At 71.4% G+C, this 54760-nt stretch carries 53 protein-coding genes, 2 pseudogenes and 1 riboswitch (2 of these 56 running past the window's edge); of the genes and pseudogenes, 28 read left to right on the top strand and 27 right to left on the bottom strand.

What is annotated here, in order from left to right:
• A protein-coding gene (locus ABCR83_RS09995) for a PP2C family protein-serine/threonine phosphatase (RefSeq protein ID WP_462694524.1) crosses the window boundary here: on the bottom strand, positions 1-1437 show its 5' portion. The gene continues 30 nt to the left of window position 1, outside the view; 1437 of the gene's 1467 nt are visible here — the first part of the coding sequence; its start codon is at positions 1435-1437; its stop codon lies off the left edge, out of view.
• 330 nt (positions 1438-1767) lie between these two features.
• On the opposite strand from ABCR83_RS09995, the gene ABCR83_RS09990 reads away from it, so the two are divergent.
• From ABCR83_RS09990 to ABCR83_RS09980, 3 genes are all read left to right on the top strand, one after another.
• On the top strand, positions 1768-3195 hold the full coding sequence (locus ABCR83_RS09990) for a HEAT repeat domain-containing protein (protein WP_462694523.1): 1428 nt from the start codon (positions 1768-1770) through the stop codon (positions 3193-3195).
• A gap of 69 nt (positions 3196-3264) precedes the next feature.
• Positions 3265-3462, top strand: coding sequence for a DUF5302 domain-containing protein (locus ABCR83_RS09985; RefSeq protein WP_462694522.1), 198 nt, complete (start codon positions 3265-3267; stop codon positions 3460-3462).
• Positions 3463-3616: 154 nt separating this feature from the next.
• Complete coding sequence (locus ABCR83_RS09980; RefSeq protein ID WP_462694521.1) at positions 3617-4057, top strand: hypothetical protein; 441 nt, start codon at positions 3617-3619, stop codon at positions 4055-4057.
• A gap of 110 nt (positions 4058-4167) precedes the next feature.
• On the opposite strand, the gene ABCR83_RS09975 is transcribed toward ABCR83_RS09980, so the two are convergent.
• The gene (locus ABCR83_RS09975; protein ID WP_462694520.1) at positions 4168-4530 is read right to left on the bottom strand and encodes a DUF6233 domain-containing protein; all 363 of its coding nucleotides are present in this window, start codon (positions 4528-4530) and stop codon (positions 4168-4170) included.
• Between the two features lie 403 nt (positions 4531-4933).
• Between ABCR83_RS09975 and ABCR83_RS09970 the strand changes: the two genes are divergently transcribed.
• From ABCR83_RS09970 to ABCR83_RS09945, 6 genes are read left to right on the top strand one after another with little or no spacing between them, the layout of a single operon-like run.
• Entirely contained in the window at positions 4934-5416 is a 483-nt protein-coding gene (locus tag ABCR83_RS09970) for an NADH-quinone oxidoreductase subunit B family protein (protein WP_462694519.1), read from the top strand.
• On the top strand, positions 5413-7446 hold the full coding sequence (locus tag ABCR83_RS09965) for a proton-conducting transporter transmembrane domain-containing protein (RefSeq protein WP_462694518.1): 2034 nt from the start codon (positions 5413-5415) through the stop codon (positions 7444-7446). Before ABCR83_RS09970 ends, ABCR83_RS09965 begins: the two co-directional genes overlap by 4 nt.
• Before the next feature lie 5 nt (positions 7447-7451).
• A complete protein-coding gene (locus ABCR83_RS09960; protein ID WP_462694530.1) occupies positions 7452-8396 on the top strand; it encodes a respiratory chain complex I subunit 1 family protein in 945 nt (314 codons plus the stop codon).
• A 19-nt stretch (positions 8397-8415) separates the two neighbouring features.
• Positions 8416-9126, top strand: a complete 711-nt coding sequence (locus ABCR83_RS09955; protein ID WP_462694517.1) for a hypothetical protein — start codon at positions 8416-8418, stop codon at positions 9124-9126.
• Positions 9123-10757 carry a proton-conducting transporter transmembrane domain-containing protein gene (locus ABCR83_RS09950; RefSeq protein ID WP_462694516.1) on the top strand — a complete coding sequence of 545 codons (1635 nt, stop codon included), beginning with the start codon at positions 9123-9125 and terminating at the stop codon, positions 10755-10757. The genes ABCR83_RS09955 and ABCR83_RS09950 overlap by 4 nt, the downstream gene beginning before the upstream one ends.
• A gap of 2 nt (positions 10758-10759) precedes the next feature.
• Positions 10760-12277 carry a hydrogenase large subunit gene (locus tag ABCR83_RS09945; RefSeq protein WP_462694515.1) on the top strand — a complete coding sequence of 506 codons (1518 nt, stop codon included), beginning with the start codon at positions 10760-10762 and terminating at the stop codon, positions 12275-12277.
• A 15-nt stretch (positions 12278-12292) separates the two neighbouring features.
• Here ABCR83_RS09945 and ABCR83_RS09940 read toward each other — a convergent pair whose 3' ends face one another.
• From ABCR83_RS09940 to ABCR83_RS09930, 3 genes are read right to left on the bottom strand one after another with little or no spacing between them, the layout of a single operon-like run.
• Positions 12293-12421: a DUF6126 family protein gene (locus tag ABCR83_RS09940; protein ID WP_462694514.1), complete on the bottom strand. Its 129-nt coding sequence runs from the start codon at positions 12419-12421 to the stop codon at positions 12293-12295.
• Complete coding sequence (locus ABCR83_RS09935) at positions 12418-12777, bottom strand: ArsR/SmtB family transcription factor (protein WP_462694513.1); 360 nt, start codon at positions 12775-12777, stop codon at positions 12418-12420. The genes ABCR83_RS09940 and ABCR83_RS09935 overlap by 4 nt, the downstream gene beginning before the upstream one ends.
• 5 nt (positions 12778-12782) lie before the next feature.
• Positions 12783-12980, bottom strand: a complete 198-nt coding sequence (locus ABCR83_RS09930) for a hypothetical protein (protein WP_462694512.1) — start codon at positions 12978-12980, stop codon at positions 12783-12785.
• A 348-nt stretch (positions 12981-13328) separates the two neighbouring features.
• Here ABCR83_RS09930 and ABCR83_RS09925 point away from each other — a divergent pair, with 348 nt between their 5' ends.
• On the top strand, positions 13329-15197 hold the full coding sequence (locus tag ABCR83_RS09925) for a glycosyltransferase family 2 protein (protein ID WP_462694529.1): 1869 nt from the start codon (positions 13329-13331) through the stop codon (positions 15195-15197).
• Between the two features lie 24 nt (positions 15198-15221).
• Positions 15222-15368 carry a hypothetical protein gene (locus ABCR83_RS09920; RefSeq protein ID WP_462694511.1) on the top strand — a complete coding sequence of 49 codons (147 nt, stop codon included), beginning with the start codon at positions 15222-15224 and terminating at the stop codon, positions 15366-15368.
• Here the strand turns inward: ABCR83_RS09920 and ABCR83_RS09915 are convergent.
• Complete coding sequence (locus ABCR83_RS09915) at positions 15358-16476, bottom strand: helix-turn-helix domain-containing protein (protein WP_462694510.1); 1119 nt, start codon at positions 16474-16476, stop codon at positions 15358-15360. The two genes, ABCR83_RS09920 and ABCR83_RS09915, sit on opposite strands and share 11 nt — an antisense overlap.
• Before the next feature lie 388 nt (positions 16477-16864).
• On the opposite strand from ABCR83_RS09915, the gene ABCR83_RS09910 reads away from it, so the two are divergent.
• Both ABCR83_RS09910 and ABCR83_RS09905 read left to right on the top strand, forming a co-directional pair.
• A complete protein-coding gene (locus ABCR83_RS09910; RefSeq protein WP_462694509.1) occupies positions 16865-17095 on the top strand; it encodes a hypothetical protein in 231 nt (76 codons plus the stop codon).
• Positions 17092-17394, top strand: coding sequence for a DUF7848 domain-containing protein (locus tag ABCR83_RS09905; RefSeq protein WP_462694508.1), 303 nt, complete (start codon positions 17092-17094; stop codon positions 17392-17394). The genes ABCR83_RS09910 and ABCR83_RS09905 overlap by 4 nt, the downstream gene beginning before the upstream one ends.
• 83 nt (positions 17395-17477) lie before the next feature.
• On the opposite strand, the gene ABCR83_RS09900 is transcribed toward ABCR83_RS09905, so the two are convergent.
• Both ABCR83_RS09900 and ABCR83_RS09895 read right to left on the bottom strand, forming a co-directional pair.
• Positions 17478-18638, bottom strand: a complete 1161-nt coding sequence (locus ABCR83_RS09900) for a glycoside hydrolase family 6 protein (RefSeq protein WP_462694507.1) — start codon at positions 18636-18638, stop codon at positions 17478-17480.
• Between the two features lie 286 nt (positions 18639-18924).
• Positions 18925-19986: an ATP-dependent DNA ligase gene (locus ABCR83_RS09895; RefSeq protein WP_462694506.1), complete on the bottom strand. Its 1062-nt coding sequence runs from the start codon at positions 19984-19986 to the stop codon at positions 18925-18927.
• A 77-nt stretch (positions 19987-20063) separates the two neighbouring features.
• Between ABCR83_RS09895 and ligD the strand changes: the two genes are divergently transcribed.
• From ligD to ABCR83_RS09880, 3 genes are all read left to right on the top strand, one after another.
• Positions 20064-21086, top strand: a complete 1023-nt coding sequence (ligD, locus tag ABCR83_RS09890; protein ID WP_462694505.1) for a non-homologous end-joining DNA ligase — start codon at positions 20064-20066, stop codon at positions 21084-21086.
• A 104-nt stretch (positions 21087-21190) separates the two neighbouring features.
• On the top strand, positions 21191-21601 hold the full coding sequence (locus ABCR83_RS09885) for an SH3 domain-containing protein (protein ID WP_462694504.1): 411 nt from the start codon (positions 21191-21193) through the stop codon (positions 21599-21601).
• A 157-nt stretch (positions 21602-21758) separates the two neighbouring features.
• Complete coding sequence (locus ABCR83_RS09880) at positions 21759-22946, top strand: hypothetical protein (RefSeq protein ID WP_462694503.1); 1188 nt, start codon at positions 21759-21761, stop codon at positions 22944-22946.
• 7 nt (positions 22947-22953) lie between these two features.
• Here ABCR83_RS09880 and ABCR83_RS09875 read toward each other — a convergent pair whose 3' ends face one another.
• Complete coding sequence (locus tag ABCR83_RS09875; protein WP_462694502.1) at positions 22954-23943, bottom strand: DUF6528 family protein; 990 nt, start codon at positions 23941-23943, stop codon at positions 22954-22956.
• Between the two features lie 312 nt (positions 23944-24255).
• On the opposite strand from ABCR83_RS09875, the gene ABCR83_RS09870 reads away from it, so the two are divergent.
• Positions 24256-24513: a hypothetical protein gene (locus ABCR83_RS09870; RefSeq protein WP_462694501.1), complete on the top strand. Its 258-nt coding sequence runs from the start codon at positions 24256-24258 to the stop codon at positions 24511-24513.
• A 23-nt stretch (positions 24514-24536) separates the two neighbouring features.
• Here ABCR83_RS09870 and ABCR83_RS09865 read toward each other — a convergent pair whose 3' ends face one another.
• The 5 genes from ABCR83_RS09865 to ABCR83_RS09845 all read right to left on the bottom strand — a co-directional run bounded on the left by ABCR83_RS09865 (position 24537) and on the right by ABCR83_RS09845 (position 30391).
• Complete coding sequence (locus ABCR83_RS09865) at positions 24537-25889, bottom strand: DUF6777 domain-containing protein (RefSeq protein WP_462694500.1); 1353 nt, start codon at positions 25887-25889, stop codon at positions 24537-24539.
• Positions 25890-25917: 28 nt separating this feature from the next.
• Positions 25918-27183, bottom strand: coding sequence for a serine/threonine-protein kinase (locus ABCR83_RS09860; RefSeq protein WP_462694499.1), 1266 nt, complete (start codon positions 27181-27183; stop codon positions 25918-25920).
• Between the two features lie 106 nt (positions 27184-27289).
• Complete coding sequence (locus tag ABCR83_RS09855; RefSeq protein WP_462694498.1) at positions 27290-28417, bottom strand: alpha/beta hydrolase; 1128 nt, start codon at positions 28415-28417, stop codon at positions 27290-27292.
• A gap of 100 nt (positions 28418-28517) precedes the next feature.
• Positions 28518-29615, bottom strand: coding sequence for a glycosyltransferase (locus ABCR83_RS09850; protein ID WP_462694497.1), 1098 nt, complete (start codon positions 29613-29615; stop codon positions 28518-28520).
• Positions 29612-30391 carry a DUF2334 domain-containing protein gene (locus ABCR83_RS09845; RefSeq protein ID WP_462694496.1) on the bottom strand — a complete coding sequence of 260 codons (780 nt, stop codon included), beginning with the start codon at positions 30389-30391 and terminating at the stop codon, positions 29612-29614. Before ABCR83_RS09845 ends, ABCR83_RS09850 begins: the two co-directional genes overlap by 4 nt.
• Positions 30392-30607: 216 nt before the next feature.
• On the opposite strand from ABCR83_RS09845, the gene ABCR83_RS09840 reads away from it, so the two are divergent.
• A complete protein-coding gene (locus ABCR83_RS09840) occupies positions 30608-31336 on the top strand; it encodes a 2OG-Fe dioxygenase family protein (protein WP_462694495.1) in 729 nt (242 codons plus the stop codon).
• A gap of 53 nt (positions 31337-31389) precedes the next feature.
• Here the strand turns inward: ABCR83_RS09840 and ABCR83_RS09835 are convergent, their stop codons facing one another.
• Positions 31390-32337 carry a carbohydrate-binding protein gene (locus tag ABCR83_RS09835; RefSeq protein WP_462694494.1) on the bottom strand — a complete coding sequence of 316 codons (948 nt, stop codon included), beginning with the start codon at positions 32335-32337 and terminating at the stop codon, positions 31390-31392.
• 338 nt (positions 32338-32675) lie between these two features.
• Here ABCR83_RS09835 and ABCR83_RS09830 point away from each other — a divergent pair, with 338 nt between their 5' ends.
• A complete protein-coding gene (locus ABCR83_RS09830; protein ID WP_462694493.1) occupies positions 32676-33716 on the top strand; it encodes an endo alpha-1,4 polygalactosaminidase in 1041 nt (346 codons plus the stop codon).
• 176 nt (positions 33717-33892) lie between these two features.
• Positions 33893-34045, top strand: a riboswitch (cyclic di-AMP (ydaO/yuaA leader).
• Between the two features lie 5 nt (positions 34046-34050).
• Entirely contained in the window at positions 34051-34527 is a 477-nt protein-coding gene (locus ABCR83_RS09825) for a C40 family peptidase (protein ID WP_462694492.1), read from the top strand.
• A 70-nt stretch (positions 34528-34597) separates the two neighbouring features.
• Here the strand turns inward: ABCR83_RS09825 and ABCR83_RS09820 are convergent, their stop codons facing one another.
• Positions 34598-34996, bottom strand: a complete 399-nt coding sequence (locus ABCR83_RS09820; RefSeq protein WP_462694491.1) for a YchJ family protein — start codon at positions 34994-34996, stop codon at positions 34598-34600.
• A gap of 183 nt (positions 34997-35179) precedes the next feature.
• On the opposite strand from ABCR83_RS09820, the gene ABCR83_RS09815 reads away from it, so the two are divergent.
• Positions 35180-36217, top strand: a complete 1038-nt coding sequence (locus ABCR83_RS09815; RefSeq protein ID WP_462694490.1) for a TolB family protein — start codon at positions 35180-35182, stop codon at positions 36215-36217.
• 83 nt (positions 36218-36300) lie between these two features.
• Here the strand turns inward: ABCR83_RS09815 and ABCR83_RS09810 are convergent, their stop codons facing one another.
• From ABCR83_RS09810 to ABCR83_RS09795, 4 genes and pseudogenes are all read right to left on the bottom strand, one after another.
• On the bottom strand, positions 36301-36861 hold the full coding sequence (locus tag ABCR83_RS09810; RefSeq protein WP_462694489.1) for a hypothetical protein: 561 nt from the start codon (positions 36859-36861) through the stop codon (positions 36301-36303).
• Between the two features lie 235 nt (positions 36862-37096).
• A pseudogene (locus tag ABCR83_RS09805) lies at positions 37097-38089 on the bottom strand (RNA-guided endonuclease InsQ/TnpB family protein); the annotation flags it as partial.
• 108 nt (positions 38090-38197) lie between these two features.
• Complete coding sequence (ltrA, locus tag ABCR83_RS09800) at positions 38198-39919, bottom strand: group II intron reverse transcriptase/maturase (RefSeq protein WP_462694488.1); 1722 nt, start codon at positions 39917-39919, stop codon at positions 38198-38200.
• 642 nt (positions 39920-40561) lie between these two features.
• Positions 40562-40813: pseudogene (locus tag ABCR83_RS09795) on the bottom strand (helix-turn-helix domain-containing protein); the annotation flags it as partial.
• Positions 40814-40972: 159 nt separating this feature from the next.
• On the opposite strand from ABCR83_RS09795, the gene ABCR83_RS09790 reads away from it, so the two are divergent.
• Together ABCR83_RS09790 and ABCR83_RS09785 are read left to right on the top strand one after the other, a co-directional pair.
• Positions 40973-41785 carry an alpha/beta fold hydrolase gene (locus tag ABCR83_RS09790; protein WP_462694487.1) on the top strand — a complete coding sequence of 271 codons (813 nt, stop codon included), beginning with the start codon at positions 40973-40975 and terminating at the stop codon, positions 41783-41785.
• A gap of 18 nt (positions 41786-41803) precedes the next feature.
• Positions 41804-43060 (top strand): hypothetical protein, encoded by a 1257-nt coding sequence (locus tag ABCR83_RS09785; RefSeq protein WP_462694486.1) that lies wholly within the window; start codon positions 41804-41806, stop codon positions 43058-43060.
• An 81-nt stretch (positions 43061-43141) separates the two neighbouring features.
• On the opposite strand, the gene ABCR83_RS09780 is transcribed toward ABCR83_RS09785, so the two are convergent.
• Positions 43142-43723, bottom strand: coding sequence for a TetR/AcrR family transcriptional regulator (locus ABCR83_RS09780; RefSeq protein ID WP_462694485.1), 582 nt, complete (start codon positions 43721-43723; stop codon positions 43142-43144).
• A 258-nt stretch (positions 43724-43981) separates the two neighbouring features.
• Here ABCR83_RS09780 and ABCR83_RS09775 point away from each other — a divergent pair, with 258 nt between their 5' ends.
• The gene (locus ABCR83_RS09775; protein ID WP_462694528.1) at positions 43982-45190 is read left to right on the top strand and encodes a Cmx/CmrA family chloramphenicol efflux MFS transporter; all 1209 of its coding nucleotides are present in this window, start codon (positions 43982-43984) and stop codon (positions 45188-45190) included.
• A 170-nt stretch (positions 45191-45360) separates the two neighbouring features.
• The gene (locus ABCR83_RS09770; protein ID WP_462694484.1) at positions 45361-45711 is read left to right on the top strand and encodes a hypothetical protein; all 351 of its coding nucleotides are present in this window, start codon (positions 45361-45363) and stop codon (positions 45709-45711) included.
• Between the two features lie 81 nt (positions 45712-45792).
• On the opposite strand, the gene ABCR83_RS09765 is transcribed toward ABCR83_RS09770, so the two are convergent.
• From ABCR83_RS09765 to ABCR83_RS09750, 4 genes are all read right to left on the bottom strand, one after another.
• Entirely contained in the window at positions 45793-46038 is a 246-nt protein-coding gene (locus ABCR83_RS09765; protein ID WP_462694483.1) for a chaplin, read from the bottom strand.
• 120 nt (positions 46039-46158) lie between these two features.
• Positions 46159-48231, bottom strand: coding sequence for a SpoIIE family protein phosphatase (locus tag ABCR83_RS09760; protein WP_462694482.1), 2073 nt, complete (start codon positions 48229-48231; stop codon positions 46159-46161).
• Positions 48228-48407 carry a hypothetical protein gene (locus tag ABCR83_RS09755; RefSeq protein ID WP_462694481.1) on the bottom strand — a complete coding sequence of 60 codons (180 nt, stop codon included), beginning with the start codon at positions 48405-48407 and terminating at the stop codon, positions 48228-48230. The genes ABCR83_RS09760 and ABCR83_RS09755 overlap by 4 nt, the downstream gene beginning before the upstream one ends.
• 157 nt (positions 48408-48564) lie before the next feature.
• Positions 48565-49017 (bottom strand): universal stress protein, encoded by a 453-nt coding sequence (locus ABCR83_RS09750; RefSeq protein WP_462694480.1) that lies wholly within the window; start codon positions 49015-49017, stop codon positions 48565-48567.
• Between the two features lie 175 nt (positions 49018-49192).
• On the opposite strand from ABCR83_RS09750, the gene ABCR83_RS09745 reads away from it, so the two are divergent.
• Positions 49193-51325 carry an FUSC family protein gene (locus tag ABCR83_RS09745; RefSeq protein WP_462694479.1) on the top strand — a complete coding sequence of 711 codons (2133 nt, stop codon included), beginning with the start codon at positions 49193-49195 and terminating at the stop codon, positions 51323-51325.
• Here ABCR83_RS09745 and ABCR83_RS09740 read toward each other — a convergent pair.
• Positions 51291-52214: a LysR family transcriptional regulator gene (locus tag ABCR83_RS09740; protein ID WP_462694478.1), complete on the bottom strand. Its 924-nt coding sequence runs from the start codon at positions 52212-52214 to the stop codon at positions 51291-51293. The two genes, ABCR83_RS09745 and ABCR83_RS09740, sit on opposite strands and share 35 nt — an antisense overlap.
• Before the next feature lie 151 nt (positions 52215-52365).
• Here ABCR83_RS09740 and ABCR83_RS09735 point away from each other — a divergent pair, with 151 nt between their 5' ends.
• Positions 52366-53700, top strand: coding sequence for a hypothetical protein (locus ABCR83_RS09735; protein WP_462694477.1), 1335 nt, complete (start codon positions 52366-52368; stop codon positions 53698-53700).
• Between the two features lie 23 nt (positions 53701-53723).
• On the opposite strand, the gene ABCR83_RS09730 is transcribed toward ABCR83_RS09735, so the two are convergent.
• On the bottom strand, positions 53724-54260 hold the full coding sequence (locus ABCR83_RS09730; protein ID WP_462694476.1) for a universal stress protein: 537 nt from the start codon (positions 54258-54260) through the stop codon (positions 53724-53726).
• Positions 54261-54453: 193 nt separating this feature from the next.
• Here ABCR83_RS09730 and ABCR83_RS09725 point away from each other — a divergent pair, with 193 nt between their 5' ends.
• Positions 54454-54760, top strand: partial view of a response regulator gene (locus ABCR83_RS09725; protein WP_462694475.1) — the 5' portion only. It continues 344 nt past the right edge of the window; 307 of the gene's 651 nt are visible here — the first part of the coding sequence; its start codon is at positions 54454-54456; its stop codon lies off the right edge, out of view.

Genomic DNA, 54760 nt, shown 5'->3' with positions numbered 1-54760 from the left:
TGCGTCGTCCTCGCGGTCCTGCCCGCCGAGCTCCTCCAGCACGGTCCGTACGCACTCCTGGGCGCTCTTGGCCGCGGCGAACCGCGGTGCCAGCTCCAGCAGGGGCTCCGTGCTCATGGCGGTTCGCGGCCCGGCACCCCGTGGTGACAGGCCGTCGGTGTGCAGCAGGAGCACATCACCGGGGAGCAGCTGCTCCTCGGCCTGTGCGTAGGTGGCATCGGCGACGGCTCCGAGCAGCACGCCCTGCGGGGGCCGCAGCGCGCGCCCCGTCCCGTCGCGGAACAGCAGCGGGGCGGGGTGTCCGGCCTGCGACCAGCACAGGGCCCGGGTCCGGGGGTCGTAACGGCAGCAGACCGCGCTGCCCAGGGCGGGCTGCGCGGAGGCGTCGAGCAGGTGGTTGAGCCAGCCCATCAGCGGGCCGGGCTCGGCGCCCGCGACCGCCATCCCGCGCACCGCGCCCAGCAGCACGGCCATGGTGGAGGCGGCGGTCACCCCGTGCCCGGCGAGGCCGCCGATGCTCAGCAGTGTCCGCCCGTCGGGCAGCGGGAGGGCATCGAACCAGTCGCCGCCGACGAGGGCGCTCGTCGGGGAGGGGAGGTAGCGCGCGGCCAGGTCGAGCGTGCCGTTGCCTTCCTCGCCCGGGAGCCGCGCCTCGCCCGGGAGCCGGGGCGAGCCGTACCACGGTGGCAGCACGGCTTCCTGCAGCTCGACCGCCAGATGGCGCTCCGCCCGGGCCAGCTGCCGGTCGAGCCGCAGCGCGTCACCGGTCCGGTCGACCGCCTCCCGGCTGCGGCGCAGCTCGCTGACGTCTCTCAGCACCGCCCACATCGTGGCCGTGCAGCCATCGGTGTCGAGCACCGGCTCGGCCAGCATATGGAGCGTGCGCAGGGAGCCGTCGGGGCGCACCACCCGGAATTCGCCGTCGATCGGCTTGCCGTCCACCAGGCAGTCGGTGACCAGTGCGGTCAGCAGCGGGGTGTCCTCCTCGACCAGCCAGGAGGGCAGCTCGTCCAGCGTCAGCGCGCCGTCCGCGGGACGCCGTCCGAAGAGCTCGAAGAGCTCATCGGACCAGGTCACATCGTCGGTGAGGAGGTTCCATTCGGCGCTGCCCACCCGGCCGGGCGGGGGGTCCCCGATCGCCCCGGGCGGTTCCTCGGCCCGCTTCCCCGCGGCCTTGGGCGGCAGTCCGTCACGGAGCTGCCCCAGCTGCTCGTCGAGGCCGGCCAGCTGGTGTGCGGCGAGCTCGCACAGCGCGCGCTGCCAGCGGGTGCGGGGGTCGTCCGCCCGCTCGGCGCCCTCTGCCGCCGCCCGGCGCACCGCGTCGACCCCGCCCCGGAGCCGGCGTGCCTGGGTGATGAGGGCATCGACCGCCTGCCGGCCGGGCGGCTCGGTGGCGGGGCGGTCCGCGGGGACATCCGCGGGGAAGGGCGACGGCATCGCTTACTCCGATACGGGCGGGGCGCAGCCGAACGCCGGTGGATCCGCGGAACGGCCGGGAAGAGTGCGGTAACGACTGTTGCACAGGGAGCGACGGCTCGTAACCACTTTGGCAATACTCGATACGGTGATGCGACCGGCATATGCCACCGGTGTGATGGGCATATCGGGCGCGACTCGGCGGAATGCTCAACTCCGGGTAGGCTGCGGGCGCTCGGGAGCCCCCGAGTTTCCACAGTTCACCCGGCATGGTCCGGGTGGACACCGGCAAGAATGCCGGACGACGGAAATCCCGTTGCCAGCCGACTCCCCGCACCGGATGCTGACCTCATGTTCGATCCAGACATAGCGCCCAGCGGCACCCTGCTCGGCCTCCTTCAGCGAGGCCGCGGCGACGGGACCCTGCACGCCCTCGCGGCACCCCGGGCCGAGGCCCTCGTGGCGCTGAACCGCTGTGTGCTCCACGACCCTCGCCGTGACTGGCAGGTCGAGAACCGCTCCCTCTACTACGCGCGGCTCTACCTGGACCTCGACGGCGGGCTCGGTGAGATCGAGCGCCACCTCTTCCACCCGGACGACCTGATCGACACTGCCGAGGAGCGCACCGGCCTGGCCCTCGCCGTCCTCGGGCACCTCGCCTCCTACGGCCGCCAGGACGCCCTCCCGCTGTTGCGGCGCTACGCCGCCACCGGAGCCAACTGGAAGTGGGCCCTCGACGAGCTGGCCCTCCGTGACGGGGACACCGCCCTCGCCGCCCTCGGCGGGAGCATCCTCGCCAGGTTCCCGGCCACTCCCGAGGGTGAAGCCGCGCTCGCCGCGACCGTCCGCGACGCCTTCGAGCCCCGCCCATGGCGGATCTGGGCGGACGACCAGCACACCCCCGCGATCGCCGCCCGGGTGCGCTCCGCACAGGAACAGGCTTCCTTCGACCGCTGGCAGCGCCAACTGCGGCCCGCCGGGCCCCGTCCCGGCTGGAGCGTGCGCGAGGTCCTGGACTGGGCCCAGGAAGGGCTCGCCCTGCACCCCGTCCAGCACCGCCATGTGCTCGCCACCCGCTGCCTCACCGCGGTAGCGGGCCCGGAGGACCGGCTGGAGATCATCGAGGCCGCCGCCTTCGCCCCCGGTGCCGCCCGCGCCACCGCCGTGCGCTACCTCGCCGAGCACGACGACCCGCAGGCCCTCGACCTCGTCGAGAGCGCCGCGGCCGACGCCGACGGGCTCATCGCGGTCGCCGCGGTCGCCGCCTTCGAGCGCATGCGCGGCCCGGCCGCCCTCGAGCGCGCCCGCGCCTGGGTCCACCGGACCGACCCCCTCGGCGCTGCCGCGGCCGGGATGCTCGCCTGCCGGGGCGCCGAGTACGACTCCGCGCTCGTCCTGAGCGCCCTGCGCCGGACCGTGCGCACCGAGGGCCCCGACGCCCCCGTCCTGTGGGACCTGGTCGACGGCGCCGGGCGGCTCGCGATCCGCTGCGCCGCCCCCGTGCTGCGGCACGTCTACCGCGAGACGTCCTCGTCCCACCTGCGGGGCCGCGCCGCCCGGGCCCTGGCGGCGACGGACCCCTCGTTCGCCGCCGGGTTCGCCGTCGAATGCCTCTGGGACTGCGAGGAGTCCACGCGCGAGCTCGCGGCCCACCACGCGGTCACGGTGGACGCGCGCGTGGTGGACCGGCTGCGCAGACTGGCGGCCGACCCCGCCGAGGAGGCCGAGGTCCAGACCGCGGTGCGCAGCCGCTTCGGCCCGGACGCGTCGGCGGTGTGAGCGAGCGGGGCCGACCGGTCCCCACATATGCGAAGCTATGGCGAAATACCGTATGGCCAGGAGGTTTTCATGACTGAGACAGACGCACAGGGCGGCGCGGAGAACCACGAGGAAGAGGTGAAGCGCAAGTTCCGGGAGGCGCTGGACCGCAAGCGCGGCAGATCGGCCGACGCGGGCGCCAACGGCCGGGGCCGTGATGGCTCCAAGATCCATGGCACCCATGGCAAGGCCGGTGGTCAGCGCTCCTTCCGCCGTAAGAGCGGCTGAGACCGCGCCGGTCCGGGTCGTGTGCGGAATCCGGGCGCCGCGCCCGGTTGCGTCCGGTGGCGCCGGAACCCGGCATGCGCCCTGCTGGGCACCTCGCAGCTGTGCCGATAATGGGGGTCCGACAGTCAATCAGCACCGGAAACAGGGGGCGTCGATGAAGAGCGAGCAGAAGCACGAGGGACGGTACCGGGGGCGCCTCGCCCGCCGGATCTCCGCCATCGTGGCCCTCGCGCTGGGTACCGCTCTGCTGGCCGCGCCCGCCTCGGCCGTGAGCTCGCATCCCGTGGCCCGGACCGCACAGCACACCACCGTGACCGAGGCGGCGGCCGTCACGACCACCACGACAGCCATGACGGCCACGACGGCCACGACAGCCACGACGACGGGGTTCGCGGCTCAGCACGACGCCCGGGCCGTGGCGCACCATCGGCAGGACGCTGCCGGCCATCAGACGCTGGCGAAGAAAAAGAAGAAGGGCTTCTTCGCGAAGCTGGGCAAGTTCCTGATCATCCTGGTGATCATCATCGTGCTCTTTGTGATCCTGGTGATCTGGCTGATCGTGCACTTTGTGCGCAAGGCCTTCCGGCGCCGCTGACGCCCCGCGCCCGTCTCGAGTCCGCCGTTCGCCCGCGCGACGGCGGACTCGGCCGTGGTGCACAGGCGTTGGCGCCAGGCCGGTGACGGAGCCGGTGGTAGGGGAGGGCATCAGGCGTACGGCGTCAGGAATCTCTCCGGTTGGCATGCGTCGCACGGGCGCACCTCGTGCGTGGCCATCTGCACCCGGGCCTCGGCGGTGGTCAGTGTCTCCTCGCTGCCCTTGGGCACCCAGCAGCCCGCGTGATGCAGCTCCTGGAGGACCCCACCGGAGCGGCGGTGGAGGGTGACGGGCCATACGGCGTCCTCGAAATCGGCCCTTGTTGTGCGGCGGTGCGAAATATGTGTCCTATCCGAGTCGCCGGAGAGACGTTTGAGAACGATGTCGCGCACCCAATCGCGCGCGGAATGGCCGCTTTTTTGTGCGGCGGCCTCAATGCGGACGAGTTCGTCAGGGGAGAAGAGCTGCTCCATGACGCGCGACAGTAGCAGTGGACAGCCTTCGCCGACCCGGGTTCCGGGGGATGAAAGGACTGTGCTGACCTGCGGGTTGACCAGAGGGTACGGTTCGCCGTGACACTGCCCGGCGGCGGGCTCGCGGATGCCGTGCAGCTCCCGACGCGCACCCGGCGATTGGCATAGGACAAGCGCGTATTCAGGGTGACGCCCGCCGGATACCCGATGACCTGTTCTTGGGATTCCCCGATATCACCTGTCTTCGTGAATGCGGCCCCGGCACCGGGCACTTCGCGCCCCGGGAGACCGCGCGGGGCCGTAACGGCCCGGGTCGGCGGCAGGGGGTGGACCAGGCCGTAACCCCCAAGGGGGGTGGGGCCGTTTACCACACGCACCCGGCACCGATGTGTGGAGGAGCCGCATGAGCCTGCTGCGCAAGATCCGAGAGACCGGGCGGGTGGCGGAGGACGCTCCGCCCCCGCCCGCCGGTGATCCGCCCGACGGGGCCCGGGAGTTGGCGGGTTCGGTCCAGGTTCGCTGTGTGGACGCCGGATCCTGCAATGGCTGCGAGATCGAGATCGCCGCGGCATTCGGCCCGGTGTATGACGCCGAGCGGTATGGCGCCCGGCTGGTGGCCTCGCCCCGGCATGCGGACGTCGCACTCGTGACCGGACCGGTGACGCGGAACATGGCCGAGCCGCTGCGCCGTACCGTCGCCGCGATGCCCCGGCCCCGGCTGGTGGTGGCGGTCGGCGACTGCGCCGTCAACGGCGGGGAGTTCGCCGGTGGTTACGGTGTCGAGGGCACCGTCGCCGATGTGGTGCCGGTCGATCTCCGGGTGCCCGGCTGCCCGCCGGAACCGGAGCGGATCGTCGCGGCGCTGCGTGCCCTGACCGGCCGGTGAACACCGTCGGGACCGCCATCGCCCTGGCGGCCGGGCTCGCCGGTGCCGGGGCGTCGGCCGGGGCGCTGCTGCCCCCGCGGGCGCGCATCATCGGCGCCGGGGCGTGCACCGCGGCCCTGGGCGCCGCCGGGCTGGCGTCCGGCCTCGCGGCGCTGGCCGGTGAGCGCTGGTCGGCCGATCCGCCCTTGCTGCCGCTCGCCGGGGCGCACTTGGCGGTGGATGCGCTGTCCGGGCTGTTCATCACCGTGGCCGGCGCGGTGATCCTGGCGGTCGCCGTCTATGGCATCGGCTATGCCGCCGGGCACGGCTCGCGAGGCATGGCCTCCCGGGGAGCCCAGGCGGTGCTGCCGGTCTTCGCGCTCACCCTGCTGCTGGTGCCGGCGGCCGGGTCCGTCTCCACCTTTCTGCTGCTGTGGGAGCTGATGGCGGTCGGCTCGCTGCTGCTGGTGCTGGCCGAGCACCGCGAGCGCCCCTCGGTCGGTGAGGCCGGACTCTGGTATGCGGTGCTGACGCAGCTCGGCCTGGTGCTGCTGCTGGCCGGGTCGGCGCTGTTCGCGGCCCGGGCCGGCGGCGAGACCTTCACGGCGCTGCGGGCCGCCGCCGGCGGGATGTCAACGGCCGCCCGGGGCACGGTGTTCGTCCTGGTCGCCGCGGCCTGCGCGGCCAAGGCGGGGGCGGTGCCGCTGCACCCCTGGCTGCCGCGGGCACACCCCGAAGCACCCGGCAATGTCTCGGCGTTGCTGAGCGCGTCCATGGTCAACCTCGGCATCTACGGCATCGTCCGGTTCGGGTTCGACCTGCTGGGCGGCGGACCGCGCTGGTGGTGGCTGCTGGTGCTGGGCACGGGCGCGCTGTCGGCGGTGTACGGCATCCTCCAGGCGGCGATGGCCTCGGACCTCAAGCGCCTCCTCGCCTACTCGACCTCCGAGAACCTGGGCCTGGTGCTGATCGGCGTCGGCGCGTCCGGCCTGTTCGCCGCCGCCGGAAACCGGGGCCTGGCCTCGCTCGCCCTGGCCGCCGCGCTGCTGCACCTCGTCAACCACGCCGCCTTCAAGGCCCTGTTGTTCTGTGCCGCGGGTTCGGTGCTGCGGGCCACCGGGCTGCGCGACCTGGACCGGATGGGCGGGCTGCGGGCCCGGATGCCCGCGACCGCCGGGTTCTTCGCGCTGGCCGCGCTGGGTGCGGTGGCCCTGCCGCCGGGCAATGGCTTCCTCGGCGAGTGGCTGCTCCTGCAGTCCCTGATCCACGGCCTGGCCGTGCCCGGGGTGGTCACCGCCATTGTGCTGCCGCTGGCCGTCGCCGTGCTCGCGCTGTCCGCCGGGCTGGCCGCCGCGGTCTTCGTCAAGGCGCTCGGCGTGGGCTTCTTCGCCCGGCCGCGCAGCGCACCGGCCGCGGCCGCCGCGGAGAGCCCGCCGAGCATGCTCGCCGGAATGGGACTGCTCGCCGCGGCCTGCACCGGACTGGCCCTGGCCCCCGGCGAGTTGGCGAACGGACTGGCCCGCGCGGTGGCCGCGGCCGGACTGGGCGGCGGACGGCCGCTGTCCGGCGGCGCGTTCGAGGTACGGCCGGGCCGGCTCGCCGCCGCCCTGTCACCACTGTGGGCGGCGGCCGCCCTGACGGCCGTGCTGATCGCCGTGCTCGCGCTGACCCGCCTGGCCGCGCGCCGCGGCCGGCGCACCCATGTCAAGCTGTGGGACTGCGGCGGCGGCGCCCCGACCGCCCGGATGTCCTACACCGCCACCTCGTTCGCCGAACCCCTGCAACGCGTCTTCGACAATGTGCTCGCCCCCGAACAGGACGTCAATGTGACACCCCTGCGCGAATCCGCCTACCTGGTGGAGCGAGTGCGCTTCCAGCGCCGGATCCCGGACCGTATCGAACACCGCCTCTACCGGCCCCTCCTGGCCGCCGTCGCCACCCTGGGCGAACGGGCCACCCGCCGACTGGCCACCGGCAGCGTGCACTTGTACCTCGGCTATGGCTTCTGCGGCCTGGTGGGCCTGCTGCTCACCCTGGCGGTGGGCTGGTGAACATTATGGGAACGGCGGCGGTGGCCGCCCAGGTCGCACTGGTCACCGGCGGCGCCCCGCTGCTCACCGGCCTGATGCGCCAGGTGCGGGCCCGCCTGGAAGGCCGGGCCGGGGCCGGAGTCGGCCAACCCTGGCGCGATCTGCGCAAGTTGCTGCGCAAGGAGCCCATCACCCCCATCGGCACCGGACCGGCCTTCCGCGCCGCGCCCCCGCTGCTGGTCGCCACCACCACCGTGGTGGCGGCGCTGCTGCCGCTCGCCTCCACCGCCACCCCGGTCAGCGGCAGCGCCGATCTGATCCTGGTGGTGGCGCTCCTCGCCCTGGGCACGGTGGCACTCGCCCTGGCCGGACTCGACACCGGAACCGCGTTCGGCGGCATGGGCGCCTCCCGCGAGATGACCGTCGCCGCCCTGGTGGAACCCACCATCCTGCTTGCCGTCTTCGCCCTGTCGATACCGACCGGTTCGACCAACCTGGCGGCCATCGTCTCCGGTGGCATCCACCAGACCGGCCGACTCGCCTCCCCGGCCGGGCTGCTGGCCACCGCCGCCCTCGCGGTGGCCGTGCTCGCCGAGACCGGACGGCTGCCGGTGGACAACCCCGCCACTCACCTGGAGCTGACCATGGTGCACGAGGCCATGGTGCTGGAGTACTCCGGCCCCGACCTCGCGCTCGTCGAACTCGGCGCCCAGATGCGGCTGACCGTGCTGCTGGGACTGCTGGCCTCGCTCGCCGCACCCTGGGGGATCGCCACCACCGCATCCGGCTGGGCCGTCACCCTCGCCCTGGCCGTTTTCACCGCCAAGGTCACCGTGCTGGGCGCGGTACTCGCGGCGGCGGAGGTGTGCTGGGCCAAGCTGCGGCTGTTCCGGATTCCCGAACTGCTGGCCGGCTCCTTCCTGCTCGCGCTGCTCGCGGTGACCGCCTCGTACTTCCTCACCGGCGAGTGAGCCGGGCGGATCGGGAGAAATGAACGACAGCCTCTACACCGAACTCCTCGACCTCGTGTGCGGGGCCTTCCTGCTCACCGCCGTGATGATCCTCTGGCTGCGCCAACTCGCCTCGATCATCACCGTGTTCGCCCTGCAGGGCCTGGCACTGGCCGGTGTCGCCGCACTGCTGGGCGTGCACGAGGGCCGCTGGGACCTGCTCGCCGTCGCCGCCGGGGTCGGCCTGCTGCGGGCCGGAGTGCTGCCACGGCTGACCCGGCGCGTCCTGGCCGCCGCCGCTCCGCCGAGCGAAGGGCTCCCCGGCCGGCCCTACCAGGAGGACGACAGCGAGGCACGCGAGACCCAGCCACTGGTCAATGTCGCGGCCTCACTGCTGAGCGCCGCCCTGCTCACCCTCCTCGCCTACGCCGTCGCCAGGCCGCTGGTCGAGCTCAACCCCACCCCCGCCACCAGGGCGTTGCCGGTCGGGCTCGCCGTCGTACTGATCGGCTTCTTCACCCTGGTCACCCGGCGCCGGGCGCTGGCCCAGCTGATCGGCTTCCTGCTGCTGGACAACGGCATCACCGCCACGGCCTTCCTCGCCGCCTCCGGAGTGCCGCTGATCGTGGAACTCGGCGTCTCCTTCGATGTGCTGCTCGCCGTGCTCGTCCTGCAGATCCTCACCACCCGGATGCGGGCCGCCTTCGGCGGCACCGGCATCGACGACCTGCGGGAGCTGTGCGACCGATGACCCCCACCGCCTCCGCCTTGCTGCTCACCGCCCCCATCGCGGTACCCCTGACGGCCTCCGCCGGGTATGCGGCCACCGGCCACCGCCCGGCCCGGTCGCGCCGGGCGACCGCCCTCCCGCACCGGCCGCCACGGCAGCGCAGGGCGACCCGGCCCGCGCACCTGCCCGGCCGTACGGCCCCCGGCGGCACCCTGGCCGTGCTGACGGCCGATCCACCGGGGACGCCACCGGATCCCGAACCCGACCCGGGCGCCCGTCCGTTCACCGGCTGGGCCGGCCTCGTCTCCCCGGCCGCCATCCTGGCCTGCGGAGCCGCGCTCGCCACCACCGTCCCGGACCGGAGGCCCGTCGCGGCGTACGGCGGACTGCTGCGCGCGGACGCGCTGACCGTCTGGCTGCTGCTGGTCGTCGGCGCGGTGGCCGCCGTGGCCTGCGCCGCCGGCCCGGCCCAGCTGGCGCAGGAACACGCCGACGCCGCCACCGCCCGGCGCTATCACCTGCTGGTCCAGGCCTTCCTCGCCGCGATGAGTGCCGCCGTGCTGGCCGCCAACCTCGGCGTCCTGTGGGTCGCCATCGAGGCCACCACCATCGTCACCGCCTTTCTGGTCGGCCACCGGCGCACCCGGGCCTCGGTCGAGGCCGCCTGGAAGTATGTGGTGATCTGCTCCGCGGGCATCGCGCTGGCCTTCCTCGGCACCGTCCTCCTCTACTACGCCGCCCGGCAGGCGGGAATCCCCGAGGCCCTCGCCCTCGACTGGCCCACCCTGGCCCAGCGGGCGGGCCGCCTCGACCCGGCCGTGACCCGGCTGGGCACCGGCCTGGTGGTCCTCGGCTTCGGTGCCAAAGCCGGACTCGTCCCGCTGCACGCCTGGCTCCCCGATGCGCACAGCCAGGCTCCCGCCCCCGTCTCCGCGCTGATGTCCGGGGTGCTGCTCTCGGTCGCCTTCGCCGGGCTGCTGCGCTACAAGGTCATCGCCGACGCGGCCCTGGGCCCCGGCTACGCCCGCGCCCTGCTCACCGGGGCCGCCCTGGCCACCCTCGCGCTGGCCGCCGCGCTGCTGCTCGGCCAGCGCGACTACAAGCGGATGCTGGCCTACTCGAGCATGGAACACATGAGCCTGATCGCCCTCGGCACGGCCATCGGCACCCCGCTCGCCCTCTCCGCCGCCCTGCTGCACATCGCCGGCCACGGCCTGGCCAAGACCGTCGCCTTCTGCTCCTCGGGCCACATCCTGCACCTGCGGCACACCACCCGGATCGGACGGGTACGCGGGCTGCTGAGCCAGGCACCCGCCCTCGGCGCCGTCTTCGCGGCCGCCGTGCTCGCCCTGCTCGGCCTCCCCCCGTTCAGCCTGTTCGCCTCCGAACTGAGCATCGCCCGGGCCGGGTTCGCGGCGGGCCTGGGCCTGCCGACCGCCGTCGCCCTCCTCCTGGTGCTGACCGCCTTCGCCGCGCTGGCCGCCCGCACGGCCCGCATGCTGCTGGGGCCGGGGGGGCAGCCCGAGCCGCTCGGCGCCGCCACCGCACTGCCCCTGACCGCCGGGCTCCTCGCCTGCGCCGTCCTGGGCCTGGCCACCGGTCCGCTCACCCGGCTGCCGATCGAGGCCGCCCGGATCGTCGGAGGGCACTGACCGTGTACCCGTCCACCGCCACCCGGACCATCACCGAGACCGGCCCCGGTGAACTGCCCGAGAAGGTCGCGGAACTGCTGCTGGACGGACACCGGCCGGCGCTGGTGGCCGCCCACCACGACGGAGCCGACGCCCCGGGCGGCCGGGCCGTCCGCGTCGTCTGCCTCTTCGTCTCCGGCCCGCCCGACACCCGCACCGAACTCCAGGTGCGCCTGGACCCGGATGCGCCCGAACTCCCCACCCTGGCCCATCTCTCCTTCCCCCTGGGCCGGTTCGAGCGGGAGATGCGCGATCTGTACGGCATCGTGCCCCGGGACCATCCGCTGCCGCACCGCCTGGTGCGGCACTTCCACTGGCCGCGCGGCTGGTACCCGATGAAACCCGACGCGGGCCCGCCGCCGCCCTTCGCCGAGGCCGAAGGCCCGTACCCCTTCCTGGAGGTCGAGGGCGACGGCGTGTACGAGATCCCCGTCGGCCCGGTGCACGCCGGGCTGATCGAGCCCGGCCACTTCCGCTTCTCCGTGGTCGGCGAGACGATCATCCGGCTCAAGGCCCGGCTGTGGTTCGTCCACAAGGGCATCGAGAAGCTCTTCGAGGGCCGCACCCTCGAGGAGGGACTGCCGCTGGCCGAACGCATCAGCGGGGACACCGCCGTCGGCCACGCCCTCGCCTACTGCCTCGCCGTCGAGGAGGCCACCGGCACCGAGCCCCCCGCCGCCGCCCGCCGCGCCCGCGCCCTGCTCCTGGAACTCGAGCGCCTGCACAACCATGTGGCCGACCTCGGCGCCCTGTGCAATGACGTCGGGCACGGCATCCTGCACGCCCAGGCCCAGCGCGTACGCGAGCAGTTGCTGCGCCTCAACCGGCAGGTCACCGGGCACCGGCTGCTGCGCGGCGGCGTCGTACCGGGTGGGGCGGTGCTGCGGGCCGTGCCCGAACCGGCCCGGATGCGGGCCATCGGCCGCGACATCCGTGACATCGTCGCCCTGGCCCTGGGGCACTCCACCGTCCGCGATCGGTTCACCGGCACCGCCCGGCTGAGCACGGACACCGCACGCGATCTGGGCTGCCTCGGCTATGTCGCGCGTGCCAGCGGGCTCGCCACCGACGCCCGGGTCGCCCACCCCTGCCACGACCACGGGGACGGCCTCGCCATCCCGGTGCACACCGGCGGTGATGTGCTGGCCCGCTTCCTGGTACGGGCCGAGGAGACCGATGTCTCCCTCGCGCTGATCGAGGCCCTGGCGGACCGGCTCCCGGCCGGCCGTCTCATCACGCCACCCGCTCCGCCCGCCCGGGGCGTGCCGTGCTCCGGGGTCGGCATCGCCGAGGGGTGGCGGGGCACCATCACCACCCGGGTCGAACTCGGCCCGGGGCCGGTGCTGAGCCGGGTGAAGGTGGTCGACCCGTCCTTCTTCAACTGGCCCGCGCTGCCGTCGGCGCTGGCGGACACGATCGTGCCCGACTTCCCGCTGGCCAACAAGAGCTTCAACCTCTCCTACGCGGGCAACGACCTCTGACCGAACCGCGCGCCGTCAATTCGAGGCATGCGCCCCGAGGTAGAAGAGCAGCCAGATGAAACCGGCGAGCAGATGGCCCAGGACGACATAGATCAGCACCCGCCAGCCGATCGCCTTCTCCGCGTACTTCTCGCTGTCGTTCACCGCTGCTCCCCGGCCGTCGTCGGTCCATCCGCCCCGCTCCGCAACTCCGTCAGCAATTCCTCCTGGCATGCCAGCAGTTGGGCCAGGATGCGCCGGGCGGTCGCCAGCAGTTCCGCCACATCGCCGCCCGCTAGCGCATAGACGACGGTGGAGCCCTCCCGGGTGGCGGTCACCATGCCCGAGCGGCGCAGCACCGCCAACTGCTGGGAGAGGCTGGACGGTTCGATGCCGATCGCGGCGAGCAGCTCCCGTACCGGCAGCGGGCCGGCCTGCAACAGCTCCAGCACCCGGATGCGCACCGGATGCCCGAGCATCCGGAAGAACTCCGCCTTCGCCTGGTACAGCGGTACGCCCACGCCGATCAACTCCCGCTCCGTCCCGTCGCCGTGCCATCGGTGTCCTCGGTGCAGACGCCGTGTTCGCGGGCCATGCGCAGGGCGTCCTCGAGCTCGTCCTCCGCCAGCGCCGCCGCGAAGACGTCGTCGGCCGCCCGGGCCGCCGCCACGGCGGCGAACGCCGCTCGCACCCGCTCCCGCATCGCCTCGGCGAACGCGCTCACCGCTGCCCCCCTACAAGTGATGAATTGAAGAACTCTGCAATTCTAGGGCACACCTTCCGGGTGGCCCCGGCCGGGTCGGTCGGGGCCACCCCGCGACCGGCGGTCCAGGGCGTCGTCCGCCGCGGTACCCCGGCGCATGGGCCGTGTGGGTGGCGCAGAGGTGTGTCCAGTGCGGTCATCACATGATCGTAGGTCCGGTTTGTTAGGTTTTCTCCGCTGATCTAATGGCTTGCTCAAAGATGGTGTCCGGCTGGGCGCCCTGGTTTCCCGTGTCCATGTGCGGCTGGGGGTGTAGTGGTGGCGGTTTCGCCCAGTGAGGCCAGGTCGGAGGCGGTCGGCGGGGGCGGTATGGGCCGGGGCGGGCTGGGTGCTCCAGGGCTGGGCGGTGCGGGTCCGGGGGGAGGGGAACCGGGAGGGTCCGAGGGGCCGGGCGGCCCGGGGGCGCCGGCGTCCACGGCTGCGAGCGTCGCACCGGAGCGCGACTACGCCGGATACAGCGGGCTGGCAGGGGAGTTGACGGAGCCGCCCGCCGAGGCCTACCGGGTGCGCTACCGCCGGCTGATGGGGCGTACAGCCGGACGGCGGCTGGGGGACTGGCTGTTGGCCGGGGCCGCCCCCCTGCTGTCCTTGGCGCTGCTGGTGTGGCTGATGCGGCCGGAACACTGGGTGGACCGCCCCTATGTCGCCGACTGGCAGCGGGCCGCGGATGCCGTGATGACGGTGTCGATCGGGCTTATCGAGATGTTCCGGCTGGTCAACGTCGTCTCCAATGCGCATGCGACCTGGGTGGCCCGCGACCCGGTGCCGGTGCGGGCGCAGTCCGGCACCAGGGTGGCGTTCCTGACGACCTTTGTGCCGGGCAAGGAACCCTTCTCGATGGTGCGGGCCACCCTGGAGGCGGCGGTGCGCATCACCCACGACGGGGCGCTGGACGTCTGGCTGCTGGACGAGGGCGACGACCCCGAGGTCAAGCGGCTGTGCCGGCGGCTGAGGGTGAGGCACTTCACCCGCAAGGGGGTCGAGCGGTGGAACCAGCCCTCGGGGTCCTTCCGGGCACGGACGAAACACGGCAATTACAACGCCTGGCTCGATGCGCACGGCGCCGACTACGAGTTCATGGCCTGTGTGGACACCGACCATGTGCCGCTGCCGAACTTCCTGGAGCGGATGCTCGGTTACTTCCGTGACCCGGATGTCGCGTTCGTCGTCGGCCCCCAGGTGTACGGCAACTACACCACGCCGGTGACCAAGGCGGCCGAGAGCCAGCAATTCCTGTTCCATGCGCTGATCCAGCGCGCGGGCAACGCCTATGGCGCCCCGATGTACGTCGGCACCAGCAACTGCGTGCGGACCAGCGTGCTGCGGCAGATCGGCGGGCTGTACGACTCCATCACGGAGGACATGGCGACCGGCCTGGAGATCCACCGGCGCCGCAACCCCGTGACCGGACGGCGCTGGCGGTCCGTGTACACCCCGGATGTGCTCGCGGTGGGGGAAGGGCCGTCGTCGTGGACCGACTTCTTCTCCCAGCAGCTGCGCTGGTCGAGGGGGACATACGAGACGCTGCTGCGGCAGTTCTGGCGGGCGGTGTGGTCCATGTCGCCGGGGCGGGTGCTGAACTACACGCTGATGGTGACCTATTACCCGATGGCCGCGGTGAACTGGGTGCTGGGCGGACTGTCGTGCGTGCTGTTCCTCGGGCTCGGCGCCTCGGGGATCGATGTCGACTCCCGGATGTGGCTGATGCTCTACACCGACGCGGCGGCCCTGCAGATCGGGCTGTACATCTGGAACCGGCGGCACAATGTCAGCCCGCATGAGCCGCCCGGCTCCTCCGGGACGGCGGGGATGCTGATGTCCGCGCTCTCGGCCCCCGTGTACGCACGGTCGTTGGCGCAGGCGCTGCTGTGCCGGCGCTCGCGCTTTGTGGTGACGCCCAAGGGGGAATCGGTCAGTCCGGATCACCTGGGAACCTTCCGCACCCATCTGATCTGGGCGGGCGTGTTCGCGGTGTCGCTGGCCGCGTCGGTGGTGTTCGGCCATGAGCATGTGGCGATGCGGGTGTGGGCGCTGCTGGCACTGGCGACCGCGCTGCTGCCGCTGGGGGTGTGGCTGACGGACCGGTGGCGGGAACGACGCGATCCGGTGCCCGTGGTGGCGGGGGACGGGCCGGACGCGGAAGGGGTGCAGCCGGTGGGGCAGCGCAGCCCGGTGTGATGGAGGAGGAAGGCGAAAGGTGACGTGGTGAAGGTCCGCCTGGACAGGAAGACGTGCCGGACGGTGCTGGCCGCCACCGCCCTGATGGCACTGATCGCGGCCAATGGCCCGGCCGCCACCGGGTTCGCCGAGCGGGCCTGGCACGAGCACACCATCAACGTCACACCGTGACTGAGACATCTTGAGCCAGATCTGAAAGCCACAGAGGCACCCCGTGATTTTGGGTGATTTCTTTCAGAATCCCTCGCAATCTACGGTGAGTTCGCCCCGAGGTGACGACTTCCAACATCGGGGCGATATCGATGAGTGTGGACTCGCACTCCCGCCAAGCTTTGGAAGAGCTGTACGCCGCGAGCAAGGCCACACCGTAGTACAGGTTTCCCCGCCGATTGGCGTCTGTGTCGGTGCCAAGCTCCAATGCCCGCCTCATTTTCGGTACAGCGGCGTTTGAGTCTCCGAGGACTAGCAGTGCTTCACCTTCGTGTCCGGTGAGTTCTCGGTCATCGACCCACCATGTCCACGAAGGATCACGACGGATAATGGAGTCTTGAAGGGATGCTCTGGCTGCTGAAAACTCCTTTATGGCCTCTTGTCGCGATCCTGCAATAGCAAGTGAGCGAGCCTTACGGATACGCGCAAGCAATGCGACGCGAGGCGGGATGCGGGACTCGTCAAGAAGTTGATCCGCAATGCGCAGCGTTTCATTCGAACACCGGTGCTCTATTCCGTGCATCGCTAACATGTCGAGAGCAAACCACTTGGCAGGCTTGTCTCCTGCCTGAAGGGCAAGCATGTGAGATTCGAGAAAGGCTGAGCGTGACTCGGCGGGTTTGCCGGAGCCAAACAGTAGCCATCCTGAAACCTGTGCCAACTCAGCCAAGGTCCTCAGGTATTCACTCTGAACTTGGCTAGTGACTACACCGCTGTCTAGCTTCCTCTGGGCACATTTCCAGACCTGAACAGCGGCCGATGCCACCGCATCACTGCCGTAGCGGTTGTCGTGCTCCAGGACGTGATCGATTGTGGTCCGCATGTGCTGAACATCGGCATCCGCGCTGACCGAAGGCGGGGCACTACTCCGTATCGCCGTGGCGGCAAGCTCACCTTCCATCCCAAGTACGCGATCAAGAGCCGCAGCCAACACCTCAGATGGCTGCTGCTTCCCGTTCAGTACCCGAGACAGGTAGGCGGGGTTGTAGTTGGTCGCCCGAGCAGCCTCACGCATAGACATCCCCCTGGCATCCAGGGCATCCCTCAGGCAAGAAGCAAAGTCACTCACGACGGCTCCAGGGGCGGTGTTGACTACGGCCCTTCCAGATTAGTCAACGCTGGTCAACTCCCGCTCGGCTTCAGGGATCCGCTACACCTGACAGCTCAGACCCCGGCGACCGCTAGCACGGCCCCGGGGCATGGCCAACGCCATAGAGGAGCGCTGACATGGTCCACCGTATCCGCCGCTGGCTCCGCCAAGCCAGACGACCCCGCCAACCCGCCAACACCCCCGCACCGGCCTCCTACGCTCGCCCCACCGCACCCATCCCGGCCCCCAAACCCCGATGCGGCTGCCACCACCTCGCAACCCCCGCCCCCAGCAACACCGACACCTTCCTCTGGGCAACCGGCCACGGCTTCGACATCCGCACCCGCCCCAACCGGAAGGAAGACCGATGAGCCGCAGCAAGCTACCCCGCACGGGTTCCTACGTCATGGACACCACCCGAGGCGTCATCGGCCAAGTCATGGACTACGACCACGACAGGACATGCTTCCAACTCCGGCCCCCCAAAGGTGGGTTGGAGTGGGACGCCAACCCGGACGACGTACGGCCCGCCACCGACCGCGAACGCCTCAACGCCAAGGTCCAGGAAGCCAACTCCCGGGCGTGGTGGTCGGCATGAGCGCTCACACCGTCATCCGCTACGCGGACTGGATGATCGGCCCCGACACAGCGCCGGAAGCCCCAGACATCATCCACGAACTCGAATGCACCACGTGCAACGCCCTCTCCGGGCCTGACGAGAACTTCGAGACCGTCCGCACCTGGGCCTTCCGGCACGCCGAAACCCCTCCCACACCGGCTACCGGGAGATCATTCACCGGTTCTGGAGAGCAACCCTGGTGTGAGGTGAGCACACCACCCTGGGGCCCGCCACACGGCGGGCCCCTTTTCACGCCCAGTTACGGTAGCGGAGAGTGAGGGATGGTGACGGGGGTGGACAGAGCTAGGCTCCCTATCACCTATCCCCCCCGGAAGAAACGGTGAAAGGGCGGGACCGGGGCTCACTTCGCCTTCGGCCCGGCGGGCGGAGCCGGGTTCGTCAGGACCGGGGGCGCCGGGGCCGGGGCCGTCGGAGCCGGGGGTGCTGAAGGAGGCGCCTGTGCGGCCGGTTCGGGGGCGAAGGGCGGCGCTTCCGGCGGCTGTGCCGGCGCGGTCGTGGCCAGGCCTAGCGCGTACTCCGCCCACCACTGGCCCGCCGGTGGAGCCCCCCGGCAGGTGCCGTCCGACTCCCCCGGCCGCTTCACCCACACCAGGGCGTCGATGTGTGCGTCGCCGGTGACGGTGGTGGGCGGCGTACCCAGCGCCCGCCCGGGCGGGTTGCACCATGACTCGTCCCCGCCGCCACCGCCGTCGGCAGGCCGCAGCGGGCCATTGCCATTGCGGCTGGTGTCGATGATGTAGTGCGCTCCGCCCAGTCGGCCGGACAGCTCGTTGCCGTAGGCGCGAGTGACCGGTGTGGTGTGGAAGTTGGCCACGTTCAGCGCGAATCCGTCCGCCTGTCCGATCCCGGCCCGCTGCAACGCGGCGGCCAGCAGCCGCTGGTCGGAAATCCAGCCGGCGTTGCCGGCATCGAGGTACACCGAGGTGCCGGGCTGGGCCTTGAACGTCCGTACGGCCTCGGCCAGCAGCGAGAGCCGCTGCTCCGCCGCGGCCGCGGGCACACAGCCGGACGCCCATTGCGCGACGGCGTCGGGTTCGAGGACCACCCAGGCCCGCCGCCCGGCGATCCCCGCCGCCGCCCGCGCCACCCAGCTCCGGTAGGCGGCCGAGTCGGGCGCCCCGCCGGAGGAGTACTGGCCGCAGTCGCGGTGCGGGATGTCATAGGCCACCAGGAGGGGAATGCGATGCGCCGCGGCCGCCTCCCGGGTGACCGTCTCGGCCTGCACAAAGGGGTCATCTCCGGTCAGCCACACGGCGGTTGGCTGCTCGGCGATGCGCTGCACGGATGCCGCGTCCTGCTCCCGGCCCCGCTCCTGCCAGGCCCGCACCTGCTTGGCGGCCCGGCCCAGCGGCTCCACCCAGAACGGCATCCCGGGGGCACCGTCCGAGGCGCCCGCCTGTGCCGGGCGGGCCGGCAGCAGGCACACCGCGCCCACGCATGCCAAGAGGGCGGCGCCCCGCCGGGCACCGCCGAGGATACGGGCCGTACGCGCCCCGGACATCGGCTCCACCCCTTTCGCCTGGGCCCAGGAGGGTGCTGAAGATCTATGCCGGGCTCCCGGCGTCCGGCACGCGCATCTGCAAGGCGGACGGATTCGCCGATAGTGCGTTTCTATCGGCGAATCCGTCCGCCTTGCAGCTGCACGCACCGGACGCCGCTCGCTGATCCGGCCTAGATCTCCAGTACCCTCCTGGGCAGTTGCCTCCAGGCTGAAATGTGAAGCACCGTCAGTTCCTGTTCTGCTGCGCCATAAGGGGGGTTCGCTGCTCCGCGCGAGTGAGCGGGTGCTATCCGCCGAGGATCTGTGCCAGGTCGTAGCCGACCGGCTCCTCGAGCTGTGCATAGGTGCACTGGTGCGGTGCCCGGTCGGGGCGCCAGCGGCGGAAGCGGGCGGTGTGGCGGAACCGGTCGCCCTGCATGTGGTCGTAGGCGACCTCGCACACCCGCTCCGGGCGCAGCGCAACCCAGGACAGGTCCTTCTTGCCCGTCCAGCGGCTCGGGCCGCCCGGCAGCCGGCCGGCGGCCTGGGCGTCCGCGCTCGTCCAGTCCTCCCAGGGATGGCCTGCGGCGGAGGGAATCCGCAGCGGCTCCAGCTCGGTCATCAGCTCCTGGCGGCGGTGCATGGGGAAGGCGGAGCACACTCCGACGTGCTGGAGACGGCCGGCCCGGTCGTACAGGCCGAGCAGCAGGGAGCCGACCACCGGGCCGCTCTTGTGGAACCGCAGGCCCGCCACCACACAGTCGGCGGTCCGCTCGTGCTTGACCTTGAACATCACCCGTTCGCCGGGCAGATAGGGCAGACCGGGCGGCTTGGCGACGACCCCGTCCAGGCCCGCGCCCTCGAACTGCTCGAACCAGCCCCGGGCGACCTCGAGGTCATAGGTCGCCGGAGCGACGAAGACCGGGTCGCCCGCGTCGCGCAACGCGGCCGTCAGCGCCTGACGGCGGGTCCGCTGATCCGTGCGCAGCAACGACTCGTCGCCCAGGGCCAGCAGATCGAAGGCCACAAAGGCGGCCGGGGTGACCTCGGCCAGCCGGCGTACCCGGGAGTCGGCCGGGTGGATGCGCTCCAGCAGCGCATCGAAGTCCAGGCGCCCGCCCCGGGCGATGACGATCTCCCCGTCCAGCACGCAGCGCGGCGGCAGTTGCCGCCGCAGGCCCTCGGTGAGCTCGGGGAAGTAGCGGGTCAACGGCTTGCCGGAGCGGCTGCCCAGCTCGATCTCGTCGCCGTCGCGGAAGACGATGGCCCGGAAGCCGTCCCACTTGGCCTCGTACAGCATGCCCGGCGGGATGGCCGCCGCGGGCTTCGCCAGCATCGGTTGCACGGGTGGCAGCACCGGGAGGTCCATGATCCCGATTGTGGGTGCCCACCGGCGCCCGCGCCCGCCGACGGGCGACCGTACCGAGGGCGATCTAGCGTGGCCGCATGGCACAGGCGCTGGAGCTCACCGTCGGCGAGCGGACGGTACGGCTGTCCAATCCGGAGAAGGTCTACTTTCCCCGGCGCGGGTTCACCAAGTACGACGTCGCCCGCTACTACCTGAGTGTCGCCGACGGCGTCGTGCGGGCGCTGAGGGACCGTCCGACGACGCTGGAGCGCTACCCCGACGGCGTGGAAGGCGAGTCCTTTTTCCAAAAACGGGCGCCCAAGAACCTCCCCGAGTGGATCCCCACCGGCCGGATCGCCTTCCCCAGCGGCCGGTACGCCGACGAGATCTGCCCCACCGAGGCCGCCGCCGTGCTGTGGGCGGCCAACCTGGGCTGCCTGACCTTCCACCCCTGGCCGGTGCGGCGCACCGACACCGACCACCCCGACGAACTGCGCATCGACCTCGACCCACAGCCCGGCACCGGGTACGCCGACGCGGTACGTGCCGCCCTCGAGCTGCGCGGGGTGCTGGACCAACTCGGCCTGGCCGGCTGGCCGAAGACCTCCGGCGGCCGCGGCCTGCACGTCTTCGTGCCCATCGCCCCGCGGTGGACCTTCGTCCAGGTGCGGCGCGCGGCCATCGCGGTCGCCCGGGAGCTGGAGCGGCGGGCGCCCGGACGCATCACCACCGCGTGGTGGAAGGAGGAGCGGGGCGCCAAGGTCTTCGTCGACTACAACCAGACCGCCCGGGACCGCACCATCGCCAGCGCCTACTCCGTACGGCCCCGCCCGCACGCCCCCGTTTCCGCGCCCCTGCTGTGGGACGAGGTGGCCGACGCCGTTCCCGAGGACTTCGACCTCGTCACCATGCCGGCCCGCTATGCGGCCCTGGGCGATGTGCACGCCGCCATGGACACCCGCTCCTGCGGGCTGGAGGCCGCGCTCGACCTGGCCGCCCGGGACGAGCACGACCACGGTCTCGGGGATCTGCCCTACCCGCCGGAGCACCCGAAGATGGCGGGCGAGCCCAAGCGAGTCCAGCCCAGCCGCGCCCGGCAACCGCCATCCGGCCATGACTGACCACCGCGATAATCACCCCTCTCCACTCTTCGATCGCGTTTATACGGTCATTGTGAGTGGAACCTGGGCAATGCGTTATCCACTTCGCACAAGGGAAGTTCCTCATGTTCAGGACACTCGCACATCGCAGCAGAAAGGTGTCGGCCGCCTTGATCGCGGCCGCCGCGCTCGGTGGCTCACTGCTGGCCGTCACCCCCGGCCACGCTGCCTCGGAGGGGGCGCCGCCCGCCAAACCGTACGGCACCGTCACCGCCTCGACGGGCGTCAACGAACGCATGTACCCGAGTACCGACTCCCCCTCGCGCGGCGTCTTCCGCTACCGCACCCAGGTGGGCCCGCGATGCCGGGTCCGCGCGCAGGACATCGCCGGCAACTCCGTCTGGTTCCTGCTGCGGGACCGCAACACCTGGGTCGCGGCGAAGTACATCGACAGCAGGGGAGAGGTCCCGCTGTGCCGGACCCTCAACCGCACCGCGGCGGACCAGAGCACCGAGGTCCGGAACGCCATGGGGTGACCGCCCCCGCGCCCGGCCACTGAGAAGTCCAGGTCCCGTCCGGAACGACCGGGCGGGACCTGAGCCGTCCCCGGACAGGGGGAATACCGGTCTGGAGTCCAGGACCGGCGCCTACAGTTGCCCTACGCACGTCACGGACGCCGGAAGGAAGAACGCGTTGGACCACCTGACCCATGGTTGTGTTCTGCTGCTGGACGGCACTCCTGACCGGCGGCGGGGCACCCTGCCGAATCCGACCGCGCACGCCATCGCCGGTGCCAACCCCCGCACCCTGCTCGCCGCCGGCCAGACCGACGTGGTGCAGCTCCCCGCCATGGCGGGCCCGCAGAGCGTGCTGGCCTACCTCCAGCACGCCGTCCTGGTGCCGGGCCCCCTGCTGGTGTGGGTCACCGGCCATCTGATGGTCCCGGCCCGCCGCGGCAGACAGCTGCATCTCGCGCTGCGCGAGAGCACCCCCGCCACCGTCCGCTACAGCGGCCTGCCGTGGGAGTGGCTCACCCGCACCCTGGGCGAGCACACCGGCCCGACCCTGCTCCTGGTCGACGTCGAGGCCGACGGCCACAGCTGGCCGTATGTCGCCGCCGCGGCCCGGGACGGACAACTCGCCGGGGGACTGGCGGTCTGTGGGGCCGTCACCCCCACCCCGGACCGGCCGCCGGTGGAGGCCGGACCCTACACCCGCGCCTTCCTCACCGCGCTCAGCGTCGGCCACCCCACCGCGGGGCCGGTCCTCGATCCCGCGCTGCTCCACCACCTGGCCCTGGGCCAGGCCGTGCTGCCCGACGGCCTGCTGGCCCTGCAGCACGGCACGGCCGGTCCGGTGCTGGCCAATCCCGCGCACCCCACCCCCGCGGCACCGGCCTCCGCCGCACCCGTGCCTCCGCCGCCCGTCGCCGCCCCGGTGCCCGCTCCCGCCGAGCCGCCGGAGGAGGACCCGCTGCCCCGCATCCTCGCCGCCGCCAACGCCGGCCGGCACAACGAGGCGGCGGCCATGGCCGCCGCCTGGGAACAGCAGGTGCTGCGCCGGCACGGTCCGCAGAGCGCCGAGGCCGGGCTGTGGGTCGAGGTGCGCGCGGACCTCGCCCGGCTGGCGGGCGACCATCCGCGCGCCGCCGAACTGTGGATGTCGGCCGCGGCCGGCCGCCTGGCCAGGGGTGGTCCGACGGATGCCGAGGCGGTCGCCGCGCTGAAGCGGGCCCACTACTGCTGGCAGCACAGTGGCGACCGGGCGCGGCCGCTGGCCCCCGCCCTGCTGGCCCTGTGGGAGCAGGTCCCCGACAGCGTCGAGGCGGCCGCCGATGTCCGTGCCCGGCTGCGGGCGGGGCCCCGTCCCGTTTCCCGGTGACCGCCGGTCACCGGCCCCGGTTGGCGGTCCACCAGCGGGCCTTGTACATCCCGCCGTGCACCAGCCTCCGGGTGCCGTCGGGCTGATACAGGGTCAGGGTGGCGGTGCACCAGCTGCAGGCGTTGCCGCGTTCGGGCCTGGCGAGCAGGATCTGCCCGGTGCTGGGGTCGTCCCCGATGCTCTTGACGTCCGGGGCGCTGATCCGCGACTGGAGCGGGTATCCGACGAACCGCCGCTGCGCGGTCGCGTACTGGTAGACCCCGGAGCCGGTGGTCACCCACAGCCGGCCGGGGGAGGCGAGGACGGGCGCCAGGTCATGGCCGCTCCGGGTGGGCAGGGCGGTGCGGTGGACGACCGTGAGCCCCGGGTCGTCGTCGGGGCCGCTCACCCGCAGCGCGATGAGCTCCCGACTGCCCAGCGCCCACAGCAGCCCGGTGTGCGGATCCCAGTGCACCCCGTGCGCCCCGGACAGCGGGACCTGGGCGTGCTCGGTGGCCCGGGGGCCGATGGAGGCGGCGTACAGGCGCACATAGCCGCCGGTGCTGGCCGCCACCGCGACATTCCCGTCGGGCAACAGGTCGATGCTGTGCGCATTGCCGGTGCCGGTGTCGGCCGCCCAGTACACGCTCCGGCCGGGGTAGCCGATCACCGCGGCCAGCCCGCCCGAGGCGGTGGCCAGCAGATAGCGCCGGCCGTTGAGCTCCCGGAGCTTGGCCTCGCTCGGATTGGTCCACGAGGTGCCGGGATCCAGGTCGGCCAGCTCGTCCCGGCCGTCGGGGCTCCATGACCAGAGCACTCCCGGGTCGTCGCCGTCGGCATCCCACCGGGCCTGGTCCCCCCTCAGCACATAGACGGAGCGAGTGGCCTGATCGGCCGTCACGATCGGTGACGACCGCGCCGCCCGGCCGTGCCGGGGACCCGGCCGCGCGCTCGCCGCGCCGGACGGGACGAGCACCAGGAGCGCGGCGAGTGCGGCGGTGGCCCAGCGGCCTCTCACCTCGATGCCCTGGCGGATGGGGTCGCATGCTGCACGCGGAGCTCCTTCGCTGTGACCCGACGGGCCGTTCACCGGCCGTACGAGCCGCCAGGATCGGCCGGTTCGGCACGCGGGCGACGGCGCCACGCTCGGCACTCAGCCGGACGGCCGAGGCGCGGCGACCGGGGACCGGCGTGGCAGCCCGGGCGCTGTCGAGTCCGTGAAATGGCCCCCGGGCGCCGGTGTGCGCCGGCCGGCCTTGCGGCAAGCTGGTGGCCGGGGTCGGCGCGGCGTGAACGGGGGAGCATGGAAGATCGGTCAGGATCTGGTCAAATGCCCGACGACGAGCGGGAGTTCCCGGGTTTCGTCGCCGTCTCCGCACTGCTGACCGGCAGGGGAACGGCCGAGTTGCGGGCCACCGGAAGGGTTCGGCGGTACCACCAGGCCATCATCGACCGGGTGGGCCGGGCGGCCGTGGGGCGCTTCCTCGACGACCTGGCCGCCGCCGGGGGCAACCCGGAGGCCATCGTCGACGAGGGGTCGCGCGAGGTGGCTCGTGCGATTGTGGCTCTGTGGCGCTCGAGTGAGTGATGGTCCTGGCGACACACCGCCGGTTACGGCAGTGACGCGGATGACGGCTGTGAACCGGGCGCGGGATGGCCGGGCTTGACGGGCGCCGGTTCGCCGCCGGGCGGGTGCGGTGCCAGGGTGGGAGGCGTCGGATGCGCGGGTGGCACCGGTGGCTCGGCGAGGGTGGGTCGATGGGGCGAGGGTACGTGGTCCGGTGGGGGCTTGGGTGCAAGTGGTGCCGATGAGGGAGGCGCTGGCCTTGAAGTCGCAGGTGCGGGTGGCTCCTTGGAGGTTGCGGGGGCCAGGGGTTCCTTGGGGGTCTCCGGGGCGGGAGGTGCTTCCCTGGAGGCGGAGGTTGCCGGTGCGGGAGGTGCCGCCTCGGAGGTCACCGGGGCGGGGGATGTCTCGTCGGACCCCGACGGGGGCCGCGCTTCCCGGGAGGCAGGCGGCGGTGCGGACGTCTCCGCCGGGGCGGGCCGTGACGGCGCTTCCGTGGCGGCGGACGGCGGTTCGGCGGACGGCGGTGCGGCCGAGGTGGGCAGCTGCTGGTGCGGGGGCGTGGGTGTGAGGGTGGGCGCGGGCGGCGGTGCCGTGCCGGACGGGCGCGTGGGCACCGGACCGGAGGAAGCGTGCGTGGGCGCGGGCGGGGGGTTCCAGTGGAACACCGTGGAGTCATGGGTGCCGTCGTTGCCGACCTCCCGGTCGAAGGCCTTGTCCTGCTCGAAGGGGTCGACCAGCGGGATGTTCTTCATCGGTCCCTGGTCCTCGGTCCTGGGCCTGATGACCGTGACCCCTTCCCCCTGGAACCCCTCCCAGCGCCTGCCCTGGTAGGAGGAGGCCTGCAGATCGACGGGCGCGTCCGGCTCACCCAGCGGATTCCCGCAGTTGCACTTGACCGCCGGCCGTCCATATCCGTCGACGAGCACCGCCATGCCGGCCTGCAGCACCGACAGATAGGCGGAAGTCCGGCCGCCACCCTCATAGTTGTGGTTCTTCACGAGGGTGTCATGGAGCAGGACCACCGGCGTCAGGCCCGCTATGTGCGCGGCGATCCGGTCGGCGCCGATGCCGCGTACCGCCGCCCATGCCTTCGCCTTGACCCGATCGGCACCGAGCTCCCTGACCAGGCGGTCCTTGTCGCACTGGCTGGCCCGGCGAGTGCCGCCGAACGCACCCCGGGCGTCCCCGGCCGTCTCCCCTCCGCCGCCCTGCGAACCGACACCCCGCAGATCACTCTCCGGGGCCCTCAGGAACGGGCCGGTGCCCGTCACCCCGACACCCTCCAGCGCCACCCGGGCGGCCTTCGCCCGGGGAGCCGTCGACGAGGAGGAACACCCCGCCACTCCCAGGGCGCCGATCAGTATGAGCAGCACGACCGGCCACCGGCACTTCTCCATCTGTCCGTCCCCCCGTCCCGGCGTCAATTCACTGTGTACCGCAGGCCGTTACCCAACCGCCTCCGCAGGTGGCGGTGGAGCTCTCCGCCGGATAGCCCGGCTGGGCCGGGTAGCCGGAGGGGGTGACCGGCGCGGTCGTCGGCTGCTCCGCCGGCCGGGGCGAGACGGACGGGGTGGACACGCCCGCGGAGGGCCCGGTGCCCGCTCCTGCCCCGTCCCCGCCCCGGTCGATCAGCACGGCGGCGACGCCCCCGCCGATGAGCAGCAATACCAGCACGGGGGCCAGGAACAACAGCGCCCTGCGACGCCGGGGGTCGGGCACCGGGCGCGTCGGGGGGCCGAAGGACGGCTGCCCCGAGGACGGCACGCTCACCGACCGCAGAGCGACGGGCCGCGGCGCAACGGCCGGTACGTCGGGCGTGGTGGGAACGTACGCCACCGCGGGCGGTGGCCCGGCGAGCCGGCCCGCCGCCACGGCATCGAGCAGCCGCTGCGCCTCCGCCGAACCCATCCGGGTCTGCGGGTCCTTGCGGAGCAGCCCCGCCAGCAGGGGGGTGAGCGGCCCGGCCCGCCGTGGCGGCGGCGGCTCGTCCTGGACCACGGCCTGCAAGGTGCTGAGCGCCGAGGTGCGGCGGAACGGGGAGACCCCCTCGACGGCCGCGTACAGCGTGGTGCCGAGCGACCACAGATCCGACGGAGTGCCCGGGCGCCGGCCGAGCGCACGCTCCGGGGCCAGGTAGTCCGGCGAGCCGATCAGGTCACCGGTGCGGGTGAGCGTCCCCGAGCCCTCGACCTGGGCGATGCCGAAGTCGGTGAGCACCACCCGGCCTCCGGGCTCCAGCAGCACATTGGCGGGCTTGACATCCCGGTGCAGCACCCCCACGGCGTGCGCGCTGCGCAGCGCCTGAAGCACCGAACTCCCGATCCGGGCGGCCTCCTTGGGGTCGAGGATGCCGTCCTGCTCCAGGACGTCGGCGAGGGACCGCCCGCGCACCAGCTCCATGACTATCCAGGGCCGGCCCTCCTGCTCCACCACGTCATGCACCGTGATCACGCAGGGGTGGCTGACCCGGGCCGCGGCCCGGGCCTCCTGCATCAGCCGTGCGTACAGCACCCGGACGTCGGCTTCCCGCATCCGGTCCGGGGCCCGGACCTCCTTCGCCGCCACCTCGCGGCCGAGGAGTTCGTCGAAGGCCCGCCAGACCACTCCCATGCCCCCGCTGCCCAGCTGCCCGACGAGCCGGTACCGCCCGGCCAGCAGCGGCTGCCGCCGCTCCGCGCTCATGGTGTCCATGCCGTACGCCCTTTCCCCCTACGCACAGGACCGTACGTATTCGGGCCACACCGGCTGAGACGAGGCTGCCCGCGATCGCGTTCCCGCACTCCGCGGCAGGGGGCGCTCAGTGACCCGCTGAGAGCTCCCTGTCGAGCCAGCGCAATACGACGGGGTATTCCTCGCGCCAGGTCTGGAAGTTGTGCCCGCCCTGGTCCCGTACGAGCTTGGTGACCCTCGTCGGCGCCTTCGCCTTTTCCGCGAATTTCATGGTGTCCCGGTAGTTCTGCTTGTAATCTGCACCGCTCTTGCTGGTGGACAGCAGCAGGGACACCGGCGGCGGGGGCAGGTGCTCCACCCGCCAGATCAGGTCGGCCTCGTTCCTGAGCTTTGCGCTTCCGGCGTAGAGGTCACCGGTGTCGTGGTCCTGGCGGGCGAAGTAGTCGGCGGACAGCCCGGCCCCGGCGCCATAGCGGGCCGGGTTGGTCATGGCCATCTTCAGGGCGCAGTAGCCGCCGGTGGAGTCGCCCACCGCGCCCCAGGCGCCGGTGGAGCCGTCGGCGCGGTAGACGTCGTTGACGGCGATCGGGAGGTCCTGGTTGAAGAAGGTGAGCGCCTGTGGACCGCCGGGCACATCGGTGCAGTTGGTGTCGCGGTCGGCCACCACCGAGGGGCGGACCATGAGGACGATCACCGGCCTCATCCGCCGGTCCATGATGGCCGCGGAGGCAGCTTGCGGGACCTTGATCTGGGTGATGAGGTTCTTGGACACGCCGGGTTGGCCGGTGATCGAGACGATCACCGGGAACCGGTCCTTCTCATGGCCCTTCTGGAAGTACTGCGGCGGCAGATAGGCATAGCCGTCCATGCCGAGCCCGCTGACCGGTCCGCGGATCGCTATGCGGTCCACCTGGCCGGCCTTCTCGCGCGATCCCTTCAGTCCCACCGACTCCTGCCCCTTCACCACGAGCGCGGGCGGCCGCTTTCCGCCGTCCGCGCCCGGCTGCAGCTCCTGGTGGCCGGAGGCGCGGCCCAGCAGTTCGTTCCAGGTGGAGTAGAAACCGAACTCGTTGTTGGCCTCGACGAGGAGTACGGCCAGGACGGTCGCCTGGAACAGCACCAGCAGACCCAGGCGCGAGGCCAGCGCGAGCAGTCCCCGCCGCGCGACCCGGGGCCACAGCCACAGCACCAGGGCGCACATCGCAATGGCGGTCAACACCAGGACCAGCAGCAGGGTCTGCGAGGTGAGGCCCATGTGTCACTCCTCTGTGCAGGGCATTTGCTCCTGGAGAGGGAGACGGCCGGGGCGAGGTTCCGCCGCCGGTCCGTGACTTCCGCCGCCCCACGGCATCAGGTCAGCGGGCGGATGGCGTCCCGGCGTGAACGGCGAGCATCCGGGCCACGGTTCTGGACCAGGGGAATTCCTCGGCCCGGGCCCGGGCCGCCGCCCGCCGGCGCTCCTCGGGCAGGCCGAGCAGTGCGGTGACGGCGTCCGCCAGCGCCGGGGCCGCTGCCGGGACGGCGAGCCCCGCGCCCGGCGCCAGCAGCTCCCGCGCGGCTCCGCCGTCGGTCGTGACCACCGGAGTGCCACAGGCCAGGGCCTCCAGGACGGAAAGTCCGAAGGCCTCCACCGGGCAGGGCGCGAGCGCCACATCCGCCGCTGCCGTCACCGCGGCCACGGTGCTGCCCGGGACATGGCCATGGAAGCGCACCGGCAGCCCGGCGGCCCGGCGCAGCAGCCGGCCCCGCTCGGGGCCGTCGCCCAGCACCTCGAGCCGGGCCGGGATGCCGCGCCGCAGCAGCTCGCGCAGGGTCTCCAGCGGGAGGTGCGGGAACTTCTCGGCCGACAGCCGCCCCGCGTACACCAGTTGGACACCGGCATCGGTACGGGACGGGCGCGGCGCCGGGGCGAACGCCGCCAGGTCGACGCCGAGCGGCACCCGGTGCAGCGCCGGGACCGCCAGCCGGCCGAACTCCGCGCAGGAGAAGGCCGAGGCGGCGACGATGGCGTCGAAGGCCTTGGCCAGTCGGCGGTTCCACCCGTCGGCCAGCGGCCGCAGCGGCACCCAGCCCGGCAGCCGGGGAGCCAGGATGGCGTCGATCCGCTCGTGGGAGAACAGCACCGACCGTACGCCCCGTGCCCTGGCCCAGCCCGCGGAGTGCACCAGGGTGAGCTTGTCCGAGACCTCGACCGAGTCCGGTGCCAGCCGGTCCAGCAGGCGGCGCAGCGCCCGGGGAGAGAGCAGCAGCCGGTAGCCGCCGCCCATGGGCAGGCCGGGCAGGGTCATCCGCAGCCCCGGCCCGTCGCCGCGCAGGCAGGAGTAACGGCGCCCCGGCACCACGAGGATCCGCTCGTGGCCCGCGGCGGCATAGCCCCGGCCGAGCGCGTCCAGGGTGGTGCGCAGACCGCCGGAGGACGGCGCGTAGAAGTTGGCGAGCTGGACGATCCTCATCCGGGGCCGCCGTGTGGCGCCCGGCGCGAACACACCCACGCGGCATAGGTGCACGGGCGGGCCCCGGCCGCCAGCGCGGTGTCGATGGCCTCCAGCGTGCAGTCGCGCAGCCCCGGCCGGGCCAGGTCGGCGGGGTGCAGGGCGATGCGGAACCGGGTGCCGCGGGCGGCCCACCGGCGGGCCGCCACCCGCATCAGCCGGGCGCCGGAACGCTCCCCGAGACCGCCCGGCCGGTGGGAGAGCGCCACCATGCGGTGCGGGATCCCGGTGCGCAGGTCGTGCACCGCCAGCTGGCTGGTGGTGTACTCCAGGCCGAGGGCGCGCAGCGCCGCCACGGTGCCCGGGGAGGCGAGCCAGCCCGGCGGGGTGAAGCCCCGTGGCGTGATGCCCACGGAGGCGAGTGCGGCCAGCCCGTGCTCCAGCCGGACGCGCGCCGCCTGCTGGCCGAGCGCGGCGAACTCGGCGCAGCCGCGGGCCAGTACGGTGTTCGTCCACCGGCGCGGCAGGGAGCCGCCGGGCACGCCCTGGTGGGTGTATCCGTGCAGCGCAAGTTCATGGCCGCGCCGCTGTGCGTCGTGGGCCCAGTCCACCAGTGCCGGATCGTCGGGCAGGCCCGGGCCGCGCCAGGCGCCCGGCACCAGCAGCAAGGTCGCGGGCACGCCCCTGGCGTCCAGATCGTTCACCCAGCATCGGCTCTGCTCCAGGCTCCAGGACGCGATGTCGTGGACGGAGACCACCAACGCACCGTCGCTGTCGCTGTCGTTGTCACCGCGCACCGGGGAGTTCCTTCCCTACGTGAATGATGCAGAGGTTTTGAAATGATCAATGGGGGGAGTTGTTGATGTGACAACAGAGGCTGGTGATGCGGAAGTTCGGGAGGTGCTGTCTCACGTGCGGCGCACGGTGCCCTCGCCAGGAGCCATCCGGTTGTCCCTGCGGGCCCGTTGCGCGCGGGCCGCCGTACCACAGCTCGTCCGAAGGCAAGGAAACCCATGAACCCAGTATCACCGGATGTGCCCGCCCGGCACCCGCACGCTCCGTCCGAGCCCTTTGTCCAGTTCGGGACCGGTCTGCTGACGGCCGCGCTTGAGCGGCTGCCGGGGAAATCGGTCGCCGAGTTCACCGAGTCCTGGCGCGATCTGCCCGCCGATGCCCACCTGGGCGCCTCCAGGCCCTACCGCTTCCGCCGGTACAGCAGATTCCGGATCCTGGCCGACCGGTTGGAACTGCTGCCGCATGCCGCCTTCTTCCAGGAGGAGACGGTGAACGCGGTGCACGGCGGCGTGGACCGCATGTTCGCCCCGCTGCGCGGATCCATCGCGTCCTCGGCCGCGCTGCACACGGTCGTCCGCACCCTGCGAGACCGGCTCCCCGGTCCGCGCGCGGGCATCGACTCCTGTGGCATCCACCAGATCCGGGTCATCGCCACCCCGGATGCCGAGGGCCATCCCGCCCCCGAGGGCATCCACCGGGACGGCCACTGCTATGTGGCCCAGGTGCTGATCGGACGGGAGGGCGTGGAGGGGGCCGAGTCGAGCCTCTACGACCTCGAGCGCAACCCGGTGCACAAGGCGCTGCTCACCGGGCAGTGGGAGACGATCGTCCTGGACGACCGGCGGGTGCTGCACGGCGTCACCCCGATCCGGCCCGCGTCGGGGGTCCGGGAGGGCATACGCGACATGATGCTCATCGACTACTTCCCCTACTTCCCCGGCGGGTGACCATCCGGGGTGCCCGCGCGGCCCCTTCGCGGGGGCACCCCGGATCGGGCCTGCTACTGGCGCACGGTCCAGTGGTCGTCCGCCCCGGCCTGGATGAACTTCAGCTCGGGGCAGAGGAAGGCGCCGCCGTCGGGGTTGGTCTCGGTCCACGGCGAGTCGGACGGGCTCGCGGGCTTCCAGGCACCGCCGTGGCGGAGCCGGATGGCGCTGCTGTCGAAGACGGTGTTGCGCGCCTCGGTGCAGTAGTAGCCGACGCCGGTGGCGGGGTCGGGGCTGGCATAGATCTCGAACATGTCCCAGCCGTGGTTCAGACCGCTCTGGTCGGTGCCGGACTGGCGGTAGAGCAGGTCCCAGGCGGCGGTGCGGTGGTTGTACAGATACCCGGACCAGGTGTTGGCGGCCGCGTCGTCACGCACCAGCTGCACGGTGTAGGCGTACGGTCCGCCGCTGCCCGCGGTGTACTTGGCCAGGAAGTCCGAGTCGATCGCCAGGATCTTGGCGGGCCCGCCGGGGGAGCCGCACCAGTCCCAGGCCCAGATCTCGTCGCCGCTGTTCCAGTAGGAGGTGACGATCTCCATGCAGGAGTTCTGGGCCTTGGTGGTGGGCGCGTAGGTGAAGTTCTCCGCGTCGGTGACCCGGTAGCCGGGGTCGACGGTGTGGGTGGCCATGATGCCGTCGTGAGTGCCCGGCTGGGGGAAGACTCCCCACCAGTTGTGGGTGATATTGGCGGATATGTCCAAGTGGCCCGCCTGGGCCTCGCGTTGGGAGCGCCGGCTCTCCTCGAAGGCGCGGACCGCCCGTTCGCGAGCGGGGGAGCGGCCCGGCTCGCGGGCTCCGGTCACGATGCCGGTGTGCGGGGCATCGGGGTCGGGGGTGCGGACGACGGGCGGGCCGGCGGGGTGGCCCGCGGCAGGGCCGGGGTGTGCGGTGGCGGGGGCGATCCCCAGGGCGGCGAGTGCGCAGAGCAGCAGGGCGACCAAGGGGGTCCGATGTCTGTTCATCTGGCTCCTCCGGGACCGAACGGTGGGTACGGCGGGGGGTGGGAGCACGGGGTCGGACGCCTGATGGTCCATGGCGAGCCCGAACCCCAAGCAGGGGCAATGTCCATGACAATTACCTCCGCGTCAAGGGGCTCAGCGGTCCCAGGTGACCCGGGGCTCAGGATGCCGTCACTCGCCGCCGAATGACTCTGCTTTCACGGGAGTTGACTGAGCGCGCTCCCGACACGTGGTCTACGGTGTGCCCCAGTGGCGCGCTGATCACAAGTGCGCAGGGTGGGTCATCATGGTGTCCATGGGTGTCATTGGCCTGCCGGAAAACCGAAAAAAGGAGAAAATCCATGGCAGACCGAACCTCTGACGGGGATGCGATACCCCCGGCGCGTCGCCGCCGGGGCATCGGGGTACCCGCCCGTGCCGGACTGCTGGCCGTGGCCGGGGTGTTGGTGCTGGCGGGCTGCAACGGAGCGAAGGACTCCTCGGACTCGGCCGACGCGGCGGAGACGGCCGCGAGTGCACCGGCGGAGTCCGACGGCCATGCCGCCCCCCTGGCCTCCGGCGGCAAATCGCCCAAGCCCGGGCACACTTCACCGAAGCCGGGGCATGCCACCCCGACGCGCGGCGGGAGCTCGCCGTCCGCCGGACCCTCGTCGGCGCCGCCCACCACCACCGCCTCCGGCGGTCGCTGGCAGCCCCGGCCGGGAACTCCCTGGCAGTGGCAGCTCGACGGGAAGGTCGACACCTCCGTGGATGTCCCCGTCTATGACATCGACGGCTTCGAGAACGATGCGAAGGTCGTCGACCAGCTGCACGGCAAGAAGCGGAAGGCCATTTGCTACATCAATGTGGGCGCCTATGAGGACTTCCGCCCCGACCATGGCTCCTTCCCCCGGGAGTTGCTGGGGGCGGACGTCGAGGGATGGAAGGGGGAGAAGTGGCTGGACATCCGCCGCATCGACGCCCTGCGTCCGATCATGGCGAAGCGCTTTGACATGTGCAAAAAGAAGGGATTCGATGCGATTGAGCCGGATCTGACCGAAGGGTTCCGCAACAAGACGGATTTCCCGCTCACCGGCGAGCACCAGCTCGCCTACAACCGGATGGTCGCGAGCCTGGCGCATGAGCGAGGACTCGCCATCGGGCTCAAGAACGACCTGGATCAGATTCCGCAGCTGGTGAAGGACTTCGACTTTGAAGTCAACGAGCAGTGCGCGCAGTACGAGGAGTGCGACAAGCTCACCCCCTTTGTGCGGGCGAACAAGGCCGTATTCCATGTCGAATACGACCTGTCACCAGGGGAGTTCTGTGACATGGCCAAGAATCTTCACCTCAGTTCGATGCAGAAGAAGCTCGGTCTGAACGCCTGGCGCCGTCCCTGCTGAACCCCGTCGGCGGGGGCGGGAAACCGCCCCCGCCCAACGTGAAGAACCTCACAGACTGCCATTTCCGCTCTGGATTTTGCCGGTTGATGGTGCAGGATCATGCACCGAACAACAGCACCCGTCACCGAGGCGGGGCGATCCGGGCGGACGCCGAATCCTGCCGCCGCTCCGGATGCGGAACTGATTCGTTGGATCGGCAGGAGCGGGAGACCCAGGCACGACGAACCACGATGGCGGTGGTTCTAGGGGTGAAGCCACAGCGGTGGCCGGGCAACTTCGCCAGTCCGAACCCGACAGGTCATCTTTCGCAGGCGGATGACGAAGGGCTATTGGCATGTCTTCTGCGTTGCCTCGAATACCCGCGCTCATCTCCCGGGCCGGAACCGCATCGGCCCTCACCGCCGCCACCGTCGCGGCATCCGTTCTCCTGCCGGGCATGGCCGCCGATGCGCAGGCGGCGACCCCCGGGTCCAAGGCCGTGAAGGTGGCGGCGTCCAAGCAGGGCTCCCCGTACCAGTGGGGTGCCACCGGCCCCAACCGCTTCGACTGCTCGGGCCTGACGCTCTATTCCTTCAAGAAGGCCGGCAAGCGGCTGCCGCGGGTGGCCGCCGACCAGTACAACGCCACCCGGCATCTGTCCCGGGGCTCCCGCAGCGTCGGCGACCTGGTGTTCTTCCACTCCGGCAGCTACGTCTACCACGTGGGCATCTACGCCGGGGGTGGCAAGATCTGGCACGCCCCGGGCACCGGCAAGAAGGTCCGGCTGGAGAAGATCTGGACCAACAACGTCTGGTACGGGCGGGTCCGCTGACCCAAGCCGCTTCCCCGGCCATCGGGGGCGGCCTCCTCCCCACGGGAGGAGGCCGCCCCCGAAGTGCCGGTCAGGCGGCGTCCAGGTAGACCCACTTCCCGTCTTCCCGCACAAAACGGCTGAGCTCGTGCTGCGCGTCCGACTTTCCGTGCGCACGGAAATGGGCCCGGAATTCGACGGTGCCCTCGTGGTGGAACGGCGTGCCGTCCCCGGTGGCGAGGATGTCGAGCCCGGTCCACCGCATCCCGGGATCGAAGTCCAGGCCGGGCGGCCGGGTGCTGGAATGCCAGGTGCGGAGCAGATACGCGGCATCGTGGACGACAAAGGCGCTGTAACGCGAGCGCATCAGACGCTCGGCGGTGGCCGCCTGCCGCTGCCCGCTGTGCAGACTGCCGCAGCATTCCGCATAGTCGGCGTCGAGCCCGCAGGGGCAGGGTGAGGTGGGACCGATGGTGCTGTTCTTGGACACCTGATGATTGTGCCCAAGACGCCCGCAGAACCGTGCACCGGGCCTTCCGGATGGCGTACGAACCGGATATCGGATCCCATGTCATACGACGTCATACGACAGGGCCTCGCCTGTTTCCCGAGTTCTTCAAGTTCTTCAAGTTGCCGTTGTTTCCCGTGAGTTGACTCGACTAGGGTCACTCCGGTGCGCAGTCGTGTGATTCCCTCCATGTTCCTGGCCGTCCTGGTGCTGACGGCATGCGAAGTTCGGTCCGAGGCCGAAAGCGATTCGGAGCCGAGAGCGTCGAGTCCGTCCAAGCCCACCCACAAGCGGGCGGAGACCCGTGGTGACGGGGCCGAGCTGCTCCGCAGAGCGGGCGAGAAGCTCAGCGTCCAGAACCCTGCCTTCTCCCCGGACGGCAAAACCTTCCTCTTCACCGAATTCCAGGGGGGTTACAACAAGGACGCCGCCGCGCTGCGCGTCCTGCCCTTCGACGCCGATGCGGCGGACCGGAAACCGGACACCCTGCTCGACAAGGCCGACACGGCCGCGGTGAACCTGCCGGGCAGCAGCTGGCACCCGTCCCGCGGGGTGACCTTCGCCTGGGACCGGGAGGTCCATGACGAGGTGTGGACCCTGAAACCGGGCGGGCAGCCGGTCCGGGTGACCCAGCACCAGGGCAAGTCCGGCTATCTGGAGCCCAGTTTCTCGCCGGACGGGGAGTGGATCTCCTTCCAGGAGAGCGTGGAGCGCGAAGACGGCGACAAAACCGCCTACGGCTCCATCTGGAAGATCAGGCGGGACGGTTCCGGGCAGACCCGGCTGCTGGACGGGCCCGGCACCCACACCGACAACCGTCAGCCCAACTGGTCGCCCAGCGAAGACAAGCTGGTCTTCCAGCGCAAGGAAGAGGACAACGGCACCTGGTCGCTCTTCATCATGAACGCGGACGGCAGCGGGATGCGGCGGCTCGTCGCCGGGGCGGGCGAGCACACCGATGCCAGCTGGTCGCCCGACGGAAAGTCCGTGGTCTTCTCCTCCACCGTCGGCGGGCTCAAACTGCCGCAGATCTTTGTGATACCCGCAGCGGGCGGGAGCCCGGTCCAGGTCACCAAGAACGACAAGTCCTATGACGGCGCCCCCAGTTGGTCACCCGACGGCAAATGGATCGCCTTTGAGTCACACGACGGGGAAGAAGACCGGCCGACCTCGCTCTGGCGGATCCCCGTACCGCAGAGGTGAACGGATCCCGAGTTGCCGGATGTGCCGTGGTGGGTAGCATTTTTCGGATAGTGGGCCAATGCGAGACCCGCCACCGGCCCGGCCTAGAGAATCGTCAAGGTCGTCACCCCGGTCGCGCCGGTGAGGCCGCCCGCCAGGCACTGCAGCAGGCTCGGCTGGGGAACCGGGACGACCTGGAGCAGCTTTCGGCCGCGGAAGCGGCCGTGGGTGACGGTGCCGGTGGCCGGGGTGACCACCTGGCCGGCCACGGCCGTACTGCTGCCGCTGATGTCGGCGGTGCTGGAGTCGCCGGTGTTCCAGACATAGGTTCGGTCGGCCCGGAACCCTTCGAGAGGATTGTTGCAGCCCGTGAAGAGCGTGAACTCCTCGTGGTAGCCGCCGCTGCGCACCGCACCGTCGCCCCCGGCACAGGAGCCGAAGCGCCCGTCGACCGTGACGTGGATGGGCCGCGGCTGGAGGACGACTCCCGGGCGGTAGCCGACCGACTCGGTCCCCTGGCACTGCAACAGCTCGGAGCCCCGGGACTGGGCGGACGCCGGCACCACCGGCGCGGCGGCGCCGAACACCACGGCGGCCGCCAGGGCAACCACGCGCAGCCGCCTGCCATCCGCCGTCGCGGCGGATCTCTTCAAACCGAACACCATGGGACATTCCATGCCCCGCCCATGCGACCCGGAGACAGGCGCTCCGGAGCGCCGATGGGCGCCATGACCCGGGGAACCGCGCACAACCCGGCGCGTACGCTTCCCCTATCGCACGGCCCGTCCCGCGCGTAGCCTCATGCCACCCCTTGGCCGTCCTGCCGGGCCCTGCGCCGGAGCGAGCTGGAGAGAGGTGACTCCACCCACGACTAAAGTCGCGGGCTTCCTGTGTCGGTGGCTACGCACCGGCGCAGAGGACCAGCCCGGCCCTGTGCAGAACGTTCAGTGCGCCCACGGTGTCGGCGTTCTCAACGAACCCGCACTTGACGCACTCGAATTTCGCTTGGGTGACACGGTTCTCCTTTGCGACGTGTCCGCAGCCTCCGGCGGCTGGCGGACACGTGCGGGAGGTGTTGCGGGCGTCCACCGGGATCACGCGGCGACCGGCGCTCTCAGCCTTGTTCGCCAGGATGTTCAGGAAGATGCCCCAACCCGCATCCAGGATGCTGCGGTTCAGCCCGGCTTTCGCGGCGGCACCGTTCGGCAGGAACGCGCCGGTGTTGTCGGGCTTGGGTGTGGGGGTGCGGATCATGCCCGCGATGTTCAGCCGCTCGTGGCCGATCACGTCGGCTCCGGCCACGACAAAGCCGGCCGCCTTGTGAGCGAAGTCCAGGCGCTGGCGCCGGATCCTGGCGTGCAGCCTGGCGACCTTGCGCACCGCGGTCCGGTGCTTCTTCGTCCGGTCCTTAGCCTTCTTCCGCTTGGGGAACGTGTCAAGTGCCCGCTGGGCAGCGGTCAGTTCCCCGGCCGTCTGCTCCAGGAAGCGCGGGTTGGCGACGTGCACGCCGTCGCTGACGGTGAGGAAGTGCGTGACGCCCATGTCGATGCCGACATGGTGCCCTGTGGCGGGCAGTGGTTCGGCGGGAACGTTGTCGCAGGCGAGGATGACGTACCAGCGGCTGCCTTCCCGCTTCACCGAGATCGTCTTCACCCGGCCTTTGACCGAGCGGTGCTGGTGCACGCGCACATGCCCGATACCTTGGAGCCGGACGCGGGTCTGCTTCTCGTGCGGGGCGGAGTCCCAGCGGCAGCCATCCCCGTCCTTCGGGAAGGTCACCGTGTCGAAGTGGCCGACGCCCTTGAACCTGGGGTATCCGGGCTTCTCTCCGCTCTTGATCCGGCGGAAGAACGCGGCGAACGCCTTGTCGAGACGGCGAAGCGTGGCCTGCTGTCGGGTAGCCGGAGCCCGTCGCCGGGCCCCGGCCCCCTAAGAACCGTGCTTGCGACTCGTCGCCGCACACGGCTCAAGCAGAATCCAAGGGCGACTCAGACTCCTGCATCAGTTGTGCCTCTTGCCGTCAATTGCGTGGTGCGTTCGATGACAATCAGCGTGTACGAGACGGAGGTTTTCCATTCCATCACCGCCGCCTTCTCGCCGGTAGACGAAGTGGTGCTTATGCAACCTCTTCTTCTGCGCCGAGAACCATTCAATCCACTCCCGAGGGGAGTCCGGTTCGTATTCGGCCCCGACGATCAACGCCTGTCGACAGAGGGGGCAGATCCCCTTTTGCCGTGCCGCCAAGGTCATGCTTACCTTGTCCATCGGCGGTGGCGCTTTGCGGCGGCGTCGCTTCGTCCAGTACTCCTGGAGGCTGGGGTCATCTGGCGATGCTCCACCCTTGACCATGATGTGCCGGGCGATCGGCACCCAGGCGAACCTGATGAGGAAGGCGCCAGAATCTCTGTCGCCGAACACCCACCTGTCCGTCCGGGTGCTGTGGAATTGCCCGAAGTACCGTTTGACTACCCAGTCCTTCGGTTTTGTGGGGTGCGCTCTTTTGGCCCACCTGTAGGTGAGCTTCCACACGTAGTGATCCAGTCTGGCGAATGTCCGCGACGAGATCACTCCCCGGTAGTACGTTGCCCATCCGCGCACGATTGGCGTGAGTCGACGCAGTACCGCCTCGGCGTTGGTTCCGTGAAGTTCCTTGACTTCACTCCGAAGCCTTTCCCGGACCCTCCCTACGGCCTCTTTGCTAGGCGTGATGATCGCTCGGTCGTTGTTCCTTCTCCGGATGGTGAATCCGAGGAAGTCGAAGCCGTCATCGAGGTGGACGATACGCGTCTTCTCCTCGTTGAATCGGAGCCCGCGGGGCTCCAGCCACTTCGCCAACGCCTCTTTGACCTCCAGCGCCTGAGCTTCCGTGTGCGTGAGCGCGACGAGATCGTCCGCGTAGCGCACAAGGACAGGGGTTCCTGGCACCGGACCGGGCTCCTGCCCGGTGCGACGCCGGTAACGAACCCCGGCCGCTTCCTCCATTCCATGCAGAGCAACGTTCATCAGCAGGGGGCTAACCACGCCCCCTTGAGGTGTGCCTTCCCTGGTTGCCGTATACCGGCCAGATTCCATAACCCCAGACTTCAGCCAGGCACGCACCTGCTCACGAGCAGGGAACATACCAATGGCTTCCATCAACCGATCATGGCTGATCCGATCGAATGCCGCAGCCAGGTCCGCATCCAGAGCCCATCTTCTCGCTGGCGATTTTCCTTTAACCATCGAGAAGATCGACTCAATTGCATCATGGCATCCCCTTCCCGGCCGAAATCCGTAGCTTCGCGGCTCAAACCGGGCTTCCCACTCCGGCTCCAGTGCATTCTTGACCCGGGCTTGCTGGGCCCGGTCTCGAATAACTGGAATACCAAGTGGTCTTTGCTTCCCGTTGCTCTTCGGGATGTACACCCGCTTGACAGGCTTGGCGCACCAGGGGGCGTCCGACTCCTGAAGCTCGGATGCCAGTCGCGCTCTGCCTTCCGGCGTGAGCACCACTTCCCCATCTACGCCCGCTGTCTTGCGGCCCGTGCTCTGCTGGGTCACGCGGCGCACACTCACCAGGGTGTTACTCCGCGATCGCAGCATGAGCTTCTGCAGGTTACGGACCTTCTTGAGGTCCCCATCTTTCGTCGCCTTGAAGATGCGCTGCCTCAGTCGCCGTACGTTCTCCTCGGTGGATGCCCAGTCGATGCAGCTCCACTCAAGGACGCCCTCAGATCCGTTCAACGCGGAGCCTCCGCGCCGTCTAACTTGCTCATCGGTTCCGGGTCCTTCGCAGTTCTCTTCAAGATCCCACCTGACCCACGTCAGCTCCCTTTCGGGCCGGACTCATGTCCGTATCCGGCGAGTTATGCAGGAGGTGTAGAGAGTTCACCTGGCTCCTGTTTTCCTCTGGCCTTTCGACCTACCGGCTTTTGCTTCTTGGGTCATCCTTCTCCCGCTGCGGGATTCGGCCTTCCTTGCGGTCGGCCTACTGCGGTCAGGCAGACCGCAACGGGGTTGCCACGTTCCGCACCATCAAGATGCGACTGGGGAGGGTGCCCCCTATACCCCGGGTCCAGCGGTGCTCTCGCCCCCTCCATCACTCCAGGGGGTTCGCTTGACGCTTTGCTGCGTCCGGGACCTGTCGGCTGCTATCGCCACCCGTCTTGCAGCCGTTCGTTTGACGAGGCATGGTCAGGGGTTCACGTGAGTTCACCCACCCAGTCTTTCCCTCTCCTGTGGCGGCCGGACGGATCGGCTGCCCTTGGGATTTTGACCTGGCTTCACACCCCGCCGTTGCCAGCGACGCATGCAGGTCCGGGAACAGATCTGAGCACTGATCTGAGGGGTTCTCGGCCTGTCTCTCTACGCAAGAACCCCCACTTGCATGGTGCGACTTCGTGTCGCACGCGACGAGAACGACCAGCGGCCCTGCCGCTCCGGGTCGAACGCCCGGATCTCCTTGAGCTGCGCCGACTGCTGCCCGTACCGGACCGTCGTCTTCGACGGGTGACGGTAGGCGTCACGGCGCTCCTGCAAAGCGCCGTTGTAGAGCGAGCAGTGATCGGCCAGCATCGCTCGCAGCGCAGCTTCCTGACCGGCCGTGGGGCGAAGAAGGAACTTGTACGCGCGTATCACGCCCGGCTCCCTCCCTCTCATAACCCCTGGCCACAGCTGGTGAGTTCACCCTACCGGCCGCCACTGACAACGAAGCGGACTCCACCGCTGCGCGGCTCCGTTCCAAGGATTCGATTCCCCCACCGGCTGAAGCCAGCGGTCCCCTCGAAAGAAGATCTGATGGACACCCTGGAGAGCGGCACGCTGACCGTGCCGGGCGCGCGGCTGTACTTCGAAGTGCGCGGCAACGGACCGCTGTTGCTGCTCATCCCGGGCGGCGCCTCCGACGCCGAGGTCTTCCGGGACCTGGCCGACGAGCTCGCGGCCCGCCACCGTGTCGTCACCTACGACCCACGCGGCATCTCCCGCAGCCGCCTCGACGGGCCGCCGCCCCATGCCTGGCTCGACACCCAGACCGATGACGCCGCACGGCTGCTCGACCACCTCGCCCGGAACGGTGAGACCGTGCGGGTGTTCGGCAGTTGTGCCGGCGGGCTCGTCGCACTGGAGCTCATGGTCCGCGATCCGGAGCGGGTCCGGCTGGCCGTCGTCCATGAGCCTCCCGCCATGGGGCTGTTGCCGGACGCGGCACGGCACGCCGCCTTCTTCGACGAGGTGCACACGACGTTCCGCCGGGAAGGCGTGCCGGCGGCCCTGGACAGGTTCCGCGCTCTCTTCGGCGGCAGGCCCGCCCCGCAGCTCCCCGAAGCGAGTGACAACAGCGAGTTCTTCCTCTCCCATGTGCTGCTGCCCTCCTCCCGCTGCGTGCCCGACCTCACCGCGCTGGCGGCCGTAGCGGCGGGCATCGTGATGGCCGGCGGCCGGGAATCCCGCACCCACGACGTGCACCGGCCGGCGGCCGTCCTCGCACAGCGGCTCGGCCGGGGACTGGTGGAGTTCCCCGGCGGGCACGCCGGCTACGCCAAACACCCCGCCCCGTTCGCCCGGCAACTCGCGGGAATCCTGGCCGATCCACGGCCCACGGCCCGCTGACGCGCCATGCGCATCCTCATGGGCGCTCAGAACTGCGGCTTCGGCCCGGCCTCCGTGCTCGTTGCCGTCTCCCGGCTGCTCTCCGGGCACGAGCGGGCGTTCGTGGGGGACGGCGTCGCGGCGGCGTTCGCCCGCCGCAACGCCACCGCCTTCGACACCGTCCACGAGCTCACCGAGCCGCACGGGAACGGACCCGTGCTCCTCGACCGTCTGCTGGCCGACAGCGACCACGTGGTCTCCGTCATGGACGCCGATCTCGTCCTGCGCGCGGTCGTGGCGCGTCGGCCGGTGGTCCTGGTGGACTGCCTGTTCGGCTTCTGGCAGCACCGCACCTCCCCGGCGCGGATCCGGGAGCTGTGTGCGGCCGTTCCCCGCATGTCCTTCCTGGCCGCCCGCCACCACTTGTCCCGCCTCTCGCCGCACGAACGCGTCCTCGCCGCCCACCTGCTGGCCGACCACAGCGTGGTCCAGAACTTCCCCGGTGTCTCCCGGCGGATGGCCGAGTTCACCGCTGCCGACCCGGACCGCACGATGCTGCTGACCGGCCCGCTCGTCGACCTGGCGGGCCTGAGGGAAGCGGCGGCAGATGAACCGGCGACCGACGGGCCGGACTACGACCTGCTGATCAACACCGGCGGTTTCAAGAACTTCCTCCTGGGCTTCGAGGCCAACAACGACTACCTCCGGCTCATCGACCGCTGGATCCCGGATCTGCTCGCCGACTGGCCCCGATTCACCCGCGTCCTGGTCTGCGGCGGCCCGTACACCGGCCCCCGCGGCGGCAGCCACCGGACCTCCGGACGATGCGTCGACCGCCGTTTCCTCCCCCAGCGCGAGCTGCTGCGGCAGATGGCGAGAACGCCGCACTCCCTGCTCGCCCCCGGCCTGTCGGCGCTCCACGAGACCACGCTCCTGGGCCGGTTGCCGCTGGCGCTCCACGAACAGCACTACGCGCACACGTACACCATCCGGAACCTCGCGGGCACCCTCTTCGGACGTCTGGCGGGCCGGTTCGCGGACGTTCTGCCCGGCCACGCACTGCCCGAGGACGACTACCTGGGCACCGAGGCCCTGGTGGCCGTCGCGGGCCGGATCCTGGCGGACGACGAGCTCTATGCGCGGTTCCGCAGCACCTTCAACGAACGCATCGAGCAGTATCTTTTCCTCCCACCGGAACAGCGGTGCGCGGGAGTGGCGGAACTGCGCCGGCTCCTCGACGGCCCTCCCGCCCCCTCGGTGATCGCCTCGGTCCTGACGGCCCGGCCGGCCTACTGACCGGGGCGCAGCCCGCCTGTGCGGCCGGCGTCCGGATGGTCGCCTTTCCGCTTCTCCCGGATGTGTGGGTGAAGCTCCGGCTCAGAGCGTGGCGAGCGTGCCTTCCACGACGTCCGCGAGTACCTGCCGGTCGTCGTGGGCCCTGCTGAGGACGTGCAGGCCGTAGTACGTGCTCAGCACCTGGCGGGCCAGGCTCGTCGCGTCGCGGTCGGTGCGGATCTCGCCGGCCCGCTGGCCGCGCGCGAGCGCATCACCGAGTGCCTTCTCCACCCTGGTGAAATGCCGGTGCACCTGCTCCTTGACGTCCGGGTCCGAGCTGGCCATCTCGATGGCCGCGTTGATCGCGAAGCAGCCGGCGGGGCGCCCGGTGCCGGAGGTGTCGACGTCGATGTCGTGGAGCATCAGCTCGCGCAGCCGGTCCTTGACCGGTCCCGGCCGCTCCAGGATCTCGGTCTGTGCGTCGGTGGCCGTCTCGTAGTACCGGCGCAGGGCACGCAGATACAGCTGCCGCTTGTCGCCGAACGTGCTGTACAGGCTCGACGGGCCCAGCCCGGTGCCCTTGCTCAGGTCACGGGTGGAGGTCGCTTCGTAGCCCCGGCGCCAGAACGCGTCCATCGCAGCGCCGATGACGCGGGTCTCGTCGAACTTCCTCGGCCTCGCCATACTCCGCACACTAAAGGTTTTGAAGCGATCGTCCAAAAACCCCAGGCAGAGGCCTCGCCCGGCGCACTTCCGTTGTTTTGAAGCGTGTGCTTCAAAATGTGCTAGCGTCCTGGCCATGGAGTCGAGGACGCCGTACGTCCGGTTCGTGGACCCGACTCAGAAACCACCGATCCCCGAAGCGCTGGAGGGCTTTTCATGGCACTCGACTCAAAAACCACAGGCCCCTCAAAAACCACGGACCCCGGACGGGCCGGGAAGATGCCACTCGCCGTCTACATCCTCGGACTCGGCATCTTCACCCAGGGCACCTCGGAGTTCATGCTCTCCGGCCTGCTGCCCAACATGGCCGACGACCTGGGCGTCTCGATCCCCGACGCCGGGCTCCTCATCTCCGCCTTCGCCATCGGCATGGTCGTCGGAGCGCCCCTGCTGGCCGTCGCCACGCTGAGCTGGCCGCGCCGCACCGCGCTGGTCGCGCTCCAGGCCGTCTTCATCGCCGCCCACGTGGCCGGCGCGGTCGCACCCGGCTACGGGCTGCTGTTCGCCACCCGCATCGTGAGCGCGCTGGCCTACGCGGGATACTGGGGCGTCGCCGTGGCCACGGCCGTGAGCATGGTGCCGGTGAGCGCCAAGGGCAAGGCCGTCGCGGTCGTCGCCGGCGGGCTCACCCTCGCCACCATCGTGGGCGTCCCGGCCGGCACCGTCCTGAGCCAGTTCGCGGGCTGGCGCGCGGCGTTCTGGGCCGTTGCCGTCCTCACCCTCATGAGCCTCGTCTGCTCGGTGGTCGCCATCCCCGGCGGCAAGGGCGCCAAGGAGGAGACCCGCACGGTCACGTCCGAGCTGCGCGCCATGGCCCGGCCGCAGCTGTGGCTCTCCTACGCCATCACGGCTTTCGCCTTCGGCGCCGTCATCGTCACCTTCAGCTATCTCGCCTCGGTGCTCACCGATGTGACCGGCCTCTCCGAGGGCTGGGTCCCGGCCATCCTGGCGCTGTTCGGCGTCGGCGGACTGATCGGCATGACGATCGGCGGCCGCGTCGCCGAGTCGCACCCGATCCGCACCCTCGCCCTCGGCCTCGGCGTCCTGATCATCGCCTCCGTGGTGCTCGCGCTGACGGCGCAGAACGTGATCGTCACGGTCGTGGCCGTCTTCTTCCTGGGCCTGGCCGGCTACGTCACCAACCCGATCCTGCAGTCCCGGGTCTTCACCGTGGCGCCCGGCGCCCCGACCCTCGTCGGCGCCGCCAACACCTCCGCCTTCAACATCGGCAACACCCTGGCGCCGCTGCTGGGCGGCCTGGCCATCAGCGCCGACTGGGGCTACGAGTCCGTGGCGTGGGTCGGTGCCGCCCTCGGCGTGCTCGGCCTCCTGGGCGCGCTGTGGGCGGGCGCGCTCCAGCGCCGCACGGACAACGCGACGGTCGCCGCCCCGGACCTGCGGCAGGAGCTCGCAGTGGCCGACGCCTGACACCCTCGAACAGGCCGCCACTCCGTATGGGTGCCCCGGTCCCGCGCTGCGGGGGACCGGGGCACGGCCTTGAAACCACCCCCACGGGCGACTGCGCCCCGCCTCCGAAACCGGTTTCCTGTGCAGGTGGACCCTATGGATCGCAGCTGCCGAAGGTGGTGAGGCGCCCCATGAACGCCCTGAGAAACGCAGGCCGACTTGCTCTCGCTGGGTGCGCCGCGCTCGCGTTGGCGACCGGAATCTCCGTCGATGCCCAGGCCGCTGCCGGCGAATTCTCCTACACCGATACGGACGGCGTGGACCACTCGTTCTCCGACCCGCCGAACGGCGAGTGCATCAGTTTCGGCCTCCCCATCGTCAGTGCGGACAACCAGACCGACGCCACGGCGACTGTCTACGCCAACACCAACTGCACTGGCGCATCGGACACCCTCCCGTCCAAGACGGGAAAGTCCTGGGGCGCTTTCCGTCCCAACGCCGTGCGATTCAACTTCCTTTTCCTCGGTGGGCCGCTGCCCTGACCGGCCACTCACCAAGGCCTGTCTGCCGCATCCGACGGTCACTCAAGGAGTGCGGCTGATGCGGCAGTTCTCGGCGCAGGGTCAGCGGTTCGCGCTCTCGTTGCCGGATGTGGGGTTGAGGATACCGATCACATTGCCGCTGTTCCCGGTGGCGTCGACCGGCACGGAGAGCGGTGCCTGGAAGACGTCGCCGGACAGCGCGCCGGGGGAGCAGGAGGCATGGCCGCGGGCCTCGTCACCGGAGGTGGCGGCGGCGGCGGATCCGGCGCCGGCGAGCAGGGCGGCGGCGATCAGGCCGGTAGAGGTGAGGACGGTACGGGTGCGCATGGTTCCTCCTGTGCTGTTGGTGATCATCCAGGGTTTTCACCAATCGGATAATCGGAGAAACGCCTGTCACTCGAGCGGATGCGCATAATTCATCCTTCGGAGGCGGAGTGCGTCCATGCGTCACAGGCAAGCCGCCAGCACCGCCGCATCATCCAGGTGACCGGTGGGCCCGGAGGCCATCAGCGCCGTGTCCGCCAGTCGCTCGCAGTCGCCGCCGTCCTCCCGGCCGAGGGCCGCGCGGACCCGGTCCAGGCCCGCCTCCAGCTCGACCTCCGGGCCCTCCAGCAGGCCGTCGGTCAGCAGGGCGCACCAGCGCACCCCGGCGAGCGGCTCCCGCACGCAGGGATAGGCGGCGGACGGCAGGACGCCGAGCGGCGGACCGGGCGGCGGGGTCAACAGCCGGGTTCCACCGTCGGACAGGCCGAGCAGCCCGGGCACATGCCCGGCGGTGGCCGCCGCCAACTCGCCCCGCTCCAGGTCGAGTACGACATAGGTGCAGGTGGCGAACAGGGTGCTGTGCAGCGAACAGAGCAGGGCATTGGTGGCGGACAGCACCTGACCGGGATCGGCGCCGTTCTGCGCGTGGGCCCGCATCGCCGTACGGACCTGGCCCATGGTGGCGGCCGCCTCGACGTCATGGCCCTCCACGTCCCCGATGCACAGCCCGCACCGGCCGTCGGGCAGCCGCAGGGCGTCGTACCAGTCACCGCCGACGGTGACTCCGTCGCGGGCGGGGGCGTAGCGGGCGGCGAGGCGGAGCCCGGGGAGGCGGGGGAGTTCCCCGGGGAGCAGGACCCGCTGGACGGCCCGGGCCAGGTCGATCCGGGCCTGGACCAGGCTGCAGCGCTCCATGGCCTGGCTGGTGAGCCCGCTGAGGGCGAGCAACAGGGTGCGTTCCTCGACCGGGAAGTCATGGCGGCGCGTGAAGCCGAAGACCAGGGCACCGGGGTCATGGTCACCACGGGCCAACGGCAGCATCGCCCAGGACCGGGCCGGGGTGAGGGAGAGCAGGTCGTGCGGGTCGCCTCCGGTGAGCTCCCGGAGCTCGGCGCGGGACCGGGCGTAAAAGGCCCTGCCCTCCCGCATGACACGGGCGGGCAGTACCCCCGGGTCCAGCCGCATGCCGTCCATCAGCCTGCCCATCCGCACGCCGGTGCCGGCGCCCGCCATGGTGCGCATCCGCCCGTCCTCGGGCACCAGCACCAGCGAGCCGATGGCGTCCGTGCCCGCGCAGAAGTGGTCCGCGATGGTGCGGGCGACCTCGTCGGTGGTGGTCGCGGACAGCAGCGCGGCGGCCACCTCCTGGATGCGGTCGGCGCGCTCCGCCTCGGCCTCGGCACGTTCCTCGAGCCTGCCCTGCCGGTGCATCGCGGCGGTGATGTCCCGGGTCACACCGATCATGGTCTTGCGCGGAGGATCGCCCAGCAGGTGCACTCCGCCCCGGTCCCACATCCAGCGCTCGGCTCCGGAACGGTCACGCATCCTGAAGCGGACGTCCAGCCCCTGCGAGCCGTCCAGCGCCCGGTGGAAGGCCTCGTCCACCTGCTGCCGGTGCTCCGGCGCGATCGCGGCCAGGACGCGTTCCCCCGGCGTGCCGGGGCCGGGGCACAGGCCGAAGAGCTCCTCGGAACCGGCGAACCACCGCTCCTCCATGGTCTCCACGTCCAGGCTCCATGCGGCCAGGTCCGCCGTGTCCAACGCCAGCCGCAGCTGCAGCTGCCGCTCCTCGTCCGGCTCCGGGACCTCCTCGGCGGAGGCGACGCACAACCCGGGCGCGCCAAGGGCGCGTACCTCGATCCGTACGCTGCGTTCGCCGCGCCCGGCGACGGGCAGGCCGATCGGCACGCCGACCGGAGCGTGGTCCGGGTGCCGCAGGGCCGAGGTCACCGCCTCGGCCGCCGATGCGCGTGCGCCCTCGGGCAGCCGGATGGTCCAGGGCAGCCGGGCCCCTTCCGTGTGCCGGCCGCCGAGTATCTCCTCCCACCGCGCGTTGGCGGCCCATTCGACGCCATCGGCGTCCAGCACGGCCAGGCCGACGGGCGCATCCAGGAACGCCTGGGGCAGCGTCGCGATGATGTCCATGGGCGACGGCTCCCGGTCCATGGGGTTCGCGGCCCTGGGGCGGACGACGCGCCCCTCCGCCGGGGCGGGGGAGCGCACCGCCGCCCGTGCGTCCGGGCGCGGGAGGCTCACCGGCCCTTCCCCTTACGGTGCGGGTGGGCGGTCACCCGGACCGCCGCCGCGGCCACGAGGGGGCCGGTGCTGATGCCGGGAGTCGGCCGAGGGCTGTCCGACACGGCGGCCGGCGCCACGGTCGGGGCGTCGCACGGCGCGAGCGCCGAGCCGGCGGTGAGAACGATGGTGTGCATGGGATCGATGTCCTTGCGGTCAGCGGTGCGGGCGGGGACAGGGTGGAACGCGGCGTGGGCGGTGCGGGAGCCACGGATGTGCCCCGGCTGCCCGATCGCCGCCGGCCCGGCGGCGATCGGCGACAGGAGCAGACACGCCCCGGCCGCGCGGCCCGCGTCAGGCGTCCGCGGGTACGACCAGGACCGGGCCGTGCGCGTGCCGCAGGCAGTAGCGGCTCACCGAGCCCGTCAGGACGCGGTGCACCACTCCGTGCGAGCCGCCGCCCACCACCAGCAGGTCGCCGTCCTCGGCGGCGCTCTCCACCAGCAGCGGGCCCACCTGGCCGCGAGCCACGATCGGTGCGCACGGCGGATCGTCGGGGAGCCGGCCCAGCGCCTGCTCGCAGGCGTCCACCAGCTCGTCGTGCGCCCGGTGGGCCAGGTCCCGGGCCATCTCCGGGTCCGGCGGCCACATCAGGTCGATGTAGTCGCCCTCCGGGGACGAGTAGATGCGGACCGGGCGCAGCTCGGCGTGGTGAAGCCGGGCTTCCCCCGCCGCCCGTCGCAGCGCGACCAGGCTGCCGGCGGATCCATCGACCCCGACCACGACACGTCGTACCGAGTGGTTCATTTCCCGTTCCCTTCGCTCCGTTCCTTTCCGGGCTCTTTCACGCTAGGCACACCCCGGCCCCGGATCGATCCTTCGTTCGGCCCCGAAGCAGGGGACCCGCTCTCCACCGATCGGTGGAGAGCGGATCGTCCGTCCGGTTGCGGAGGCAAACCGTTCACCGAATGGTGGAAGCACCATGATCCGGTGGCTGCTGCGGCACAAGGACGGACCGCACGCCCTGCGCCGCGCCCTCTGGTCGGTCGCGGCGGGGTGCACCGGCTTCTACGCCCTGCGGTACGGCCTCGGCCGGCCGGTCACCGCCCTGTACGCCATGTTCGGCGCCCTGCCGCTGATCCTGTTCTGCGAACTCCCCGGCCCCGCCCGGCAGCGCACCCGCACCCTGCTCGCCGCCCTGCCCGTCAGCTGGCTGCTGGTCACGGCCGGCACCCTGCTCGCCGTCCGCCCCTGGGCCGCGGCCTGCGGCATGCTGGTGGTCGGCTTCCTGGTGTCCATCTGTGCGGTGGGCGGGCCCCGGCTCGCCGCCCTGTCCATCGCCTTCCAGCTCTACTACGTGCTCCCGTGCTTCCCGCCCTACGCACCCGAGACCCTGGGCTCCCGGCTCACCGGGCTCACCCTCGGCATCCTGCTCACCGCCCTCGCCGAGCGGTTCATCTGGCCCGAACCACCGCCCGTCCCCTACCGCGCCATCCTCGCCACCGCCGCCGCCGAAGTGGCCCACTACACCGAGGCCATCGCCGACGGACCCCTGCCCGGCCCCCGGGCGACGGACCGCAGGGAAGCCGCCGGCCGGGCCCTGGACGCGGCCCGGCTGTCCCGGGTGCCGCCGATGCAGCGCCCCACCTCGCCGTCCGTACCGGACCGGGCCCAGGGCCACACCCATGAGGCCCTGCGGCACGTATACGGCCAACTGGACCGGCTGTTCGCCGGAGCGAACGAACCGCACCCGCCCGCCACAGCCCTCCTGCACCGGGTCGCGGCGGCCCTGCACCGCGTCGCCGACGAACTGCGCACCGGCACCGCTGCCGCACCGGACGAGGAACTGCCCGCCGCCCTGCGGGAGTTCGACGCCGCGCGGGCGGCGGACCTGCCCGGCACCACCGCCGTGCGCCTGCGGCAGGATGCTGTGGTACGGGGGGCTGCCGAAGCCGCCCGGCTGGCCACCCAGGCCGCCCGGCTCGCAGTCGGCGGACCGCCCGGGCAGGCACCGGAACACTTCGACTACGCCATGCTGCCCGCCGCCGTGCGCTGGTGGCGACGGCTGAGCCTCCATCTGACCCCGCATTCCGTGTTGTTGCAGAACGCCCTCCGCCTCGCCGTCGCCCTGGCGGCCGCCAGGCTGCTGGTCGGCGCGCTGGAACTGTCGCACGGCTTCTGGGCGTTGCTGGCCACCCTCAGCCTGATGCGCACCTCGGCGGCGGACACCCGCAGCGCCCTGGGCCCCGCCCTGCTCGGCACGATCGCCGGAGCGGTGCTCGCCGCCGCGCTGCTCTACGCCGTGGGCGACGTCCCCGTCGTCTACGCGGCCGCGATGCCCGTCGTCTTCCTGGTGGGTTTCGGGGTGGGCCCGGTGCTCGGGCCCGCCTGTATGCAACTGGCGCTGACCCTGGCCTTCATCCTGGTCTTCACCCAGCTCTCGGTCCCCGACTGGCACCTGTCCGGGGTGCGGGTCATCGCCGTCCTGGTCGGCGGCTCGGTCGGGGCGGTGGCCAGCCTCCTCGCCTGGCCCCGAGGCGGTCATGGCCAACTGCGCCGCGTCGTCGCGGACTTCCTCGAGCAGGCCGCCCTGGGCTGCCGGACCGTCACCGCCCTGCTGTGCGACGGCCGGGAGAGCACGGGGGAACCGCTGCGGCCGGTCCGCCGGGCGACGCTCCTGGCGGAGGCGGGCTACGCCCAGTACCGCACGGAACACCAGCCCCACGCCATGCCGGACCCGCATTGGGGGATCGCCCTGGCGGCCGGCTACCACATGCTCAGCGGCGGCGAGTTGATGCTGGTACGCGGCCGGGAAGAGGCCGGTGGCCCGCTGCCGGCGGAGGCCGCGGGCCGGCTGACCGCGCTGGCCGCCGAGGCGGCGGACGCGTACCTGAGGTCGGCCGAAGCACTGCGCACCCGGCAGCCCTCCGCCCCGCCCGCCCCCGATGCCCACCCCGCCCGCACCTCGGAGGTGCTGCGCTGGGCCGAACGTGCCGCGTCCGGGGCCACCGCCGCCCGGGTGCTGCTGATCGCCGACGCCGAGGCCTGGCTCACCGAGGTGGCGCGCGACGCGGCCCGCGTCAGGGAGTCGTTTCCGGCGGCCGCGGAGGGCTGACCGCCGAGGCCGCCGCGGCGAGCGTCCCGGCGCAGGCCACCGCGTCGTCCGGCGGATCCGCGGCGGTGTACACGGTCAGCTCCCGCAGCATCGGCTGGTTCAGGCGGACGGCCGAAGAGCGCTGCCCCGCGCCGAGGGCGCTCTCGGGGACGAGCGCCAGCCCGGCACCCTCCCTCGCCAGTGCTACGGCCGCCTCCGCGCCGGGCACCTCCACGGCGATCCGCGGGGTGCAGCCCGCCGAACGGAAGGCGTCGGCGAACACCTCGCCCAGGCCGTGGCCCTGGCAGCAGATCCAGTTGCGGCCGGCCAGGTCCTCCAGGTGGACGTCCTGCCCGCACAGCGGGTCGTCGGCCGCGCACACAATCACGAACTCCTCGGTGCACAGGCTCAGCACCTGTCCCGCCCATCCCACCGGGCGTGGCCCCACCCCGAGGTCCACGGTGCCCGCGGCCACCGAATCCTGGAGCCGGCCACGGCTGTTGTGGGGGCGCAGGGAGACCGGGGTGCACGGGTGGCACCGGGTCCACTGCCGGATGCCCGGCACCAGTGCCCCGGGCAGGGCGGTGCGCACCGTACCGATCCGCAGCATCCGCCGCCTGCCCCGAGCGGCGGCCCGGGCCGCCGTCGTGGCCTCGTGCGCACAGCGCAGGGTGGTCCGCGCGTACGGCAGGAAGGCCGCACCCGCGTCGGTGGGGCGGACGCCCTCCGGGCGGCGGTCCAACAGGGCCGTGCCGACGGTGCGTTCCAGGGCGCGCAGCTGCTGGGAGACCGTGGGCTCCGTCACATGCAGCAGTGCGGCGGCCCGGGTCAGCCGCCCCTCGTGCACGACGGTGACCAGGTATTCCAGCTGGCGCAGGGACAGATTCCCGGCGGCGTGGGTCGGCTCCATAGTCCGTGCCTATCTCTCCATGGACGAATTCTTCTTGATCCGCGGCGCACGCCGGGTTTGAGTGAGCGGGCGACCGAGGCGCGGCCTTCCGGACCAGGAACGGGGCTGCTCGGGGTGGGACTCGGACCGGCCTTTTCCCGGAAGGAAGTTCATGAAGTTCTCACCTCGCCATGCGCTGGTTCCGCTGCTGCTCGCGGGCCTGGCGGCACCGCTGGCCGCGATTCCCGCGGCCGCCGACTCCGCGGACCGGACACCGCCGGCCCTCGCGGCCGGCGACGGCCCGGGCGACAAACAGGCCGTCTCCGTGGTCAGACCGGGGAGTGACGGCAAGGTCGACCAGGTGCCGGTCGACGGCGCCCGCCTCACGGGCTACGACCCGGCCGGCGGGCACGCGGTGCTCTCCGGCTCGTCCGCCAACGGCCCCAAGAACGCGGGACAGTTGCGGGTGGGCGATGTGATCGCGAGCCCGGTGACCTCCGTCACCCCGCGGGGCGCACTGGTCAAGGTGGCCGCCGTGCACCCCGGGCAGGACGGTTCGGTGGCCGTGGACACCACTCCGGCCACCCTGGCCGATGCGCTCGGCGACGGGAAGGCCGATGTCCGTACGCCGCTGACGGCGGCCGATCTCAAGGTCAAGTCGCCGACCGGGGGCGGCCGGGTGTCCGCGGGACCGACGAGCGGCCAGGGCGTCCGGCTCGACGTGGATGTGCCCCTGCCCTCGGGTGTGAAGCCGACCACCGGCAACTCCTCGGCCCTGTCCGGGTGGTTGGAGCTCCACCCCGAGATGCTGTTCTCCTATGAGCGGGCCCACTGGTACTCGGTCGCGCCGTCCAAGGCGAAGATCGGCCTGGCATCGGACTACAGCTATGGCTTCAAGGCCCACGCCGAGGGCTCCGCCTCCTATGACACCGGGCACAAGCCGCTGCACATCCCGGCGGCCGAGGTCGATGTCAACAAGACCTTCTGGATCGGACCGGTGCCGATCGTGTTCAACCTGAAGGTGGACTATTTCTACGACATAGCGGCCGACGGAAAGGTCAGCATCGATGCCGAGCAGCGCACCGACGGGCGGCTCGAGGTCGGTGCCCAGTACGCCAACGGCGACTGGAGCGCCTTGCGCAGCCCCGAGCCGGCCACCACGGGCACCCCGACGCGGATCGAGGGCTCGGCCACCGCGAAGGCGGGCATCGGCACCCACACCCAGCTGGGCCTCTATGGCTCGGTGGGGGTCGCGGCCGACTTCATGCCGTACCTCAAGGCCACCGTGCACGGCTCCCACGGCAGTGCCCCGAAGGACGACAAGACCGTCAACACCCTCAAGTCTGTCAACACCCTCAACGACGCCCCATCCGACTGGGCGTTGTACGGCGGGATCGACCTCACCGGGTCGTTCTACGCAAAGCTGAACATCTTCGGGACGAAGGTATTCGACAAGTCCTGGGACTTCGCCAAGGTGAACTATGAGCACAAGCTGGCGGGCAGCTGAGGCTTCCATGGTCAGTACCTGGCCTATACATCCGGCGGGCCGACCGGTACCACCAGGGGCCGCCGCTCGTGCGGGGCCCGGACCGCCGGGCCGGCGGCCCTCTCGTCCGGCGGATCCGGACGGACCACCAGGACCGGGCAACGGGCGTGCCTGAGGCAGTGGCGGCTCACCGAGCCGTACCGGAAGCGGTGCCACAGGCCGTGGCTGCCCGCCCCCATCACCAGCATGTCGGTCTCCCGGCGGGCACTGGCCACCAGCGCCGGTCCCGCCTGGGCGCGCAGCGTCCTCGGCAGCACCTTGGGACCGAAGGGAGCCGCGCCGAGCGCCGCCTCGCAGGTCTTCATCAGCGTCCTGCGGGCGTCGGCCTCCCAGTGCGCGCGGACATCGGCCGGAGCGGGGTTCACCGCATCGGCCGCCTCACCGCCCGGCGGGGACCAGGCGAGCACGGGGCACAGCGCGGCGCCATGGCGGGCGGCCTCCTGGGCGCCCTGCTTGAGGGCGGCCACGCTGCCCGCCGATCCGTCGACGCCGACCACGATGCGCCTGACTGTCTTCGACATCTCCATCGACCACCTTTCCTCGGGTCCCGTCCAGGCTAGGAATTCCGGTTTCCGTGCCGTATCGGGCCAATGGGCGAGAAACCGGGGGACCGGGTCTCCCCCGATCGGCGGGGGTAACGGCCGACCGTTCCTTTCGGAGAAAGCCACCTATGGTTGACAGAGGAAGTCGACACGAATACGGAAGTGACGAGACATGGTGTCCGATTCCGATGCGCAGGTCACGGTGGTGGTGGCGGACGACCATCCCATTTACCGCGAGGGTATTTCCCGCGGGCTGCAGCTCAGCGGCCGGATCAAGGTGCTGGCGGAGGTCGAGGACGGTGCGGCGGCGCTGGCCGCCATTCGCGAGCTCGAACCACAGGTGGCCCTGATCGATTACCGCCTCCCCAAGCTGGACGGCATCGCCGTGATCCATGCGATCGTCCGTGACAGGTTGTCCACCCGAACCATTCTGCTGTCGGCGACGACCGACGGTGCCGTGGTCTACCGGGCGGTTCAGG

This window comes from Streptomyces xingningensis (genome assembly GCF_054957865.1).
This window is presented reverse-complemented; position numbering and strand designations above follow the sequence as displayed.

Excerpts from the sequence above, each read along its gene's own strand:
- ABCR83_RS09910 (WP_462694509.1), top strand. The coding sequence starts at position 16,865 with ATGAGCCGCAGCAAGCTACCCCGCACGGGTTCCTACGTCATGGACACC.
- ABCR83_RS09750 (WP_462694480.1), bottom strand. The coding sequence starts at position 49,017 with ATGAACCACTCGGTACGACGTGTCGTGGTCGGGGTCGATGGATCCGCC.
- ABCR83_RS09825 (WP_462694492.1), top strand. The coding sequence starts at position 34,051 with ATGTCTTCTGCGTTGCCTCGAATACCCGCGCTCATCTCCCGGGCCGGA.
- ABCR83_RS09925 (WP_462694529.1), top strand. The coding sequence starts at position 13,329 with ATGGGCCGGGGCGGGCTGGGTGCTCCAGGGCTGGGCGGTGCGGGTCCG.
- ABCR83_RS09855 (WP_462694498.1), bottom strand. The coding sequence starts at position 28,417 with ATGGGCCTCACCTCGCAGACCCTGCTGCTGGTCCTGGTGTTGACCGCC.
- ABCR83_RS09990 (WP_462694523.1), top strand. The coding sequence starts at position 1,768 with ATGTTCGATCCAGACATAGCGCCCAGCGGCACCCTGCTCGGCCTCCTT.
- ABCR83_RS09790 (WP_462694487.1), top strand. The coding sequence starts at position 40,973 with ATGGACACCCTGGAGAGCGGCACGCTGACCGTGCCGGGCGCGCGGCTG.
- ABCR83_RS09895 (WP_462694506.1), bottom strand. The coding sequence starts at position 19,986 with ATGGACCTCCCGGTGCTGCCACCCGTGCAACCGATGCTGGCGAAGCCC.
- ABCR83_RS09900 (WP_462694507.1), bottom strand. The coding sequence starts at position 18,638 with ATGTCCGGGGCGCGTACGGCCCGTATCCTCGGCGGTGCCCGGCGGGGC.
- ABCR83_RS09850 (WP_462694497.1), bottom strand. The coding sequence starts at position 29,615 with ATGAGGATCGTCCAGCTCGCCAACTTCTACGCGCCGTCCTCCGGCGGT.
- ABCR83_RS09775 (WP_462694528.1), top strand. The coding sequence starts at position 43,982 with ATGCCACTCGCCGTCTACATCCTCGGACTCGGCATCTTCACCCAGGGC.
- ABCR83_RS09755 (WP_462694481.1), bottom strand. The coding sequence starts at position 48,407 with ATGCACACCATCGTTCTCACCGCCGGCTCGGCGCTCGCGCCGTGCGAC.
- ABCR83_RS09765 (WP_462694483.1), bottom strand. The coding sequence starts at position 46,038 with ATGCGCACCCGTACCGTCCTCACCTCTACCGGCCTGATCGCCGCCGCC.
- ABCR83_RS09980 (WP_462694521.1), top strand. The coding sequence starts at position 3,617 with ATGAAGAGCGAGCAGAAGCACGAGGGACGGTACCGGGGGCGCCTCGCC.
- ABCR83_RS09730 (WP_462694476.1), bottom strand. The coding sequence starts at position 54,260 with ATGTCGAAGACAGTCAGGCGCATCGTGGTCGGCGTCGACGGATCGGCG.
- ABCR83_RS09870 (WP_462694501.1), top strand. The coding sequence starts at position 24,256 with ATGCCCGACGACGAGCGGGAGTTCCCGGGTTTCGTCGCCGTCTCCGCA.
- ligD (WP_462694505.1), top strand. The coding sequence starts at position 20,064 with ATGGCACAGGCGCTGGAGCTCACCGTCGGCGAGCGGACGGTACGGCTG.
- ABCR83_RS09810 (WP_462694489.1), bottom strand. The coding sequence starts at position 36,861 with ATGGTGTTCGGTTTGAAGAGATCCGCCGCGACGGCGGATGGCAGGCGG.
- ABCR83_RS09960 (WP_462694530.1), top strand. The coding sequence starts at position 7,452 with ATGGGAACGGCGGCGGTGGCCGCCCAGGTCGCACTGGTCACCGGCGGC.
- ABCR83_RS09830 (WP_462694493.1), top strand. The coding sequence starts at position 32,676 with ATGGCAGACCGAACCTCTGACGGGGATGCGATACCCCCGGCGCGTCGC.
- ABCR83_RS09780 (WP_462694485.1), bottom strand. The coding sequence starts at position 43,723 with ATGGCGAGGCCGAGGAAGTTCGACGAGACCCGCGTCATCGGCGCTGCG.
- ABCR83_RS09955 (WP_462694517.1), top strand. The coding sequence starts at position 8,416 with ATGAACGACAGCCTCTACACCGAACTCCTCGACCTCGTGTGCGGGGCC.
- ABCR83_RS09975 (WP_462694520.1), bottom strand. The coding sequence starts at position 4,530 with ATGGAGCAGCTCTTCTCCCCTGACGAACTCGTCCGCATTGAGGCCGCC.
- ABCR83_RS09985 (WP_462694522.1), top strand. The coding sequence starts at position 3,265 with ATGACTGAGACAGACGCACAGGGCGGCGCGGAGAACCACGAGGAAGAG.
- ABCR83_RS09905 (WP_462694508.1), top strand. The coding sequence starts at position 17,092 with ATGAGCGCTCACACCGTCATCCGCTACGCGGACTGGATGATCGGCCCC.
- ABCR83_RS09740 (WP_462694478.1), bottom strand. The coding sequence starts at position 52,214 with ATGGAGCCGACCCACGCCGCCGGGAATCTGTCCCTGCGCCAGCTGGAA.
- ABCR83_RS09860 (WP_462694499.1), bottom strand. The coding sequence starts at position 27,183 with ATGGACACCATGAGCGCGGAGCGGCGGCAGCCGCTGCTGGCCGGGCGG.
- ABCR83_RS09840 (WP_462694495.1), top strand. The coding sequence starts at position 30,608 with ATGAACCCAGTATCACCGGATGTGCCCGCCCGGCACCCGCACGCTCCG.
- ABCR83_RS09835 (WP_462694494.1), bottom strand. The coding sequence starts at position 32,337 with ATGAACAGACATCGGACCCCCTTGGTCGCCCTGCTGCTCTGCGCACTC.
- ABCR83_RS09865 (WP_462694500.1), bottom strand. The coding sequence starts at position 25,889 with ATGGAGAAGTGCCGGTGGCCGGTCGTGCTGCTCATACTGATCGGCGCC.
- ABCR83_RS09950 (WP_462694516.1), top strand. The coding sequence starts at position 9,123 with ATGACCCCCACCGCCTCCGCCTTGCTGCTCACCGCCCCCATCGCGGTA.
- ABCR83_RS09885 (WP_462694504.1), top strand. The coding sequence starts at position 21,191 with ATGTTCAGGACACTCGCACATCGCAGCAGAAAGGTGTCGGCCGCCTTG.
- ABCR83_RS09785 (WP_462694486.1), top strand. The coding sequence starts at position 41,804 with ATGGGCGCTCAGAACTGCGGCTTCGGCCCGGCCTCCGTGCTCGTTGCC.
- ABCR83_RS09745 (WP_462694479.1), top strand. The coding sequence starts at position 49,193 with ATGATCCGGTGGCTGCTGCGGCACAAGGACGGACCGCACGCCCTGCGC.
- ABCR83_RS09970 (WP_462694519.1), top strand. The coding sequence starts at position 4,934 with ATGAGCCTGCTGCGCAAGATCCGAGAGACCGGGCGGGTGGCGGAGGAC.
- ABCR83_RS09735 (WP_462694477.1), top strand. The coding sequence starts at position 52,366 with ATGAAGTTCTCACCTCGCCATGCGCTGGTTCCGCTGCTGCTCGCGGGC.
- ABCR83_RS09770 (WP_462694484.1), top strand. The coding sequence starts at position 45,361 with ATGAACGCCCTGAGAAACGCAGGCCGACTTGCTCTCGCTGGGTGCGCC.